We start from the raw sequence: 57671 nt of genomic DNA on the forward strand, positions 1-57671 counted from the left end.
TCAAGTTTTGCGACGCAAATCTTTACTTACTATCTAGTTTTGAATGTATAATCATTCACTTGTCTGGTGACAATGGCAAGGAGGTCACACCTGTTCCCATGCCGAACACAGAAGTTAAGCTCCTTAGCGCCGATGGTAGTTGGACTGACGTTCCGCTAGAGTAGGACGTTGCCAGGCAAATCATTGTATGGATGCGATGACCCGATATTGAGACTGTGAGGTCTCTTTTTTTTATGTCGAAATTTATAGAAAGTGTTTGGAGCTAATGAATTGAGAAGTGGAAGTATTAAACTAAAAAAATAATAAAACTTCTTCAATAATATACTGAAGAAGTTTTTAATATTATCTCAAATTAATAATGAATACAACATTTTATTTTCATTAATATAAATATTTGATGGATCAAATTCATCGACATTATGTTTTAATTGTTCTAAATCTTGATGATTATTTAACTGAATGCCAATAATAACAGTACCAGTATTTTGAGAAGCTTTTTTTAGATATTCAAATTTAGTAATATCATCTTGAGGACCTAAAACATCATTAACAAATTCTTTTAAAGCTCCTGGACGTTGAGGGAAGTTTAAAATGAAATAATGTTTCATTTCTTCATATAAAAGTGAACGTTCTTCAATTTCTTTCATACGATTAATATCATTATTTCCACCACTGACTACGCATACTACAGTTTTTCCTATAATATTGTCTTTATAAAATTCAAGAGCTGATACACTTAATGCACCTGCTGGTTCTGCTACTATTGCTTGTTTAGAGTACATATCTAAAATTGTAGAACATACTGCACCTTCATCAATTTGTAAGTAGTCGTTGACGTATTGTTTGACAATATTAAAGGTAATATCACCAACACGGGCTACTGAAGCGCCATCAACAAATTTATCTATATGTTCTAAAGTTACAACTTTATTTTGAACTACTACAGATTCATACATACTACTTGCTCCGGCAGGTTCGACGCCAATGATTTGTGTATGTGGACTATGTTCATGCATATATGTACTTACACCGGATATTAGACCTCCGCCTCCAATAGCTGCAAAGAGATAATCAAATTGAATCATTTCTTTTTTTGCTTCTAATAAAATTTCTTTTGCTAATGTCCCTTGACCAGCGATAGTATAAATATTGTTGAATGGATCAATAAATGTCATATGATGCTCATCTGTATAAACTAAAGCTTCTTTTAAACAATCATCAAATGTATCACCAGTTAGAACGATTTCTACATTTTCTGCACCAAAGAATTTAACTTGATTTACTTTTTGAAGAGGGGTTGTCACTGGCATAAAGATAACAGCTTTTAAATTTAATGCTTTAGCAGTATAAGCTACTCCTTGGGCATGATTACCAGCGCTTGCGCAAGTAATACCTTTTGATTTAGCTTGTGTGTCTAATACTGAAATAGCGTTATAAGCACCACGCAATTTAAATGAGCGTACCCATTGCAAGTCTTCTCTTTTTAAATAAACATTACAATTATATTTTTGTGAAAGATAATGATCATATTGTAATGGTGTTTCTTTCACCACATCTTTTATACGTAAATAAGCTTCGTCTACATCAGTAGCTGTTACCGTTGTCTTTAAAACCATTTGTTATCATCCTTACATTGTTTTCTCATATTTCTCTATTAATTCTTCATATTTTAATGTAATAGCAATATCATCTAATCCATTTATAAGTTTATCTTTCCAAGTTTCATCTATATCAAAGTGGAAAGATTGATTATTTGCTGACACAGTTTGATTTGGTAAATCAACCGTTATATTATTTTGATTGGCTAGATATTTTCTAGATTGTTCATTTAAAACAATAGGTAACATTCCATTTTTTGTACAATTCATATAGAAGATATCGCTAAAACCACCAGCAATAATAATATTAAAGCCAAAATCTTTTAAAGCCCAAGCAGCATGTTCACGACTTGAACCACAACCAAAGTTGTCTCCAGTAATAAGAATTGAAGCACCTTTATATTTTGGTTTGTTTAGATTAAAATCTGGGTTATCTGATCCATCAGGTAAATAACGCCATTCATCAAAAGCAAAGGGTCCAAAACCAGTTTTAGTAATTCGTTTAAGATGAACTTTTGGAATAATTTGATCTGTATCAATATTATCGTTAAACAAAGGGACTACTTTACCTGTGTATTGGGTGATAGGCTGAATATCCATTACTTATACAACCACCTTTCTTACGTCAACGAATTTACCATTTATTGCTGCGGCTGCTGCCATGGCTGGAGAAACAAGATGTGTACGTGCACCTTTACCTTGTCGACCCTCAAAATTTCGATTACTTGTTGAGGCACAATGGACACCTTCTGGTACTTGGTCAGGATTCATTCCTAAGCACATGGAACATCCAGGTTCTCTCCATTCAAAGCCTGCTTCTTTAAATACTTTGTCTAATCCAAGAGATTCTGCTTCTTTTTTTACTGTACGTGAGCCAGGAACAACAATAGCAGTAATTTTAGGATGTACTTTTTTTCCTTTTACGATATGGCTTGCTTCTATCAAATCTGATAGGCGAGCATTAGTACATGAACCTAAAAAGACATAACCTAAATCGATATCTTCTGCTTTTTGACCAGGTTTCAGTCCCATATAGTTGTATGCCCGTTCATCATTAATATTTTGAATTTCTGGAAATGGAGAACTAAAATTTACACCCATCTCTGGATTTGTGCCCCATGTCACTTGAGGTTCTAAATTTGTTACATCAAGTGTAATCACTTTGTCAAAATGAGCGTTTTCATCTGAATATAGTTTCTGCCATTCTCCAATAGATTGATTAAAATTTTGTGCATATGGACGACCTTTGATATATTCAAATGTAGTTTCATCCGGTTGAATAATACCGTATTTAGCTCCACCTTCAATGGCCATGTTACAAATTGTCATTCGACCCTCCATGGATAGTGATTGAATTGTTTCTCCAGTAAACTCAAGTGCATAGCCTGTTCCGAAATCTACACCATATTGATTGATTAAATGTAAAATAATATCTTTAGCATACACACCAGGTTGTAATTTACCAGAAACTTCAATTTTAAGATTTTTAGGTTTTGTTTGCCATAATGTTTGAGTTGCAAAAACATGTTCTACTTCACTTGTTCCAATGCCAAAAGCAATAGCACCAAATGCCCCGTGAGTTGCTGTATGTGAGTCACCACATACGATTGTCTTACCTGGTTGTGTTAATCCAGTTTCAGGGCCTACCATATGAACGATACCCTGCTCATCGGAACCCATATCAAAAATATGTACCCCAAAATCTTTGGCATTTTTCTGTAAGGTCGTAATCTGTTTATTAGCAATTTCATCTCTAATATTAAATATATCGATTGTAGGAACATTATGATCAAGAGTTGCAAAGGTTAAATCTGGACGTCTAAGTTGTCTTTTTTGAAGTCTTAATCCTTCAAAAGCTTGAGGAGAGGTCACTTCATGTATAAGATGCAAATCTATGTATAAGAGTTGAGGTTCGCCTTCTTTACCAGTTAAAACATGTTTATTCCAAACTTTATCAAATAATGTTTGAGCCATTATTTATGTACCTCCCTTTATTGATAACTTTTTTTAAGTAACTCAAAGATTTCTGAAGTTTTATAGTGTCCTCCAAGGTCTTTTGTTGTTTTACCAATTTTAATTAAATGATATACAGCATCTTCTAATTCTTCTGCTGCTACACTTTGATTTAAACTTTCTCTTAAACACATTGCTAGTGACAATACCATTCCAAATGGATTAGCAAGATTTTGATTAGCAATGTCAGGCGCTGAGCCATGAATAGGTTCATAAAGTCTAGTACCGTGTTCACTAAAACTTGCCGAAGGGGATAAACCAAGTGAACCAGGTATTACTGAAGCTTCATCACTTAAAATATCACCAAAGAGATTTTCAGTAACAATGACGTCGAATTGTGAAGGATGAGTAATCAAATGCATACTACACGCATCAACGAGTAAATGATTTAATTCGATGTCCGGATAAGACTTGCTTACTTCAGTAACAGTTTTTCTCCAAAGTTTACTTGAAGCAAGGACATTCTCTTTATCTACAGAAGTTACTTTTTTATTACGAGTACGTGCTAATTCAAATGCAACTTTAGCAATACGTTCTATTTCAGCTTTAGTATAAATAAGAGAATCTAATGCTTCAGAATGATTAATATGTCTAGGTTCACCAAAATAAATGCCACTCGTTAATTCACGAACTATAACTAGGTCTGTATGTTTAACACGCGCTTCTTTTAAAGGTGAAAATTGACTGGTACCTTCAGTCACTTTAGTAGGACGAATATTAGCAAATAAGCCTAACTTTTTACGTAACGCTAATAATCCTTGTTCTGGACGATTATTAGGATCTGTCCATTTTGGTCCTCCAACTGCTCCTAATAAAATCGCATCTGCTTCTTGACAGGCAGAGAGTGTTTCATTAGGAAGGGGAGTGCCATGTGTATCAATGGCGGCTCCTCCAAAATCATAACTTTTTAAATTATAGGTGAAATTGTATTTCTTACTTATTATTTCTAATAGTTCCAAACTTCCATTTAGAATTTCAGGACCGATGCCATCTCCGGGTAAAGCAACAATTTTATATGTCATTATTTATTACCTACTTTCTCTAAATCTTGGGCAATATATTTAGCATGAGCTTCCACATATGCTTTACAAGAAGCTTGAAGTATATCATGATCGATACCTATGCCATTAACATGTTGATTTTCAATAACAAGCTCAACATGAACCTCAGCTTGTGCATCTGTACCTTCAGTAACTGAATCAATTCTATAATCGATTAGTTCACTATCCTTTTTAAAAATACGATCAACAGCATTGTAAATTGCAACAATTGATCCTGTACCAATGCTTGAGTCTTGATAAATATGACCTTTTTTATCTTTAATGACAACAACAGCACTTTGTAGACCATTTGAAACGTATTGTAATTGTAAAGTTTCTACTTGATAAATTGCATTTTGTTCATGTTCAGAACCTTGAATCATCGCATGAATATCTCGATCAGATACTGATTTTTTCTTATCTGCTACTGCTTTAAATTGTTTGAATAACTCGATTTGTTGTTTAGGTTCAATGTCATAACCTAACGTTTTAAGTTTTTCAGCAAAAGCATGTTTACCAGAAAGTTTGCCTAAAGGTAATTCATTTTTACTTATTCCAACAAGTTGAGGCGTCATGATTTCGTACGTTTCAGGATTTTTAAGAACACCATCTTGATGAATACCTGATTCATGACTGAAAGCATTTTGACCAACAATTGCTTTATTTCTTGGAACTCGAATGCCTGCATATCTAGAAATTAATTCTGAAGTCAATTTAGTTTGCTCTAATTTTAATTTTGTTTCAATACCATAATGATCTTTGCGAACGTATAGTGCTAATGCAATTTCTTCTAATGCAGTATTACCTGCACGTTCACCAATACCATTTACAGTACCTTCAATGCGTTTCGCACCATTTTCAATTGCAGCTAAGCTATTTGCTACTGCCATACCCAAATCATCATGACAATGTGCACTATAAATAATTTCTTTTTCTGATTTAACATTTGTAATAAGAGATTTAAAAATGGCACCATATTCACTTGGATAGCTATATCCAACAGTATCTGGAATATTGATTATTGTAGCTCCAGCATCAACAGCTGTTTGAACAGATTTTATAAGGAATGCTTGATCTGTTCTTGATGCATCTTCTGGTGAGAATTGTACTACATCGAATAATGATTTAGCATAACTGACATGTTCTTTAATTGATTCTAAGACTTCTTCTTGAGTCATTTTTAGCTTATGCTCTAAATGGATAGGGGAAGTAGCAATAAATACATGAACACGTGGTTTAGTAGCACATTTTGTTGCTTCATATACTGCATCAATATCAGATTTTTTACATCTTGCTAATCCACACACTGCAGTGGTAGTTAATGCTTTAGAGATTGCTTCTACTGATTTAAAGCTTCCAGTACTTGAAGCGGGGAAGCCTGCTTCAATAACATCGACTCCCCATTTTTCAAGTTGCTTAGCAATACTTAAACGTTCATCAAATGAAAAATTCACACCAGGTGTTTGCTCTCCATCTCTTAACGTTGTATCAAATATTTGAATATGGCTTTCCATTTTTAACATCTCCTTACATTTTATTTTTGAATGCTTTTAGATTTAATAAATGGCATCATTTTTCTTAGTTCACGACCCACTGCTTCAATTTCATGACCGTGTTGTTGTTCACGCAATTCATAAAATTCTTTAAATCCATTTTCGTTATCTTTAACAAAGCGATTAGCGAAATTACCATTTTGAATATCTTTAAGTACTTCTTTCATATTGTCTTTAACATCTGGAGTAATGACACGTGGACCAGATACGTAGTCACCAAATTCAGCAGTATTTGAAATTGAATAACGTACATTTTCCATACCGCCTTCATACATTAAATCAACGATAAGTTTCATTTCATGTAGTACTTCAAAATATGCTAATTCTTTTTGATATCCAGCTTCCACTAATGTCTCGAAACCACTTTGAATCAGTTTATGAATTCCCCCACAAAGTACAGCTTGTTCACCGAATAAGTCAGTTTCAGTTTCCTCTTTAAATGTTGTTTCAATAACACCAGCACGTGTAGCACCAATACCTTTTGCATAACTTAAAGCAATGTCACGTGCATGACCTGTAGCATCTTGTTGAACACCAAATAATGCTGGCACAGCTGAACCTTCAACAAATGTACGTCTTACTAGATGACCAGGACCTTTAGGTGCTACTAAGAAGACATCTACATCTTTAGGTGGTTCGATGACGTTAAAATGAATATTAAATCCATGTGCAAAAGCTAATGCATTACCAGCTTCTAAATTTGGAGCAATTTCATTTTTATATACATTACCTTGAATTTCATCAGGAAGTAATACCATAATAACGTCTGCTTGTTTAACTGCTTCAGCCACTGGATAAACATCTAATCCATCTTCTTTAGCTTTATTAAATGAATCACCTGGACGAATACCAACTCTTACGTCGTAACCGTTATCTTTAAGGTTTTGAGCATGTGCATGGCCTTGAGAACCGTAACCGATAATAGCGATTTTTTTACCTTGTAGTGCATCTTTTTCTACTGATTGATCATAATAAACTTTTGTCATAATACTTTCCTCCATTAGTAAAAAAATTTAAAAAATTCCGAATATTGAAAAGGTAATAATTAACTTCATGATGTTAGACATTAAATATGATAATTGATGTAAAATGCTAGCGCATCATCTAAGAATTAATCATTCACATCTTCAATATTAATAACACTGACTTGTTTTTTTAATTTAGTAATTAAAATTCGATATACATCTTCATCCTCAATATGAACTTTGATTGTCATATCAGATATGCCATCTTCACTAGCAGGTTTTACATATAATTCATTGATATTGTACTGTAATCTTACAAAAGCACTTGTGATTCGATTTAACGTACTGACTTGGTCAGCTACTTTTAATTTTAAAGTTCGGTTCATTCTAGACCCTCCATTTCATGATTAGCTTTACCACTAGGAATCATAGGGTTTACAGGTTCCGCTGGAGAAATTCTTACTTCAATTAAAGCAGGACCTTCATAATTAAAAGCTTCATCTAATTGCGCTTTTAATTTATTAGGATGATCGATTAAGAAGCTTTTAACACCGTAAGCTTCAGCCATTTTAATAAAATCTGGTTGATCATTAAAAACAGAATGTGAAAAACGTTGATTAAAGAATTTATCTTGCCATTGTTTTACCATTCCTAATGTACCATTGTTAATTAAAACAATTTTTACATTTAGGTGATATTCAGGTAATAACGCCATTTCTTGATTGGTCATTTGGAATCCACCATCACCTACAAAACAAACAACTGTTTTATCTGGAGCTGCGAGTTGTGCACCAATTGCTGAAGGAATACCGAATCCCATTGTTCCTAATCCACCACTTGTAACCCATTGACTATGATGTTTAAAAGGATAAAATTGTGCTGACCACATTTGATGTTGACCTACATCTGTAGTGACGATGGCTTCACCATTTGTGATTTTACCAATATATTCAATGGCTTCTTGTGGACGACAAAATGTATCATTAGCTTCTTTGTATTTAAATGGATGTTTTGATTTATTATCTAAACAATGGTCTACCCATTCTTTGTATGTAGCATGACTTTGATGTTCAGTAACTAATGCTTCTAATACTTTTTTACAATCTGCAACAATTCCGAGTGTTGTAGGAATCACTTTATTAATTTCTGATTCATCAATATCAATGTGTACTACTTTAGCGTTGGGTGCGAATTCGTTAGGATTACTAGCCAAACGATCATCAAATCGACTACCTAAATTAATGAGTAAGTCACATTCAGTGAGTGCCATGTTACTTGCATAAGAGCCATGCATACCGCCCATACCAAGGAAAAGGGGATTTTCATATGAAATAGCACCTAGACCTAATAAAGTTGTAACAACAGGAATTTGATGTTGAGTAACAAATTCAGTTAATAAAGCATTTGATTTTGAGTGATTGATACCTGCTCCAGCTAAAACGACAGGTTTTTTTGCATGATTTAAATATTGAGAAAGTTGTTGAATATCTTCTTTATTTGGATTTTCAGTTACTTGATATGAAGGTAAATGAACCTCTTCTTCAAGTGGAGCAGAAGAAGTTAAAACACCCATATCTTTTGGGAAATCAATGACTACAGGTCCTTTACGTCCAGTATTTGCTAAATAAAATGCTTCGTGAACAATTCTAGGGATATCATCTACATGTTTAACTTGGTAATTAGCTTTTGTAATTGGCGTTGTCATTGATAATAAATCAGCTTCTTGGAATGCATCTTTACCAATACCAGGGGTTGCCACTTGTCCGGTAAATACGACTAAGGGTAGAGAATCACAATAAGCATCAGTAATACCAGTGATAGCATTTGTAGCTCCAGGACCACTTGTTACGACGACGACACCTGGTTTGCCTGAAACACGTGCGTATCCTTCAGCGGCATGGGTAGCACCTTGTTCATGACGTGCAAGAATATGTTTAATTTTTTCATCATAAAATGTATCGTATAATGGTAAAACTGCGCCACCTGGATATCCAAAAATGAAATCAACATCTTCGTGTACAAGTGCTTCTACTAATAAGTCAGAACCGCTTCGAGTTGTAAGTGTTTCAGTTTGTTTATTACTTTCCTTTGTTTTTGACATATTTATCGCTCCTTAAATTTAAATAAGATTTTCTGGGACTTGCATAATACCACCCGTATTTGCACTGGTTACTAAAGCAGTGTATCTTGCAAGATAACCTGTTTTTACTTTAGCTTTAAAAGGCTCAAGTTCTTCTTTACGTTTATACAATTCTTCTTGAGGCTGATTAACGTCTAAAGTTCGATTTACTAAGTCAATAGTAATTTCATCACCATCTCTAATCAGACCAATAGGACCTCCTGAGGCTGCTTCTGGTGAAATATGACCTACAGCGATACCACGAGTGGCTCCAGAAAAACGACCATCCGTAATTAAAGCAACATCTTTTCCTAAACCTCTTCCGACGATAGATGATGTAGGAGCTAACATTTCTGGCATACCCGGACCTCCTTTAGGTCCTTCATATCGAATGACAACTACGTGACCTTCACGAACTGTTTTATTATCAATTGCTTCTACAGCTGCATCGTGTGAATCAAAGCAAATTGCTTTTCCTTTAAATACTTTAATTGAAGGATCAACACCACCAACTTTAATTACTGCACCTTTAGGAGCAATATTACCGAATAAGACGGACAATCCGCCTTCTTTATCATATGGAGCATCTAAAGAATGAATAACATCGAAATTTTTAATCTCTTTACCTTGGTTATTTTCTCTTAATGTTTTACCAGTAACTGTTAGTCGATCTGGATGCAGGGTTCCTTCTTTTTTCATTAATTCATTAATGATTGCTGGACATCCGCCAGCTTCATGAACATCGTGCATAGAATAAGAAGAACTTGGTGCAATCTTAGATAAATAAGGCGTTTTTTTAGCAATTTCATTAATTCTTTCTAAGTCATATTCAATTCCAGCTTCATTAGCAATTGCTAATGTATGAAGTACAGTATTTGTTGAACCACCCATTGCCATATCTAAAGCAAATGCATCATCAATTGCTTCTTTCGTAACAATATCACGAGGTTTAATGTCATTTTTTATATTTTCTACCAATTGAAATGCTGCTTGTCTAATCATTTCACGACGTTGATCGCTTACTGCTAAAGCTGTACCGTTGTAGGGAAGTGCTAATCCTAAGACTTCCATTAAACAATTCATAGAATTTGCTGTGAACATTCCTGCACATGATCCACATGTTGGACAAGCATTTTGTTCCATATCTAAAAATTCTTCTTTAGTAATTGAACCTTCTTTAAAAGCTCCGACTGCTTCGAACATAGACGATAAAGTTAAAGCTTTTCCTTGAGCAGATAAACCAGCTTTCATTGGACCACCTGAACAAAAGATAGCAGGGACATTCGTTCTAACAGCTGCTAATAACATTCCAGGTGTAATTTTGTCACAGTTAGGAATATAAAATACACCATCAAACCAATGAGCATTGATAACAGTTTCAGCCGCATCTGCAATAATTTCACGTGACGGTAAGGAATACCTCATACCAATATGTCCCATTGCTATTCCATCATCGACACCAATTGTATTAAATTCAAAAGGAATTGCACCTGCTTCACGAATCGCTTCTTTTGCAATATCTGCTAATTCTCTTAAATGAACATGTCCAGGAACGATATCGATATATGAATTACAAATTGCTACAAAAGGCTTATTCATGTCAGTAGGACTTTTAAGTGCTCCTGTCGCGTGTAATAGGCTTCTTGCTGGTGCTTGATGATCACCTTTTTTTATCATGTCACTTCTCATTTATTCATTCCCCCATAAATTACTAATTATTAAAATAAAAAAACGCCCCAATAAAGTTGGGACGTTTTTAAGTCCCATTCAATGAGAAATAGGACTTAAACATTTAGTAAATTAAGCTACTAAAGTTCCAGCCCTGAAGAGTATAATAAAATAATTAAATTTTCTAGTGGTGACAGTGAATATGTAAATGATTGCATGGTATTATACTCCTTTCTTGAATGGGTGATTATTTGAATAGTTAGAATTGTTTAAAAATTTGATAAATTTAATTTACACTAAACAGATATTAAAGTCAATACTCTTTTTAGAATTTTCTAACAATTTAGAAGAATGATTTATATTTTATTAATGAGAAATTTTTAGTAAAGTTTGTTACAATTATTAAGTTAAATTTAGATGAAATAACGAAGTGTAAAATAAACATGAGGAGAGAGAACAATACATGATACCTATCAAAAATTTAGATGAGATGGAACATTTTGCTAAAATTTTAATGAAGCATGTTGGTTCAAAAGATGTCATTTTATTGAATGGTGATTTAGGTGCTGGTAAAACAACGTTGACTCAATTTATAGGTAAATATCTAGGAGTAAAGCGTAATATTAATTCTCCTACGTTTAATATCATAAAATCATACAAAGGTAAGGAGTTAAAACTTCATCATATGGATTGTTATCGCTTAGAAGATTCAGATGAAGATTTAGGATTTAATGAATACTTTGAAGATGACGCTGTTACAATAATTGAATGGAGTCAATTTATACAGGAGTTCCTTCCGGAAGAGTATTTAGTGATTAATATTACGACTATAAATGAAAATCAACGACAAATTAATATAGCAGCAAAAGGCTATCATTATACTAAAATAAAGGAAGAGATAGACAATGAACTTACTGTTAATTGATACTTCAAATCAACCCATGTCAATTGCTTTGATGAACGATGATGAGGTTTTAGCAATAAAAACAACAAATAGTAAAAAAGATCATTCGAGCCAACTTATGCCTAGTATTCAATCCTTATTTAATGAATCGAATTTAAAAAAACAAGAATTAGATGGGATTGTTATTGCAAAAGGGCCTGGCTCTTATACAGGAGTGAGAATAGGCGTTACTGTAGCGAAAACATTAGCCTATGCTTTGAATACTAAATTATATGGTGTATCATCGTTAAAAGCATTAGCGGCTACTATAGATACGAATGATAAAAGAATTATCGTACCAATATTTGATGCTCGTCGCGAAGCGGTATATACAGGATTATATCAATATGAAAACAATCAATTAAATACAATTGAAAAAGACCAATATATTTCTTTAGAAGCGTTGCATAAAAAACTCAATGATTTAAATCAACCTTATGTGTTTGTAGGAGAGGACACGGAAAAATTATCTGAATTACTACATGGAGATATTGAGGCTAAACTGCCTAATGCAACTGTCATGAAACACTTGATTCATCAACCTGAGAACATTCATACGTTTGTACCAAATTATATAAAATTGTCAGAGGCGGAACGTAATTGGTTAAACCAACAGAAGAACAGTTAACCATTAGAGCGATGCAAGTCGATGATGTACCAAGTGTTTTCGATATTGAGAGAGAAAGCTTCAACGATAGTTCATGGACCATCGATGCATTTTACCATGAACTAAATGAAAATAACTTTGCAAAATACTTTGTTGTTATTTTTCAAGAAGAAATTATTGGATATTTAGGATTATGGATAGTAATAGATCAAGCTCAAATTACAACAATAGCAATCAAAGAATCATTCAGAGACTATGGATTAGGTCAGCTATTACTTAATTATGTGATGGACTATGCTAGGCATACTTGTGATGTGATGAGTTTAGAAGTGAGAATTACGAATGTGATAGCTCAACATGTATATAAAAAATTAGGGTTTCAATATGGCGGTAAAAGAAAAAATTACTATGGAGAAGGCGAGGATGCATTAGTGATGTGGGTGAATTTAAATGAATAGAGACATATTAATATTAGCGGTTGAAACAAGCTGTGACGAAACAAGTGTAAGTGTTATAAAAAATGGAAATACGATTTTATCTAATATTGTACTTAGTCAAATAGAAAGTCATAAACGTTTTGGGGGAGTAGTCCCTGAAGTTGCAAGTAGACATCATGTAGAGGGAATTACGACTACAATTGATGAAGCGTTATCTTCAGCTAATGTTACTATGGAAGATATCGATGCCATAGCTGTTACACAAGGACCTGGATTAATAGGGGCACTTCTAATAGGAATTAATGCAGCAAAAGCTTTAGCATTTGCTTATAATAAGCCAGTCATTCCTGTTCATCATATTGCAGGACATATTTATGCTAATCATCTTGAAGAACCGTTAGTCTTTCCTTTAATAGCATTAATTGTTTCGGGTGGACATGCAGAACTCGTTTATATGAAATCACATTTAAATTTTGAAGTAATTGGTGAAACACGAGATGATGCTGTAGGAGAGGCTTATGATAAGGTAGCAAGAACAATTGGTTTATCATATCCAGGAGGCCCAGCTATAGATGCACTTGCTTTGGAAGGAAAGGACACATACCATTTTCCTAGAGTATGGCTTGAAAAAGATAGTTATGATTTTAGTTTTAGTGGATTAAAAAGTGCAGTGATTAATAAGTTACACAATCAACGACAAAAAAATGAAGACATAAAAAAAGAAGATGTTGCTACCAGTTTCCAAAATAGTGTTGTCGATGTATTAAGTACAAAGGCTATTAATGCTTGTAAAGCTTATCATGTTGAACACCTTATTGTAGCTGGCGGAGTAGCTAGTAACAAAGGATTAAGAGAACGATTAAATCATTTGTGTAAAGAAAATAACATTAAACTTTCAATACCTAATTCAAAGTTATGTACAGATAATGCTGCTATGATTGGTGCTGCTGGATATTATTACTATAAAGCTGGTGTAACTTCATCTCTAGATTTAAATGGAAAAAATAATATAGATATTGAAGATGTAACAGTTGAATAATAAAGTAAAAAGTAATTGAACTTAAAATCAAATAAGTTTCAATTACTTTTTTATTTAATTAGGTTAATATATTGACTTATGATATATGTCAATAGAGAACGTGTGTACTTATCAACAAATAGTTAATATCTTGTGGATAAAAAGGGGGCAAAGATGTGAATATAGTTTAAATGTTGTGTAAAAGTTATGTGAATTATTATCGTTCGCGTTGTGGATAACTAGGATAAGTTCGTTGATAACTGAGATATCAGTATTTTAGTTGTTTATAAATTTGTGAATGAAATAAATAAAAAACTAGTAAAAATTTGATACTTTTACTAGTTTTCTTAGATGTATTAAATTTTTTCTTGTAATTCTTCCCATTCAGCCATAACATTCTCTAATTGTTGTTCGATACTTAATTTCTGCTCAGCAAGTTCATTTGCCTTAATAGGATCATTAAAAATATCAGGCTGAGTCAATTGTTGATCAATTTGAGTAATGTGTTCTTCATATTTTTCGATTTGTTCTTCACATTGCTCAATTTGACGCTCAATTTTTCGTAATTCTCTCTTATATTGTTTTTGAGAAGCATATGTATTAGTCGTTGACGAATCGGTGTCTTCTAAATCAAGCGTTTCATCTTTATTGTTTTCCGCTTCAAATTCCTTTAACGCAGAAGCTTCTTCTGTTTTCTCAATAAAATATTGATAGTCACCTAAATACAGTTGACCGCCATCTTTATTTAAATCAAATACTTTATTTGCTAGTTGATTAATAAAATATCGATCATGGGAAACAAATAAAATTGTACCTTCAAAATCTTTTAACGCTTGTTCTAACATTTCTTTAGAATCTATATCAAGATGGTTAGTAGGTTCATCGAGTATCAAAACGTTATCGCGTTGTAACATAAGTAAAGCTAATTGCAAACGTGCTTTTTCGCCCCCTGATAAATCATTAATAACTTTTTTGACGTCATCTTGAACGAATAAAAATCGTCCTAAAACAGCGCGGACATCTTTTTCATTCATCATAGGATATTGATCCCAAACATAATCTAATATTGTTTTATTAGATTTGAATTCTGCTTGTTTTTGATCGTAATATCCTATGTTTAAATTAGCACCATAAGTAATTTCTCCACCTAATGCTTTTTGACGATTTGCAATTGTTTTGATAAGGGTAGTCTTTCCAACTCCATTAGGCCCAATAATAGCAATATGGTCTCCTTTTGTAACTTCAATATTAATAGGAGCAGTGATAGGGGATTGATAACCTACTTCTAGATTACGGATATGCATCACATCATTGCCAGTATTTCTATCAAACCCAAACTGGATATTAGCACTTTTAGCATCCATCATTGGCTTATCGATACGTTCCATTTTTTCTAATGTTTTTCGACGACTTTTAGCCATACCGCTTGTGGAAGCCCGAGTAATATTTTTTTCCACGAAAGTTTCAAGACGTTTAATTTCTTCTTGTTGTTTTTCATATTCTTGCATTCTTAATTCATAGTATTTATCACGTTGAGTAATAAATTGCTCATAATTACCTACATAACGCTTCACATTTCCTAAAGCAACGTCATATATTTGAGTTACAATTTTATCTAAGAAGTATCTGTCATGACTAATAATAATGATGGCACCTTTAAAATATTTCAAATAATCTTCTAACCACTTAGTTGTTTCCAAGTCGAGGTGGTTTGTAGGTTCATCTAATAGTAATAAATCTGGCTCACTTAAAAGCATCTGTGCTAAAGATAAACGTGTTTTTTGTCCGCCACTAAAATCATTAATGGGTTTATCAAATTCTTCTTCAGTAAAGTTTAAACCATGCAATACTGTTTTAATTTTACTTTCATATTGATAACCTTCAAGTTGTTCAAATTGATTAGATAATGATTCATAACGCTCCATATGTTGTTTATAATCTTCTGAATCATAACTATCAACGTGAGCGGCTAACCAATCAGTTTCATCATTAATAAGCGTTTCCATATGCTTAATATGTTCAAATGGTTTTGACATTTCTTCAATTACAGTAAGAGAAGAATCAAGTGTCATTTGTTGAGTTAAATAACCAATACGTAAATTCTTGATTTTTGAAATATGGCCACTATCATAATCTTCAACACCTGCAATAATCTTCATTAACGTTGATTTTCCAGCGCCATTTCTTCCTACTACGCCAATACGTTCTCCAGTTTTAACTTCAAAATTAACATGATTAAATATATCTTCACCATCAAACGATTTTGAAATATCATTTAATTGTAAAAGTATCATTCAAGTTTCACCTTTCTATCTATGTAACAATCACATTTATTTAATTTTAAATTTGACATTATTATATCATTTTACAATATAAGGTATGCTTAGGAAACTAAGATATTTATTTTTGAAATAGGTTACGGTATAATATTGCAGTATCCATAATAGGCATTATATATATTTCACTAAAATAACTAATTGCACTCTAGTTAGTTTGAATATATAGATTAAAAAGTTCAAACAAAAAGGGGGACATTGCATATGCCTCAAAATCAATCAAAAATACCTCGCGCTACATTAAAACGTTTACCTTTATATTATCGATTTGTTAATTCATTAAAAATTAAAGGTATTGATCGCGTGAGTTCTAAAACAATTAGTGAGGCTTTAGATATTGAATCAGCTACGATAAGAAGAGATTTTTCTTATTTTGGTGAGTTAGGTAAGAAAGGATATGGCTATAACGTTGAGAGTCTTTTAGAATTCTTTAAAACGGAGATTAGCGATAGTAATAATATTCACATTGCTATTGTTGGCGTAGGGAATTTAGGACGTGCATTACTTACTTACAATTTTTCAATACATGATGAAATGACAATTACAGCTGCATTTGATATTGATAAAGATATTGTTGGTACAAAAGTTGGAAAAGTGACAGTAAAGCATATTGATGATATTTCATCTGAACTTCAAAAACAGAATATTAATGTAGTGATTCTTACTACACCAGGAAGTGTGGCACAATCTGTTTCAGATCGACTTATTAAGGCAGATGTAAAAGGTATCTTAAACTTTACTCCTGCTAGAATTGATGTGCCAAATGATGTTCAAGTTCATCATATCGATTTAGGTATCGAATTACAATCACTATTATTCTTTATGAAAAACTCTTCAAATTAATATTAAATTATTTTTTAAAGCTACAATGCATTTGCATTATAGCTTTTTTTATAAATATATTAATTCAATGGAAAATATTGAAATAGGTTAGTTAATCCATTATAATACCTTAGTAAATCAATCGGAAAAGGGTGTTTTATTTGATTTGGATGATTATTAGTGGATTAATCGTTGGCCTATTATTAGGTTTTGTTATGCAACGTACACGTTTTTGTCTTACTGGCGGATTTAGAGATATGTATGTTCAAAAAAATAATAAAATGTTTTATGCTTTGTTAGTGGCAATTACAGTACAAAGTATAGGCTTACTAGTTTTAACTGGTTTTGATGTATTAACAGTTTCTTATCAAACATTTCCAGTAATAGGTACGATTATTGGTTCATTTGTGTTTGGTATTGGTATAGTATTAGCTGGCGGATGTGCAACTGGCACATGGTATCGAGCTGGGGAAGGATTAATTGGTAGTTGGGTTGCTTTAATTATGTATGCTTTATCAGCAACAATTACCAAAGCTGGAATTCTATTACCTTTAATGAATAAAATTAATAAACCAACGAATGTAAATGCTAGTATGTCACAAACGACAGGCATACCAAGTTGGATATTAGTTATTATATTAACAGGTGTAACATTATTCTTAGTTATCCGTACATTACGTAAACCAAAACCCAAAATTGCTGTACCCAAATTAAAGCAAAGATATTCAGGAATACGACATTATTTATTTGAAAAGCGCTATCATCCATTTGTAGCTGGAATTATTGTAGGATTGATTGCTTTATTAGCATGGCCTATGAGTTATTCTACTGGACGTGAAGATGGATTAGGTATCACTACTCCATCAGCACATATTGTTCAATTCTTAATGAGTGGAGATTTAAAATTTATCGATTGGGGCGTTTTTTTAGTATTAGGTATATTTATTGGATCATATATTGCTGCTAGAGGAGCAAAAGAATTTAAATGGCGTTTACCAGATAAAATTACTATTAGAAATAGTGCTATTGGTGGTATATGTATGGGATTTGGTGCTTCAGTTGCTGGCGGTTGTTCCATTGGTAATGGATTAGTGGCGACTGCAACACTAAGTTGGCAAGGTTGGATTGCTTTAGCATCGATGATATTAGGTACATGGTTTATGAGTTACTTTATTTTCGTAAGACCAATGAAACAAATTCAAAAACAAACAGCTCAATCTACTCAAATATCTAGACAAACTCAAACAACTTAATTATTGGAGGACTGAATATGTTATACGAATTAGGAACTGTTGGAATGGTATGTCCATTTCCACTTATTGAAGCACAAAAGAAAATGGAAACATTAAAAAATGGTGACGAATTAAAAATAGACTTTGATTGCACTCAAGCAACTGAAGCAATTCCAAACTGGGCAGCAGAACAGGGGTATCCTGTAACAAACTATGAACAACTTGATGATGCTTCATGGACAATAACAGTTCAAAAAGCTTAAGTTTTTCTTTATAAATGTAATGTAATATGACAAATTGTGTCATTTAATCTTACGTGTTTTTGCTATTCTTAAAAACTATTAATATGATGTTTTTTAAGGAAGTGGTAAAAATGAAGATGGATGACACAATTTTTTTATTTCTGTGTATTTTATTAGTTTGGTTAATGACACCGGGATTGAGTTTATTTTATGGAGGCTTAGTTCAATCTAAAAATGTTTTAAATACAGTGATGCAAAGTATGGCCGCTATCATTATTGTTACGTTTACATGGGTGGTCATTGGGTTTTCTCTTAGTTTTGGTCATGGAAATGATTGGATAGGTAATTTTGATTTTATTGGTTTGCAACATGTAGGATTTAATACGAATGTTCAATTTAGTCCACATATTCCGTTTGCCTTATTTATGTTATTTCAGATGATGTTTTGTACTATTGCAGTTTCCATTTTATCAGGTTCAATTGCTGAGCGAATGAGATTTATTCCTTTTATCATTTTTATATTTATATGGGTAATTATGATTTACAGTCCTGTAGCCCATTGGGTATGGGGCGGTGGTTGGATTCAACAACTTGAGGCTTTAGATTATGCTGGAGGTACTGTGGTACATATTACATCAGGAGTATCAGGATTAGTATTAGCAATAATGATAGGTCACGGAAAAAAAGTAGAGAAACTACAACCGAATAATTTACTTATTACACTTATAGGTGGTATTTTTGTTTGGATAGGATGGTACGGTTTTAATACAGGAAGTGCGTTTACTTTAAATGATATAGCAGTGATATCATTTGTAAATACTATCATCGCTGCAAGCGGAGGAGCATTTAGCTGGTTGATTCTTGAATACTTTTCTAATAAAAAGTTAAGCTTACTTGGTTTATTATCAGGTGTACTGTCAGGACTCGTAACCATTACACCAGCAGCTGGATTTGTAAACTACTTAAGTGCATACATTATCTCTATGATTGGTGGTATAGCATGTTATTTTGTGGTCAATTCTATAAAAGAAAAATTAAGATATAATGATACACTTGATGCCTTTGGTATTCATGGTGTTGGGGGTGTGATTGGTGCAATATTGACTGGTGTATTTCAATCACATAAAGTTAATAAAGATATATTAGATGGATTAATCTATACTGGTCATTTACATACTATATGGATACAATGTATTGCAGTTGTGGTAGTAGTCGTTTACTCGATTATTATAACTTTTATTATTGGAAAGACATTATCAATTTTTATGTCCCTTGCTACGACCGTTGAAGAAGATATGACAGGTTTAGATCAACTTGTGCATGGTGAAAAGGCATATTTTTATGGGGAATTAAATAAATTACATAAAAGGTATTGATATATATTTAAAATGTTAAAGTTTCATTAGTAAAACAGTATTTGAAGATAATCACGATATGATAAAATTAATATTATGTTGATATTAATTTAGATGATTAGTCTATTGAAAAACATATCAGATATTGCAAAGTTTGCGGGAGTATCAAAAGTACAATTTCCCGCTTTTTAAATTATAGATTGTAAAGTCTTAAGACTAATTACCGTTACGATATTAAGTGATAAAATTAATACTAATGATTTAGGAGGACTAATATGACTGAGTGGTCAAGAGAACAACGCTATCATCGTATTGAAGATGTGAACAAAGATGAATTAGAAGCGTTAAAGCATCGAATAGAACAATCAAGGTATCGTCAACACTTTCATATTCAACCTGAAACAGGTTTATTAAATGATCCTAATGGATTGATGTTTTATAACGGAACATACTATGTATCTCACCAGTGGTTTCCATTGGGTGCTGTGCATGGACTGAAATATTGGTTTAATTATACTAGTAAAGATTTAGTGACATTTGAACCAAATGGTCCTATATTAAAGCCTGATACGATTTATGATAGTCATGGGGTATATAGTGGAAGTGCTTTTGAATTTGAAGGAAACTTATATTACATGTATACAGGTAATCATCGAGATGAAGAATGGAAAAGATATTCGAGTCAAATGATTGCAAAAGTAAAACAAGATGGTTCAATCGAAAAATTAAATAAGCCTGTGATTGCTCATCAACCTGAAGGATATACAAGTCATTTTAGAGATCCAAAAGTATTTAAACATCATGAAGAATATTATGCAATATTAGGTGTCCAAACTCAACAAGAATTAGGACGTTTACTTTTGTACAAAATGATACATCGACAGATTGACCAATGGGAATATATTGGAGAAATTACAACCGAACTAGAAGATTTTGGCTATATGTGGGAATGTCCAGACTATTTTAGTTTAAATGGACAAGATGTCATTATTTTTAGTCCTCAAGGTATTGATGCAAAAGATGAAAAATATAGAAATATTTATCAATCTGGATATCTAATCGGTAATTTAAATTTCGATACATTAGAATTCAAACATGATACATTTATAGAACTTGATAATGGTTTTGATTTTTATGCGCCACAAACGTTTATAGATGAATATGGTAAGCGTATTTTAATTGGGTGGATGGGATTACCAGATACTCACTATCCTACAGATGAAGAAGATTGGGCACATTGTTTAACGATACCTAGAGAGTTAACAATCGAAGAAGGACGGTTACGCCAACGTCCTTTGAAAGCGTTAGAGACGTTACGTCAAAATAAAGAAACAGCATTAGGTTATGCTAACAAATATAATACAACACTTCATCCTTACGAAGGTACGCAATATGAGCTTATTATTGATATTTTAGAAAATGAAGCAACAGAAATATATTTTGAATTAAGAGCATCTAAGTTAAATTCAACATTAATTTCTTATAATACTAGGGAGCAAAAGATTACATTAGATCGATCAGAAAGTGGTGCATTACCTAGTAATGTTGAAGGTGTGACAAGATCTACATATTTAGATTCGCCATTAAAACAATTACACATTTTTGTGGATACGTCAAGTATTGAAATTTTTTGTAATGATGGAGAGTGTGTCTTAACGTCAAGAATTTTTCCTGATGAAAATGCTACAGCAATTCGCACATCTACAGAAACAGGTCAAGTTTATTTGAAATTTACTAAATATGACTTAGGGAAAGATAAATAAATGAGGAAGTTATATGCTATTGGTGAAGCATTAATCGATTTTATTCCAAATAGAACAAATATTGAATTTAAAGATGTAACGCAGTTCAGTCGACAAGTTGGCGGGGCACCTGCTAATGTGGCAAGTGTGGCTAAAAAATTAGGTAGTAGGACAGAAATGGTTACACAATTAAGTAATGACGCTTTTGGAGATATTATCGTAGAGACGTTAGAGAAAATAGGCGTTGGTACAACATATATTAAACGAACACATGCAGCTAATACTGCACTCGCTTTCGTTAGTTTAAAAGAAAATGGGGAACGAGATTTTTCTTTTTATCGTAAATCATCAGCTGACATGCTTTATTATACATACTTCGAATTTAGATGAAATCAATATTTCTAATCAAGATGTTCTACATTTTTGTTCTGTTGATTTAATTGAATGTGATATGAACAATACACATCTTGCTATGATTGAAAAATTTGAAGCGGCTCATGGGATGATAGTGTTTGATCCAAATGTTAGATTACCATTATGGGATAGCGCAGAAGCGTGTAAAGCGACTATTCAGTCATTTCTTCCAAAAGCAAATATCATTAAAATTTTAGATGAAGAAATTGAATTTGTTACTGGAATAAGTGATGAACATAAAGCGATTCAATCTTTATTTAAAGGGAATGTTGAAGTAGTTATCTATACACAAGGAGACAAAGGAGCAACAGCCTATTTAAAAGATGGGACAATTATTCATCATCAAGGGTATAAAGTTGAAGCTGTTGACACTACTGGTGCCGGAGACGCGTTTATTGGTGCAGTCATTAATAGAATTTTAAATACAGAATTAACAGACATTACTTCTCTATTTAAAGAAAAAGGAGAAGAAATTTTAAAATTTAGTAATTTAGTAGCTGCAAAAGTAACTACTAAATATGGCGCTATTGAAAGTATTCCAAGTTTAGAAGAAGTTATTGAAGAACTTTGAAAAAGAGATTAAGAAACCCCTTCAGATATTAAAATGAAGGGGTTTTAATATTATATCTTTTTAACATTACGTACAGAGGCATAGCAATGCTCACCATTTCTGAAAGTTACAATTCGTTCTTTAGAATCGACTGAATCGATATTATGGCGATTTACAACAAAACTATTGTGACATCTGAAAAAACGATCATCGAGTTGTGCTAATTCTTTAAGATTTCCGTAGAATTCAATCTGACGGTTATCAAGATGTGCAATTAAACGATGGGATTTTGTAGACGATTCAAAGAACATGACATCATCATATTGTACATATATTGAATTGCTACCACGCTTTAATTCAATTGTTTCAACATTGCTTTCTTTTGAAAGTAATTTTAAACGTGTATGAGCAGTTTCAATGCAATCTATTATTCGCGTTTTTAGTTGATTAGGATCATCTTTAAAAATAAAATCCATTGCAGATACCTTATAGACAAATGTTAGGTAAGTGAGTTCACTATGACTTGTAACAAAGATGATATTCCCAATAGGATCATACTTTCGAATTTCACTTCCAAGTTTAATACCGTTAATATCAGCTTCCAATTGTATATCTAAAAAATAACATCCAACATCATTCATTTCTTTTGACTGTTCAATAATTTCATAAGGATCATCTGTCGCTAACGCTATTTCCATCGGTTTTTCTTCAATCATTATATAGTTGTTAATAATTGAAACCATATTTTCACGTTGTTTCACATCGTCTTCACAAATGAATATTTTCATTTTCTCACATCCTTATGGCATATTATTTATAATTTCTACTTTTTGAACGAAGTAGCCATTTTCTATAGTCGTATCAAGTAACACGTTTTCAGTAGTATCAGTAATTTCTTTTAAAGTCGTTAGACCAAGTCCTCTGTTATCTCCTTTAGTTGAAAAGGAGTCTTGAAATAATTCATGGATTTTCGGCATATCTTCTTTACATTTATTCATAACAATAAACATGACTGACGTTTCGACATTGATAAATGCAATTCTAATTAAGGCATCTTCTAATTCTTCTGAAGCCTCAATAGCGTTATCAATGATAATCCCAATGATACGACTTAAATCAACCGTATTCATCTCAATATGATCAATTAACTCTGGCACCTCAATACTAATAGGTATATTTTTTTCTTGAGCTTGTAAAATTTTAGTTGTTATCAATCCTTTAATAGCACGCACTTTTAAATTATCCGTACCATTAATTTTGATTGAGTTCATTTGAAGGTTATCTTTCATAGGAACAATATTGTCATTAAAATATGTCTTTAAACCATCCATATCATTTTCTCTTATGTATTCTGACATTGTAGTAAGAATATTGACATAATCATGTCTAAACTTACGCATTTCATTATTAATCGATTCTATTTGTAGTGTATATTCATAATACGTTTCAATTTCTTCCATATTACGTCTGTAGCGAAGTTCACGTAATGTATATCTAGAAATAATAATGATTAAGGTGATAAAAAATATAATTATTCCAATAAAAATTAGTCCGTAAATTTTTAAAGAAGCATTATTAACTTTAGGTACTTGAGAATAAATATATAAAATTATAAATGAAAGAATTAAAATAATTGAAATAATAGTTAAGTAAGTCTTATTAATAGATAAATAAGACATTTTTAATTTTTTAAGTAGAGATTTAAATGTAAAAGATATAAGTATAGAAACTAAAGTAAATATACTTATATACGATAAATCTAAATAGGTATTATTATTAATAAATTTTTGAAAAATTATTACAAGTATAAAAGCAATGAAATTACTTAAAAACATTAAAATAGCACTACTTAAAACTGTAATAATCGAGTACCACTTAACTTTACAATATAGGAAAACTCCACAACCAATTAATAAATATAAAACAGAAATACTTCCTAAATAATAATAAAAAAAAGCAGAAGGGATTATAATCGTTAAAATGATTAAATAATCCCTTAAAGTATATTTAATATCTAAAATTATTTTTGAAATTAAAAATAATAAAAATCCTTGAAAAAGTGCTAAAGGTACATTTGATAATAAATCCATACGTCACACACTTTCTAAATTTTATCTATTAAGATCAGTTAATTCTTTAGGAACTTCAGGTTCATCGAAATAACCACCACATACATTATATGAAGCAAGTGTACCAACAGTTTCTAAGATTAATGAGAATAGTTTAATGAATAAATCTGTAATAAATGTCATAATTAATAATCCTCCTTAGGAAAAAAGAATGGTAATAGTGTTGTACTTTCAAGTATCATACCTAATAAAATTAATTGTTTATATGGCTCAGGTACTATAATAGAAATAATGATTAAAACCACTACTAAAATAATAGACTTTATTTTTTTGCGAGGTTTTAGTCTTTCGGGTATGGGTTGTTTCTTAGTGGCAGCTGGTGCATAAATAATAATCAGTAATAATGCAAGGCCACTAACACTATACATGATACCCGTATTAATATGATAGTAAGCAATGAGCCATGGTAAACCAATAAATAAGATTAAATTTTGAATATGGCATAGCAAAGTAGACTTTGCATGCGCCCCGTGTGCATAGTGTCGAATTAAAAAATAACTGACGTGTGTGATTAAAGTATACAAAAATGTATGGAATATGAGCGCAGCACCATATGTCACAATTGTTTTAGCAATATTACTAACAACCACTTGCATGCCTAATCGTACTTTTAAGAATTGGATATGATCAAGGTTATTTTTCTTTTGTAAATAAGATGCAAAGTGCTCAATTTTATCATCAATTGCTTTCAATATTGTGCCACTCTCCTTGACTATATTATACAATTTTGCGCAATTAGTCTGTAAAATAATGCTTAACTGTTAAAATTTAATACTTAACTGTTAAAGTAATTCGATAACTCATATTTTACCATATAAAAATAAACAGTTTAGTAGAAAAAGTTGCAAGTTAAGAAATTTTTAATTACTTAAATGAATGTTATGTTTTAATATACTCATATCACATTAAAGTGATATTAACTTAATAATCTTAGTCTTTAAATTGTTAGTCTTTGTTTTATTCGAATAAATCTTTTTTTGATTTTGTTAGTAGTTGCGAAATTAAAAGTTGATTTATCGATGAGTTGTAAGGAATGTTTGTGTAATTTGACTATGTATTTGTGATGATCGAGACCAATGGGTTATTCGATAATATCGATTTTCATAGTAAAATATTTCATTTATTTATTTCTTCGTGTAGTTCCATTCATTAATAAGCTATCCCAACTTATTGATGAGAAATGCATAAGACTCGCTGAAGTGTTAACTCAGTAGAAAATAATTAACTTAGCTATTCTGAATAGAAGGTAATTATTTTCAATATGCAAGCTATCATAACATTGTTATGCAATGTAATTTTTCATAATTAATAACATCCCCAAAAGATTGAAAAATAACTGTAAAACATTCCCTTAAGTAAAAGTCGTGAGTCTCTCCCAAGCTCACGACTTTTTTTATTTATATAAATGAGGTTTTAAATTTCTAAAGATTGGAATAGCATCTCTTTGGCGTGATACTTCTTGAATGTTGATATCAACTGAAATAGTAGCTTCTTCTCTGTTTAACTCAACAAGAATATCTCCATTAGGATTGATAACCATTGAATGTCCAGCGTATTCAGTATTTCCATCATGACCTGTGCCATTACATGCGACGATGAAAATATCATTTTCTATCGCTCTAGCTTGAAGTAAGCTTCTCCAATGATTAAGTCGAGATGTTGGCCATTCGGCGACATAAAATGCGATTTGAGCACCTTCTCTAGAGGGGTATCTTAGCAATTCAGGAAATCTTAAGTCATAGCATATAATTTGAGTGGCGAGCGCCCCTGATGATAAAGTAAATGGTTCTGGAACTGTTTTTCCATCTTCTAAAAATTCTGGTTCATTTAGCATTGGAACTAAATGAACTTTATCATATTTGTTAATACGACGACCTTCTTTAGAAACAGTAAAAGCAGTATTATAAACTTTATTATTTCGTTTATTTGAAACAGATCCTGCGACGATATCAACTTGATATGTTTGAGCAAGATTTGAAATAAAAGGACAACTACGTGATAATGCTTGATCTGCTTTTTCATTTAATTCTTCTAAAGCATAGCCATTGTTCCACATTTCTGGTAACACAACAACTTCAGTATCAGCATCTAATTGAGTATTAAACCATTCTGAAATTTTTTGTTCATTTTTCTCAACATTTCCATATTCGACATAAAATTGGAATATTTGTATTTTCACTTTAACCACTCCTCAACCTGCTTAATAATTTCAATTTACTAAATTTAGCTATGAAAAGCAAAATGAAGCACATTACAATTAAGGTAAAATGACTTAATTGAAATATGCTTCATTGATAAGTTTAAATTTATTATTTTTTAATAATAAATCGTTGATCAGTAGGGTGAATTTCTTTTTCACCAGCTTGTTCTTCAATATCACCAAATGGCATTTGTGCTACAAGTTTCCATGATGCTGGAATATCAAATGTTTGTGTTGTAATTTGATCAACTAGTGGATTATAGTGTTGTAACGATGCACCGATACCTTTTGAACTTAGTGCAGTCCAAATGGCGTATTGATGCATAGCATTTGTTTGAACACCCCAGTTAGCAAAATTATCAGCATATGATGGCATTTGTTCTTGTAATGATTTTATTACATCTTCATCTTCAAAATATAAAATAGTTCCGTAGGCATGCTCGAAACCATTAATTCTTTGATTTGTAGGTTCAAAGTCGCGATCTGGTCCCATTACATCTTTGAGTACAGTTTTAGCATTTTCCCAGAATTTAATATGTTGATCGTTAAGTAATAAAACAATACGTGTTGATTGTGAATTAAAAGCTGAAGGCATATATTTTACAATATGTTCAATCATTTCCTCTAATTCTTCATCGCTAATAGAAATAGATATTTTAGTTTTGTAAATTGTACGTCTGTTTTCAACTTCAGTTAAAAATGGTTTTGTGTTTTCTTTATCAAATAATCCCATCAGATAATCTCCTTTTTTAATATATATCCAGTATAAAATTTATACTAGAATAAGTAAATTATTATATAACAAAAAATTTCATAAATATTAATATTCTTTATCAATTTGTTTATATACATGCATGATATTTTTTTATTCTTTATACTAAAACTGTTAAAAATAAGAGGAGGTCTCAGAATGATAAAACAAAACGTTATTCGAACAAGTCTTATTTTTGCTATAAGTACAATTATATTTAGTCACTATAGTTATGCTGAAACCTCTTCTAATATAGAGAGTGAAGGCGTAGATCAGAAAGTAAACCTACAAAAAACTTCTGATACTCAGCATTCTAAAATTGAACTAAGTAATGAAAATCAAAACATAAAAGAATTTAATCATACCAACGATGAAACTAGCAACACAGAAGAATCAAAAACAAAAGAATCACAACAAGAAAGCAACGAGCCTAACAGCACAAAAGAATCAACAGCAGAGGAATCACAAGAAGAAGGCAACGAGCCTAACAGCACAGAAGAATCAACAGCAGAGGAATCACAAGAAGAAAGCAAAGAGCCTAACAGCACAAAAGAATCAACAGCAGAAGAATCACAACAAGAAAGTAACGAAACTAATAATACGGAAGAATCAGCAGCAGAGGAATCACAAGAAGAAAGCGAAGAGCCTAACAGCACAAAAGAATCAACAGCAGAGGAATCACAAGAAGAAAGCGAAGAGCCTAATAGCACAAAAGAATCAATAGCAGAAGAGTCACAACAAAAAAGTAACGAAACTAATAGCTCTGAAGGACCAAAAAAAGAAAAAGTTAATGATAAGAATCAACAAAAGAGTGGAATAGAACATATTCATAAAAATAACACGTCATCTTCTAAAGAAAAAAATCATACTAAATATAAAACAGCACAAAAAAGTAAAAATTATAAAAATGATGATTCAACTATTTTTAAGCAAGAAGAACATCAAAATGTAAGGTCTAAATCAATGAAGTCGAAACAAAATCAAATCATACAACCATATAATGATAATACTTCATCCAATGTTTACTCAAAAACTACTTATCAAAAGGATAAGTCTCAAAATAGTATTTCCAAAACAATGTTTAACCACTTGGTTTCACGACAACTAGTTGAAAACAATCATAATAATTTTGAACCAACACATTTAAAGCAAAATAATCTATATTTCCAAAGTGATAGAGGAAAAGAATCCACTTATCGAAATGCATATCAAATAGAGTCAAGATTTTCAGAAAATATCTTAAATAGGTTTAATCAATATGCAAAAGGTGCTTATAAGTACAACCCTTATATTATTAATAAGGTTAATCATTTAGATGATAATGGTGAAAAGATAACAAATAAAGATTTTAATCGTTTAATTAAGAAACAAAAATTTGATAATCAAAATCTAAATATATTACAAGAGGATTCTCAATACTTTAGATTTCAATATTTTAATCCACTTAATGCTAAAGAATATTATAAAAATTTAGATGAGCAAGTTTTATCATTAATTACAAGTGACATTGGCTCTATGCCTGATTTAAAAAAGCCAAAAACAATTCATAAGGATGAAGTAGAAGAAGAACAACATAAAAAAGTCATTACTTCTTCTCATAAAAAAACAGAATCAAAATCATATATAAAAACTTTGGATATGATACTGATTCCTACTTTAATTTTAATATCTTCCACTGTAATGATAATTTATGTATATCAAAATTTAAAAACGAAAAAAAAGTAAAAGCATCAAATGTCTAGAGCATTCGATGCTTTTATTTATTAAGATAAATTATGTGCTAATTACACAAGTGAATAATAAATTGAGTTTGTTGTTTCAAATGATTTAATGAATCGCCAAGGAAAAATTGCATTACTACAACGAAGCCATTTTGAAATATATGAATAAGTATCGGCACAGAAATTCGTTTTGTTAAAGTATAAGCTAACGAAAGTATCATCCCCATACCAAAATAAATAAGAATAAATTTAATATCATTATGCGCTAATGCAAAAAGTAAAGAACTTACGGTAGAAGCAATTAAGAAGGCAATGATTCTATTTCCTTTAATTCGATCATATAGTTCACCAAAGAACACTTTTCTAAATACATACTCTTCTAAAATAGGGCCTACAACAGAAATTAATATAATAAAAATAGGAAGTTGTTTTGCTACAGCCATTATTCGTTGAGTATTTGGACTTTGTTGTGGTTGACCGAAAATCCATATGTTAATCACACCTACAATAACTTGATATAACATAACTATGAAAAAGCCAAGTATAGCCCATGGGATAATATAACGTTTTGATTCTTTATGTTCTTGCTCTAAGTTTGTAGGATTCTTAATTTTGAAATGAAGAAAGATGATTAAAATTGCTGCAAGTATAAATAAGATAACTTGAGTATACACCCCAGCCCTAGCTAAAGCCATACCTGATAAACGACTAAATATAGGCGTTTGTACTAGAACTAAGGGTAAAAATTGTGCTAAAGCATATATAATTAATGTTAGTATTGCCACCCAAATTCTTGCCATTTGAAACCTCCAGATTAAATATCAATTATTCTTATTTTATCGTAAAAAACTCAGATGTACAAAAGTAAGAGAGAGTTTTTACTTGAAATATTGACCAAATTTGATTATTATAAAAATTAGATTAGCACTCATTATATTAAAGTGCTAAATAGACCCTGCTAAGGAGGAACAATCATGCTTAAACCATTAGGAAATCGTGTGATTATCGAAAGAAAAGAACAAGAACAAACAACTAAAAGTGGAATCGTTTTAACTGATAGCGCAAAAGAAAAATCTAACGAAGGTGTTGTAGTTGCAGTAGGCAGCGGACGTCTTCTTGATAATGGTGAGACAGTTGCTCCCGAAGTAAAAGAAGGTGATTCAGTAGTATTTCAAGAATATGCTGGATCAGAGATTAAACGTGGAGAAGAAAGCTATTTAATTTTAAATGTAGAAGATATATTAGCAATTATAGAAAAGTAAAAATAACTATATAAAATTGTCGAAAAACAGGATTAATATTAATGGAGGTTGTATAAATGGCTAAAGATCTTAAATTTTCAGAAGATGCACGACAAGCAATGTTACGTGGTGTGGATAAATTAGCAAATGCTGTTAAAGTAACAATTGGTCCTAAAGGTCGAAATGTTGTATTAGATAAAGAATATGTTGCACCTTTAATTACAAACGATGGTGTAACAATTGCCAAAGAAATTGAATTAGAAGATCCATATGAAAATATGGGTGCTAAGTTAGTTCAAGAAGTAGCAAATAAAACAAATGAAATTGCTGGTGATGGTACTACAACTGCTACAGTATTAGCACAAGCAATGATTCAAGAAGGTTTGAAAAACGTAACAAGTGGTGCAAATCCAGTTGGTTTACGTGAAGGCATTGATAAAGCAGTCAGAGTAGCAGTTGAAGCATTACATGACATTTCTCAAAAAGTTGAAAATAAAAATGAAATCGCACAAGTAGGTGCAATTTCTGCTGCTGATGAAGAAATTGGTAAATATATTTCTGAAGCAATGGATAAAGTAGGTAATGACGGTGTTATTACAATTGAAGAATCTAATGGACTTGATACGGAATTAGAAGTTGTAGAAGGTATGCAATTTGATAGAGGTTATCAATCTCCATATATGGTAACAGATTCTGATAAAATGATTGCGGAATTAGAAAGACCATATATTTTAGTTACAGATAAGAAAATTTCATCATTCCAAGATATATTACCTTTATTAGAACAAGTTGTTCAATCAAGCCGACCAATCTTAATCGTGGCAGATGAAGTTGAAGGTGATGCATTAACAAATATTGTATTAAACCGCATGAGAGGTACTTTCACTGCTGTAGCTGTTAAAGCACCTGGCTTTGGTGATCGTCGTAAAGCAATGTTAGAAGATTTAGCAATATTGACTGGTGCAACAGTGATTACAGATGATTTAGGATTAGAATTAAAAGATGCTTCTATTGATATGTTAGGTACTGCAAATAAAGTAGAAGTAACAAAAGATAATACAACTGTTGTTGATGGTGATGGAGACGATAACAGTATTGATGCACGAGTAAGTCAAATCAAAGCACAAATTGAAGAAACTGATTCAGACTTTGATAGAGAAAAATTACAAGAACGTCTTGCTAAATTAGCTGGTGGTGTAGCAGTGATAAAAGTAGGTGCTGCTTCTGAAACAGAATTAAAAGAACGTAAATTACGTATTGAAGATGCATTAAATTCTACACGCGCTGCAGTTGAAGAAGGTATTGTTGCAGGTGGTGGTACAGCTTTAGTTAATATCTATAATAAAGTTGAAGAAATAGAAGCGGAAGGCGATGTTGCGACAGGTGTTAATATTGTACTTAAAGCTTTATCAGCACCAGTACGCCAAATTGCTGAAAATGCTGGATTAGAAGGTTCAGTTATTGTTGAAAGACTTAAACATGCTGATGCAGGTGTCGGATTCAATGCTGCTACAAACGAGTGGGTGAATATGCTTGAAGAAGGTATTGTAGATCCTACTAAGGTAACACGTTCAGCTTTACAACACGCTGCAAGTGTTGCTGCAATGTTCTTAACTACTGAAGCGGTAGTTGCAAATATTCCAGAACCTGAAAGTAATGACAATGCTGCAATGGGCGGTATGCCAGGTATGATGTAAAAACACCTATAAATGTTGATATATCAATGTTTTGTGTTTTTACTGGTCATGGTTATAGAAATTTAGAAAATATAATAAAAAGACTGATAAGTTCATTTTGAAGTGCGCTCAGTCAAATAGACAAGTAAATAATTAAAAGATATGGTTGGTTTTGTTTTATGCAAAATCAGCCATTTTTAATGTTAGTTTTTTGTATTAAAAAAGTAGATATATTCTTTAATTACTTATTTAATTTCACTGATATCTTTAAATATAATTTGAACAATTTTTACATAAAACTTGTCGAAATTTTACATCTTTTGATTTTTAACAATTTTATTTAATATACAAATTGAAAAAAAGATAATAAATAAAAATGCTAAATTTAATAATCAAAATAATAATATAGATTAATATAGTGATAAAAGAATTCTTGCTTTTTATATTTATGTTGTTATTTAATTTTCTGACGGTTTTGATTATAGAGTGAATCTGTACTGAAATATTGATTAGTTAATTCAAAATGATCCAGTCAAAGGTGATGTATGGGTTAAATGGTATGCAAAATTATTAAATGTTAATCCTAATATGAATATTGAACTAGCGTCTTCATTTGAACGTGGTGCTAGTAATGAAAAACTCAAAAAACATGATGGAACACTGATTTATATTAGATGGAAAGATAGAATGAACCCTATTAAATACTATAGTGACTTAATAGAAAATAGAAAAGTATGAGTTTTATATTGGAGTCTATGGCAAAAAATGATTGTCTTAGATCCCTTTTATATATTGGAGTGCTTATAAAAGTTTTTTAAATATAAAAATTATATAATTTTTATAGTATTTATTTTAAGTGTTTCGAAGTATAATGATAGCAAAGATATAAATAAACATTGACTTTTAAAGGAGAATCAACAATGAGGATTAATATTTTACAACATACCCCTAATGAAGGTCCTGGAGTTATCAGAGATTGGGCTACCGAGCATCACCATGAATTATATATTTATCATCCTTATTTTAATAGTGGTATCCTTCCCAATGTTAAAGAAACAGATTTACTTATTATTTTAGGAGGACCCATAAGCCCTAATAATGAGGATAAATGGATTTTTGAAGAACGAGAATTAATTCGCAATTTAATACAGCAAAATAAGCCAATATTTGGTATATGTTTTGGCGCTCAACAAATTACTAAAGCCCTAGGATATACTGTAGGAAAATCTCCAGTAAAAGAAGTCGGTTGGAATAAAGTTTATCGTGAGTCATCCATCATTCCTAATATTCCAAAAGAATTGATGGCATTACATTGGCATGAAGAAACATTTTATATACCTAAAAATGCACAATTATTATTTTCAAGTCAATATTTAAAAAATCAAGGATTTATTTTGAATAATAATATTATCGGACTACAATTTCATTTTGAACCAGGTGCTCATGATATAAAAGAGATTGTCATGAATGATGCTCCATACGTGTTTGATTCCGTATTAAATCAAACGCCAGACCAGATTCTTAACCAAGAAGTACCAAGAGAGAATAAAGAAGTAATGTTTAAATTGTTAGATTTTATTACAAGTCATTAAAAAATAGCGAGAACCTTCCTGGTTAGGTCTCTCGCTATTATACTTTTATGTTATTTTAAGTCATCAATTGCTTTAGCAATAGAATCAAAAACATGTGGAATATCGTTTTTTTCAACACAACTAAAAGCAATACGAATATCTGTATCATTAAGTGCAATAATACCAATTGAATAGTTATCGATTAAATGAACACGAAGTTTTTCTGGGTTAACACCGATTACTTTAAGTGCCATAAAGTATCCAGAGTTAAAATCATATGCTTGCCAATGTTGTTTATATTTTTCATCATAAACCACTTCTTTTGTTACTTCATAACGTTCTTGTAATGTTTTTACATTAGCTTGAATTTCTTTATCAAATTGTTCATGATTCTCTAGTATATATTTAATTGCACTTTGAGAAGGCATTGCTCCACTTGAAATATTACTTCTAATTAATCCTTTAACTTTAGCCTCTAATACGTCTTTAGCTTTTTGATTACTTAATCCAAATGTAAGAAAGCCAACACGTAAACCCCAAGCAAAAAATTCTTTAGTTGCACCGTCAAGGCGTATCGGTAAAATGTTTTTTGAATCTAATTGAGTAATTGCAGTAAAAATAGATTGTGTATAGACATCTTCATAAAATAAACCATAGTATGCATCATCTACGACTGTAATCACCTTAGTTCCTTTTTCTGCTAAGCGTTCAATTGCTGAGACAATTGTACGAACTTCTTCTTTAGTAGGTGTATAGCCAGTTGGATTATTAGGATAGTTTAAGATAATAATAGCTTTATCTTGTTTAAAATTATCTAAAGTAGATACAAGTGAGTTTGTTGTATAATGTCCATCTTGATCGAAAATAGCATAAGTTTCAATATTTGCCTTATGTCTTGTATTAAAAATAAGTTTATAGTTTCCCCAGTTATGTGTTGGTAATAAAATTGTATCTTCATCATTTACAAATAAGTCAGCAACTAAAGATAAACCATGGGTTAATGCATTCGTCACGATCGGACGGCTTATAGATGAAGCTTTTAAACTAGGATTTTCTTTTAACATTTTTTGTTGCCATAAATCTCTTAAAGTTTCAATTCCTTGTGGCGGAGCATATGGGAAAATCTCATCAGGCGAAAGATGATTGTAGACATCAAATAATGTGTCTGCATACATTTTTCCTTTATCATTAGTTGCCATACCAATTGTTGCATTGTATTTTGTTGATTTAGCTTCTGCAGACTGAGACAGAATACCTTTGGGATAAAACATAGATTGACCTAATGTCGATAACATGCTTAATATTTCAGGACGGTCATCGCCTAGTTGATCGTTTAAATGTTGTGCTAAAGGATTCATTTTCATAACCTCGCTTTAAATTGTTATTCACATTATATATTATCTTGAATTAAACAAAATATAAAGTTTTCTAATAAAAAATAAAGCAGAGAAGTGTTTTTATACGTAAACGGAACGTATGTTCTGTTTGTGTGTTAAAATATATATAGGTCATCATGAGATATGACACTTTACTTTGTGGAGGTGTAGTGTAATGTCGTGGTTATTAGAAAGTTTAGTCACGCTTATAACAGGGAGTATGCTGATTATATTTCGAGTTTGGTTAGAAACTAAGTGGAAAAATAAATAAGATGACCTTACACAAAAACCCCTTAACTTGATGTGGCAAGTTAGGGGATGTAATGCAATTTGTGGATATAACACTATCTTAACATAGAACATATACAATTCAATTTTAATTAAATAAATGATTAATGCATATAAAATAAAAAATTTGATATAATTATTATAATGAGGTGACTAAAAATGATGAAACACCTAACAAAAATTTTTGTAGGTTTAGCTATTGTTTTGTTTGTCATTGGATATTATCTACAAGCCACTGGACATGAAAGTCAAGGTATAAAGTTATTATTGGCTGCCATTATGTTTATGATATGTGCATTTATTAATCGTAGCAATGACAGACGTAAAAATAAAAAGTAACATATGAAAACTATGATGCAATTACCACTGTAATACTGTATCATAGTTTTTTTGTTTAACTATGTTTATAGTGTATATACAATTTATGTCTTAAGAATACTGATTTTATCTTATTTTTATTATTTCACTTTACAAATCTGTATATACTGTATATATTATTTATATACAGTTGTAAAGGGGGACATAAATGAAAGTTATTCTAAAAAACACCAGTGAACAGCCCATTTATGAACAAATTAAACAACAAATTAAAGAAAATATATTAAAAGGTTACGTTGAAGCTGGAAGTCACTTACCATCTATGAGGGAACTGGCGAAAGATTTGCAAGTCAGTTTAATTACAACAAAGCGTGCCTATGAAGATTTGGAAAAAGAAGGGTTTGTCACAACAATAAGAGGTAAAGGAACATTCGTAAAAGAACAAGACAGTTCAATTTTAAAAGAAAAACAATTTTTTGTAATTGAACATCTTGCACGTTCCATGGTAAAAGAAGCAAAAACAATTGGTATGCCTCTAAAAGAATTAAATGAAGTTTTAGCTTTAATTTACGAGGAGGAAGATGAATGAAAGCGATTGAAGTTAAACACGTAAGTTATAACACTAAAACTTTCCAAATCAAAGATCTTTCATTCAGTATTCCTCAAGGATTTGTTACGGGCTTTATTGGGAGTAATGGTGCTGGCAAGACAACAATGATTCGATTAATGATGGATTTACTTGAACCTAATACTGGAGAAATTAAAATCTTAGGACGACAAATGAAAGAATCAGCAAAATGGATTAAAAATAAAATTGGTTTTGTTTACTCAGAAATTTATTTCAACCAACAATGGAATATAAAAAAACTAGAAAATATGATTTCTCCTTTTTATTCTAAGTGGGATAGTCATATATTCCATCAGTATTTAGAGCGATTCAATATACCAAGTCATCTTAAAATTAAGCATTTCTCTAGTGGAATGAAAATGAAGTTATCTTTAGCCATTGCTTTAAGTCACCACGCTGAGTTATTTATATTAGATGAACCAACAGCAGGTTTAGATCCAATTGTAAGAAATGAAGTTCTAGAAATATTGCAGCAAGAATTAATAGATGAAAATAAAACGGTTTTTATTTCGACTCATATTATTTCAGACTTAGAAAAAATAGCAGATTATCTTGTATATATAAAAACAGGCAATCTTGTACTTGAAGGCTATTGTGATGATATAAAAGAGGAATATTTTATCGTAAAAGGTGATAACAAAGATTTAGATGATGAATTAAATCAACTCCTTTTATATAAAGAAGAAAAGCATACAGGTTATGTCGGTTTTACAAAACATGGTCAAGCATTTAAGGAATTATTTGGAAAACAAGTTGAAATAAAACATCCAACGATTGAAGAATTAATGATTTACCTTGAGAAAATGAAAGAAACTAATGATGTTGAAACTCCAAATAGAAATGGGTTGATGGCATGAAGCAACTAATAATAAGAAATTTTAAGTTAAGACGTTGGACACTTATCATTTATTTAGTGCTTATTGTTATTAATCCTATTTATACACTATTTTTTTCAAAAACAAGTTATGGTTTCGTTGTATATATTCCACTTGCCATTACATTAATGATTATAAGCATTTTAGATTCAGGACAATTATTTAGAGTACATAGACGGTTAGGTGGAAAAGAGTCGTATCTTTTTTATGAAAGTTTACCAATAACTAAGAAAGAATTGCTTAATGCAAATTATCTGACATGTATTATATTAACGATTTTAGGAACATTGATTATTGGATTATATAATTTTCAATCAACAAATATTCAGGTAAATGAGTTGCGTTATTCGACAGCACTTTCATTTTTAAGTGTAAATTTATTTAGCATTCCTATTGCCTTTAGTAAAAGTACAGAAAGAAAAAGAGAATATATTTCTTACACTGTTTATATTATTTTAATGGTACTTGCTATACCGATGGCAATTGCATTTATCTTTTTGACTATTAATTTATTTATCTTTCATAATGCACTTGATCCAAATGTATTTAATAAATATTTAAGTATTGGATTAGTTATTATAAGTGTGATGTGGCTAGTTATAAATTATTTTATTCAAATAGCACGTGTTAATCGTCGCTAGAAAAAAGGAGGACTTTTATGAAATTAGAAAATATTACTAAAACATACGGTAATAATAATGTTTTAGACAATATAGATTTTGATTTTGGAGATAGCAAAATTGTAGGACTCATTGGTAAAAACGGTGTGGGTAAAACTACACTGATGAAAGTGATGAATGGAAATATTATTAATTACAAAGGTAAAGTTAATTTAAAAGATGATGAAAATATTGGCTATCTCATTGAACATCCAAAACTTTATGATAATAAAACAGGACTTTATAATTTAAGACTCTTTGCTCAGGTGCTTGGTCAAGGATTTGATAAAGCATATTCAGATAAAATTATAGATGCTTTTGGTATGCGTCCCTATATTAAGAAAAAAGTTAAAAAATATTCAATGGGTATGAAACAAAAATTAGCGATTGCTGTATCATTAATGAATAAACCAAAATATCTTATTTTGGATGAACCGACCAATGGCATGGATCCAGATGGCTCAATCGATGTTCTAGAAACGATACAATCTTTAGTAAATGAATTAAATATGAAAATTCTTATTTCAAGTCATAAATTAGAAGACATCGAATTAATTTGTGATAGAGCTGTCTTTTTAAGAGATGGACATTTCGTTCAAGATGTCAATATGAAAGATGGTAGTGCAGAAGAAAGTACCTCTATTACGTTGGACAATGATGATTTTGATCAAGCGCTAAATTATTTACAAGAACATTTTAATGTTATTCATTCTTATAAACAAAATGGAGAAATTCTTATTAAAGCAGAACGAGATTATCGAACATTGCTTAAAGCGCTCGCACATATTAATGTGTATCCTAAATATATTGAAACACGTAAAAATTCGCTTCGAGATACGTACTTTAATATTAATCAAAGAGGTGACCATTAAATGAAGAGTTTACAATTAGTTAAATATGATATATTAAGTTTTTTAAAAAGTTATTTAACATATATCGCGCTTATATGTATTTGGGGTATCATCACAGCAATGACTGTACTATTAGCAAAAAATACTGATAAAGTCGATTATTCAATGATATTACCAATGGCAAATTGGATGTTTCTATTCTTTGGTTTACTTGTTGTTATTAAAACAATTACACGTGACTATTCTCAAGGAACGATTCAACTTTATATGAATAAAGTGAAAAATAGAGTAGGTTATGTGATAGCAAAAACGATTTCGATTATTATTTTTTCGTTCATATTTACACTTATCACGTATGTTACACTTTTAGTTATTCAAACTTTTACAGATGGTAAAAATTTAAATGGAGATAAATTCCTAACAAATATTTGGTTCTATCTTATCTTTTTACTATTTTTTGGACTATTATTATTCTTAATTACTTTAATTGTACAAAAACCAGCAGTCATTTTTACATTAGGTATCTTTTTAGTGTTTATCGTACCATTTTTACAACCATTTTTAGGTTTAATCCCTGAATGGGGCGATAATATTCAAAAATCACTCAAATATATACCTTTTAGTTACTTAACAGAAAAATCATCATCAGGTAGTATTGAATTTACGAATTGGCAATGGTTCATTTCTATTGCATCTATTGTTATTTTATTTATCGCTGATGTACTTTATGCTGCTAAACGAGACATTTAAATTAATAACTTTTTAATAAAACTGGCGACGATACGTTCAATTTTTGTCGCCAGTTTTATTTGCATTGAAAGATACTTTAATATTTTTTTGAATATAATCATAGTTATGATATATTAAAAAAAATAAGTATATAAGTGGTGGTCCTATTGCATATTCAAAATAGATGGGTTATCTCAATTTTATTTATTGTCATTTCTTTATTAGTTGTACTAGGATTGACAATTTATAAAAATGAAAAAACGGTTGATTTAAGTGATGTAGAAATTAATCATCTAAAGCTTAATGAAACGTTTGATAACTCAGAATATAGTTTAAATAAGCATGTGAAATTAGATAGGTATATTTTTTATAATCATAATAAATATAAAAATTTAACAATAAAAGTCAAGAAAAAACATCACAAAATTAAAGGAATTATCTTAGTTAAAGATACTTTTGTTAACACAAATTTTGATGTTCATATAGGTGACCCAATCGATGCTGTTATAGATAATCTAGGTTATAACTATGACAAAGATAAGGTAGGTAAAGGTTATGATGCTTTAGTATATCTTGATAAAGATCATCACATGAAATTATCAATTTTATATAAAGATAATATTGTTAAGCGAATTGAATTCTTTAGTCGTTGATAGTTAATAAAAATAAATTTATATTTTAAGAAAGTATGTGAAAGAGAAATGGATAAAATTACTTTTTTGAATGAACTGGAAACGGAGCTTGATGATTTACCACGTAAAGACAAAGATAAAGTAATGAATGAATATGAAGATATCTTTTATAATCAAGAAACAAAAGGCAAAACAGATGCTCAAATATTAGATGATTTGAAAAATCCTTATACTATTGGAAAAGAAATAAAAGCTAAAGAAGCAATTTCACATGCTAAAGTTACACCTAACTTTCGTAATATTGTAAAAGCTATTATGGCATCATTAAGTTTGGGTGTTATTTCTTTTTTCTTAATTGTTATCCCAATGATAATATTCTTAATATTTCTAGCCTTTGTTTTCGTCATTTCAATTGTGCTTATTTGTTTACCTATCTTATTAATTATTATTAGTATCCTTAAAAGCACTCCTGACTCTTTTAGTAATTTTCTTTATAGTATTTCTTATGCTGGAATAGGTATATTAGCGTTCGTTGCAATAATAAAAATTGTTCAGAATTTATATAAACTTGTTTTAAAATATTTATCATGGTATATAAAAATAATTAAAGGAAGAATCCAGTGATGAAAAAGTTAACAATAAGTGGATTAGTTATATTTGTTGTTTTTTTTCTAGCAGCAACGTTGGTATGGTTTGTTCATGATAAAGATATTTATAAACGACTGAAATATAATGAAACGTTTCATCAATCATCTATCTCCAAATTGAATATAGATAGTTATAGTTCTGATATCACTATTACTCAAGGTTCTTCATTTAGAGTGAAATATTACGGGGACAATAGTATAAAAGTGAACACTCAAAAAGACAGCTTAAATGTAAAAGAATCACGTTCTTCTAAAAGAGGGTATAGCTTTAATTTAAACCCTTTTAAAAGAAGCAAGTTCAACATACATATAACTATTCCACCTGATAAATTAAAACAATTAAATATTGATGCTAAATTAGGAAAATTAAATATTAATAATATAGATATCAAAAAAGCCAGAATTAGAAAAGACGGAGAAAATTTAAATATCAAAGAAGCTAAACTTGATCGTATTGATTATTATAGCGATCATGGAACAATTAATATTAAAAATAGTGATATTAAAAATAGTCAATTTAAAGTAATAAATTCTAATATTGTGGTTAATCATTGTACCTTGAAAAATGGGTTATTCATTACAAATGAAGGAAAACTTGACTTTAAAAACATGCCAAGTCAAATTGATATGAAGAGCTCAAGTAAAAAAGGTGATATAAACATTGAGTATAAAACTAAGCCTAAAGACACCTTGTTAAAACTACATCCAGGAATGGGTGACAATAACATTAAGAATCCTTATTTTAAAGATAGCAAAGTAGGTAATAGTTATAATATTATAGAGTGTTATAACGTTAAAGGTGATATAAATATTAAATAGGATGAAAAAGATTAGACAAAACGTTGATTAATTAAATTTTAAAACGTTTATCTAATCTTTTTTTATTAATACGTAGCAAATGTTAAATCAGTATCTAGCTTTCCAGTAAATTCTATTAAGTCAAGTTCATGACCCTCTAACCATGACTGAAAGTCGATAGATAGAGGGGGGTTATTCTCACCTAATGTCATCCAAGCTTTTAAATGTTTAGGTTCATACATTGATGTATGAATCGTTCCTGACCAACTTTTAAACAACTTACTATAAATATTATATTTAGGATCATTAAAAAGTTTAAACGCAGTATATTTATCTATACCTTCTGAAGTTTGACTAATTGTGCGAGCAAGACGTTCTTTAGATTCTTTGGTATAGTTACGATTTTCATGTGTTAATATTTCAAAGTGATTAGTACAAACTTTATCATATCTAACATCAAATGAGCGTGGCGTAATTTCAACAATTGCATGATTTAAATGCTTATCCATTAAAATATAACTAAATGAACTTCTATGGGGTAACTCTTTTAGAAATTGAATTGCTTCTTTTACATCTTTACAATATTCTAAGACTAGTCGTCCTACCATATAACATACAAATCCATTTGCAGGATGCTTACGGTGCATAAAATTATATCCCATCACAAGACCTGCTTCATTCATGCCATCCATACGACCAGTTACTCTAGAGGTTGGTCCTATTTGCGCGAGTCCACCATCATTTGGTTGATAAAGAAGATATCTACCATCATATGTAGCAGGATGATAGTCATAATTACGAACCATATAATCTTTACCTTGAAAAACTGTACATCCACTTTCATTTAAATCAGTAAAACGATAGTGACCGAAATTTAAAATCATTTGTTTGGTCGGTAAATTTAATATCTCTTGCATTCCTAATAATTCTTCCCAGATTTTTGGTGCATACGTTTGGAAAATGCTATATGTTTCATTAACATCAATGTCAAAACGAGGTATACGCTTCTTCCATTCACGTTCTCTATTTTCTAGTAAGGGCGTCTGTTTTAACCACTGAGCAGTTTTGATACCTAAATCAAAATGTGATCCGCGAAAGGTCATAATATCTGACTTAACTTCTTGCATGAAAAATCCTCCTATCATTTGTTTTATTATTTATATTGAACAATAATTTATATTAAATTTAAAGCCTTATAATGTTTATTTATATATGATAGTAATTCACTGTGTAAATAAGACCAATGTCATTCATTATAAATAAAGAAAAAATATTTGATTTTTTAAAAATCTTTAATTTTAGGTTTGAAATAATATATAAAAAGGTATGTATTTAATCATAACGTTAACTATGTTAAAATTATTTAATGTAAACGTATTTATTTTAAGTACAGGGGTGAAACATAAATGTGGGATTTCATTAAAGGTTTATTTAAATTCTTATTAAGCTTTACAGCTATTACAGCACTAGTTGTTGGTGTAGTAGTAGTAGTATTTGGCTTTATTTTCAAAAAAGACTTTGAAGATATCGAAAGAAAAACAAAAGAAATCGTATCTGATATTGAAAGCAATAATGCTTAATGCAACGATGTACCATATACCAGTAATTTCATTTGAAGTTACTGGTTTTTTTTATTACTCTTAAATAAATACAATTAGCTAGTATAAATGTTAATAATATTGAATATAATGGAGGTATTAAAATGACAACCAAAGGTTATGTGGGGTCTTATACAAAAAAAGAAGGTAAGGGTATTTATATATTCGAACTTAATGAAGATAATGGAGAAATACAATCAGTAGATACAGGATATGATATCGAAGCATCGACTTATCTTGCTCAAACTGAACAATTTTTGTATGCAATTACTAAAGAGAATGAGGCATGTGGTGTGGCTGCATTTAAAAAAGACGAGAATGGACAGCTTACACTCATTAATAAATGTTTAGCTTCAGAGAATGGAACAGGGTGTTATATTTCTGTTTCTAGTGATCATAACTTCTTATTCGAAGCGGTTTATACTGCTGGAATAGCACGTATATATCAACTTAATCCTGAGACAGGCGAAGTGGTAAAATTAATTGAAGAGTTAGAACATAGTTATCCAACTGGAACACATGAGCGTCAAGATCATAATCATATTCATTTTATTAGAGAAACCCCTGACCATAAATATGTAGCTGTGACTGATTTAGGTGCAGATAAAATTGTAACATATACATTCGGAGTTGAAGGGTTTAAAGAACATGCGGTATCAGAATTCCATGCTGAAGATGGACCGCGTCATATTGAATTCCATAATAATGGGAAATACGCGTATGTTGTTCATGAGTTATCTAATAGAGTAAGCGTTGTACAATATCATGATGGAAAATTTGAAGAAATTGAACGTCATTTAACGATTCCTGAAGATTTCACTGAAGAAACTAAATTAGCAGCTGTGAGACTATCTCATGATGAACAAAATTTATATATTAGTAATCGTGGACATGATAGTATAGCGATATTTACAGTAGTTGACGATGGAAAAGGAATTAACCCGGTTGAAATAGTAAAAAGCGGGGGAGAATTTCCAAGAGATTTTAATATTACTGAGTCAGATGAATACCTTGTATGTGCACATCAAGAAGGAAATTACGCGTTAACAGTATTTAGACGTGATACAAATAGTGGTATGTTGATTGCTACTGACAATCAGTATACCGCACCTGAAGGTGTATTTGTTGATTTCTTGAATTCATCGTTATAGATAAAAAATACCCCTATAATGTAAACACTTGTAAAGTGAGCCATTATAGGGATTTTTTTATAAGTTTTTGAAAAATGTTCTAATATATTTGAATTTACCTTTATAAGGGGGATAGATAATACTCGAATCTAGTCGAGTAGATTTAAAAATATATGATTTCATATGACTAAATGTATCAAATGAATATTTGCCATGATATTCGCCAATTCCTGAAGCACCTACGCCACCAAAGGGTAAATTTGGGTTAGCTAAATGCATTAAAGTGTCATTGATTGCACCGCCACCAAATGACAATTCTTCTAGCACACAGTTCGTTGTATTTTCATCTTCACTAAATAAATATAAGCTTAGAGGTTTAGATTTGCTTTGAATAATATCTATCGCTTCATTAAAATCATCGTAGACGATGATTGGTAATAATGGACCAAAAATTTCTTCTTCCATAATTTTAGATTGTGGAGTAATACCGTCTAAAATTGTAGGTTCGATATATTGTTCATTTTCATCCGTATGCCCACCAAAAATCACTTCATTACGATGTATTGCTAATAATTCAGAAAGTCGATTGAAATGTTTTGTATTAACAATACGTCCAAAATCAGGGCTATTTTGAATATTTTTGCCATAGAATTCTTCAATAGATTGTTTAAATGCTTGAATTAATTCATTTTTAACTTTTCTATTCACTAAAATATAATCTGGCGCTACGCAAGTTTGACCAGCATTGGTGAATTTACCGAAGCTAATACGATCACTTGCTACTTTAATATTAGCAGTTTCATCTACAATCACTGGTGATTTACCACCAAGTTCAAGTGTGACAGGAACTAAATTTTTACTTGCTGCTTCGTAAACAATTCGACCTACATTTTCGCTACCAGTAAAGAATATATAATCAAATGGAAGATTGATTAATGTTTGAGTTTCTTCAACGCCACCTTCAACGACAGCTACAAAATCGCTTGCAAACACATCTTCAATCACTTTTCGCACTACTTGTGCAACATGAGGAGTAAGTTCAGAAGGTTTAATGATGGCGTTATTACCAGCTGCTATAGCACCAATAAGAGGTTCGAATAAAAGTTGTACAGGATAATTAAATGGACCGATAATTAATATTGTCCCATAGGGCTCAGGCTTAATATAACTCTTTGATGGAAACATAAATAGTGGTGTATCTACTTGCTTAGTTTTAGCCCAGTTTTTTAATTCTTTACGAGCTGTTTTTATACTTTTTAAAAGTATACCAATTTCAGTAGCATACGCTTCTACTGAACCTTTCCCTAAGTCTATTTTTAACGACTCTAATAATTCTGTTTCATGGTCTTTAATACTTTTACTTAATAGTTTTAACTGTTGTTTACGAAATTTGATATCTTTAGTTTGATGTGTTTTAAAAAACTGTTTACTTTCTTGAAATTGTTTTTCTATTAAATTCAATTGTAGTACCTCCTGTACAGTCAATCCCAATACCGTTATAGGTGTAGTTGACTATATAATTTTAGTTAAATGTATCCAAGGTTAAAACATTTGAATGAATGATTAAAATAAATTAAAAAAGGCTGAGAGTTAAGTAACCTACTATCTCAGCCTTATTATATATGAATTAAAATATGAATTATTTAGTTAAAATTTCAGTGATTTGAGGTACAACTTGTTTTTTACGAGAAACTACACCTGATAAGAAAGCCATACCATCATCTAATTGAACATTGAAGGCTTGACCAACTTTATCCTTTTCAGCCCCGACAACTAAAATTTTAGAATCACTGTTAATAATATCAGTGACAACTAATACAAATAAATCATATTTTTCGTTTGCACTTGTTTCTAACATTGCTTTTTCCAATTCATCTTTACGATTTAAGACTTCATCAATATCTACAGTATTGACTTGAGCAATACGAGTAACATAATCTCCCATATTAAATGATTTAGCATCCATATTTAATAACTCTTCAGCAGATTTATCAGTTGTTGAAGCACCTGCTTTCAACATTTCTAAACCATATTCATCTAAATCGACATTAGCAATGTCTTTTAATGCTTTAGCAGCATTTACATCTTCTTCAGTACATGTTGGAGATTTAAATAATAAACTATCTGAAATAATAGCTGAAATCATTAATCCAGCAATTTCAGGTTTAATCTTAAAGTTACGTTCTTTATACATTTTATAAAGAATTGTAGCAGTACAACCTACAGGTTCTGCACGATAGTATAAAGGACCTGCTGTTTCAAAGTTCGCAATTCTATGATGATCTACGACATTCACAATATTCGCTTTAGCAATAGTTTCAGCACTTTGTTGGAATTCATTGTGGTCAACTAAGATAACGTCTTGACCTTCTAAATCATCATTTAATAAAGTTGGTGCATCAACTTTAAAATGATCTAATGCATATTTTGTTTCAGCACTCACTTCACCTAAGCGATAAGGAGTTGCTTCAGAATTTCCAGTTTGTTGTTCAAAATCAGCCATTATAATAGCTGAAGATATTGCATCTGTATCCGGATTTTGATGTCCAAAAATATAAGTTTTTGCCATTGATTTATTCACCCTTAATTTTTAAATTTATCCTTATTTTAGCATGTTTTAATTGATAACTTCTACCTTTGCACCTAATGAGTTTTTAAAATGAGCTAAAGCGAACTGATGACCCTCTTCATTAAATGAGGCAACACCTTGTTCAGGGATAATAATATGATAGCCTAAATTATAAGCAGAAATTGCTGTATGGAGTACACATATATCAGTACATACACCTACAATTTCAACAGTATCAATATGTCTTTCTCTTAATAAACTATCTAAAGCAGTACCATAAAAAGAATCATAACGTCGCTTATCTAAATAATGTACAGTATCTTCATTTTTATATTTATCAAAAAATGATTTTACCTTACCATATAATTGACGACCTGAAGTGCCTTCAATGTTATGTGGTGGGAATAATTTAGTTTCAGGATGATACGGGTCTTCTTCAAAATGTAAATCCATCATGAAAAAGATATTATCATGTTGATGTTGATATTGATTGAGTCTTTCTACAATAAACTGTTCAATATCTTGGCCTGGTTTACCACAAGTTAATCGGCCGTCATCAGCGATAAAATCATAAGAATAATCTACAACAATCAATGCTTTGTTAGTCATAATAAACATCCCTTTCTTAATAAATGTTTGAATACCTTAAAAAATGTATAATATTAAATTATAAATATAGTATAGCTATACACCATTATGGTTACAAATATATTTAATAACAACATAAGATAGGGGATAAAAAATATTGATCAATGCACAGGATTTTGGTTTAAAAGGAAAACATAAACGAAGAGATACTAAAGCTATACAAAAAGCACTTAATGCCGCAAGATACGGAGAACATACAGTTTATATACCATCTGGGACTTATTATATTAGTAAAGCATTAGTGATATATGATCATACCACTTTAATATTAGAAGATGATACCATCTTGCAGCGTCACTCGAGAGATGCATTGTTAAAAAATGGTAAAAAATTTGGTTTCTATCATGGATATCAAGGAAATGGGCATATTAAAATAAAAGGTGGTATATTTGATATGAACGGTTCAAAGTACCCCTACAATAATACCGCAATGTCTATAGGTCATGCTGAAGATATCGAGTTAATAGATATTACAGTACTTGATGTTGTAGGTGGACATGCACTAGATGCTTGTGGAATCAATGGTTTATATATTAAGGACTGTAAGTTTAAAGGCTTTTTTGATGTAAATGGTGATCGCTCATTTTCTGAAGCAATTCAATTAGACATTCAAGTGCCTGGGTCATTTCCTAAATTTGGTACGACTGATGGCACGATTACCAAAAATGTTGTCATTGAAGATTGCTATTTTGGAAATTCAAACCAACCTAAAATGCAAGCTTGGAATAGAGCGATAGGCTCTCATGCCAGTCTTTATAATCGCTTTTACGAAAATATTCATATAAGGAATAATGTGTTTAACGGAATGAATGAATATGCATTAACTCCGTTAAAATCAAAGACAATGTTTATCTCAAATAATACCTTTATAAATTGTAATGGTGGTATTCGTTTTCTTGGAGTTAAAGATGGAAAAAATGCGGCTGATGTTTCTACAGGACAAGTTCAAAAAACTCAAGCTGGAGATAATTTGACTGTAACCGGTAATCATTTCAAAGGAGAAATGAAAAGAGATGCTATACACGTGAGAAGTTATAATAATGTAAAACATACTAATGTTTTTATTGCAGGTAATTCGTTTAATCATTCGACACAAAGATTACATTTAGAAGATATTTCTAATTTGACATTTAATCAAAATGATAAAGTTAAAGTTAAAAAAATTAATATTGATTAGTATTTAATTTAAAAAGGTATAATTATAGATGAAAAATAAATGATACGCGCTTTATTATGATATATAATAAAGCGTTTTCTTTTATGTTATAATATCATTATATATTTTCAAAAAAGTCAGATTTCTATGAGGCTTGTTTGCAATATAATAGATATCAAATCAACTTTGTTGAGATGATGCCATATTTCTAAAAATAGAATATATTAAGTTAAGTTTCTAATTTTAAAGGGGGAGAATTAGATGACTAAGCAATCAGGTTTTCGAAGAAATGCACAATACTTAACATTTTTTTCTAAAAAAGATCATACAAATCAATCTTATTCTATGGGGCAATTATTGGGGCTCATTTTAGGACCGTTATTGTTTGTTCTTATCTTATCATTCTTTCATCCAGTAGAACTTCCTTTCAAAGGGGTATATGTTTTAGGAATTACGGTGTGGATAGCTATTTGGTGGATTACAGAAGCGATACCAATTGCTGCAACGAGTTTTTTACCACTCATACTTTTGCCTTTAGGACATGTACTTTCGCCTGAACAAGTCTCTTCTGAATATGGTAATGATATTATCTTTTTATTTTTAGGTGGTTTTATTCTTGCAATTGCTATGGAAAGATGGAATTTACATACACGTGTAGCTTTAACTATTATTAGATATATTGGAGCAAGCACGAGTAAAATATTATTAGGCTTCATGATTGCTACAGGATTCCTATCAATGTTTGTATCAAATACAGCGGCTGTTATGATAATGATACCTATTGGTTTAGCAATTATTAAAGAAGCGAATGAGTTGAAAGATGATGACGTTAAATCAGATAGTATTTCGAAGTTTGAAAAATCACTTGTCTTAGCTATTGGTTATTCTGGGACCATCGGAGGATTAGGTACACTTATTGGAACACCGCCACTCATTATACTAAAAGGACAATTTGAACAACATTTTGGACAAGAAATTAGCTTTGCTAAATGGATGATTGTTGGTATTCCTACAGTCATTATTTTAATAGCATTAGCATGGGCTTATTTAAGATTTATCGCATTTAGACATGATTTGAAGTATTTACCGGGTGGTCAAACATTGATTGAAGATAAACTCAATCGTCTTGGTAAAATGTCTTATGAAGAAAAAGTGGTTCAAGCTATTTTTATTCTTGCAAGTTTACTATGGATAACAAGAGAATTTATTTTAAAAAATTTTTCAATAACATCTGAAGTTGCAGACGGTACAATTGCAATATTTATTTCTATTTTACTTTTTATATTTCCGGCTAAAAGTAAAGAAAAGCATAAGCGAATTATTGATTGGGAAGTGGCAAAAGAATTACCATGGGGTGTACTTATATTATTTGGTGGAGGCTTAGCTTTAGCAAAAGGAATTTCAGAAAGTGGTTTAGCAAAATGGCTAGGTGAGCAACTAAAAATGTTAGATGGGGTGCATCCACTAGTAATAGTTATTGTCATTACAATATTTGTGTTATTTTTAACAGAAGTGACTTCAAATACAGCAACTGCTACAATGATTTTACCTATTCTTGCTGCGCTATCTGTAGCAGTAGGTGTACATCCAATGTTATTAATGGTACCCGCAGCTATGGCAGCAAACTGTGCTTACATGTTACCAGTAGGAACACCCCCAAATGCTATTATATTTGGATCAGGTAAGTTGAGTATTAAAGAAATGGCTAAAGTAGGAGTTTGGGTTAATTTAATTTCTGCAGTGATTATTATAGTAGTTGTTTATTTCTTAATGCCATATATTTTAGGATTTGATATTTCTGACACATTAAATTTAAAATAAAATTAAATATCTTGAAATCATATATTCACTATGTACGTTTTATCTTAATATTTTAAATAAATATACAAAAAATGCCTGGGACATCATGAGTTCATGAGTGGTCCTAGGCATTTTTAATATGATGCGGTTAGGTTTTCAGAATGAAAGGATACATTTAACACAAATATTGTCCACTCCCTTTTATTGACGATGAAAAGCACCAATAATTTTCACTGAAAAATCTAATGTTTCTAATATCGATATAACTTTATTCAAATTATCTGATAGCCCGGTATCTGCTTGTACAAAGAAGCGATACATACCCAGTTGAGTTTTCAGTGGTCTTGATTCAATCCATGATAAATTAATATCAAATAATGCAAATGTAGTCAGTATACTTGCCAGTAATCCAGCTTTGTCATACTTAGGGGTAATTAATAGCATTGTGTTATTCGTTTTAGACTCAAAGTTATTATCATTTTTTATGACTAAAAAACGTGTAACATTATGCGGGTAATCTTGAATATTACTCTCTATAGCAGTATAACCGTACATTTCACCACTACCTACTGGGACAATGGCTGCTACATCTGAGGAGATTTTTTCTAATCCTTGAATCGTACTGTCAACATAATCGTAAGAAAATTGATGTTTGTGAATGTATTGGCTTGTTTGACTGATGGCTGGTGCGATAGAGTATACCTTTTTTATATTTTCTATCTTTGAGTCCCTTGTCGCATATAAACCAAAATTAATATCTAAATGTATTTCTCCATGTGCAAAAACATGTTGTTGAGCCAGTGCATCTGCCACAATGTTTATAGTTCCTTCAATTGAATTTTCTATGGGTACAATTGCTACAGATTGAGCGTCACTATTTACTGCCTTAATGACTTCGTATAAATTAGACTTTGGTATGAAGTTAAAATTATCTTTTGAAAAATATTTTTTAGCGGCTAAATATGAAAATGTACCTTCGGGACCTAAATAATATAAATGCATGATGAATTGTCACCTCATGAATCTTGTACATTAGTGGACTGGACATTTCATCGGTGTCGCTTTTTTATAATGGAAATTAGGATCTTTAATAATATTTTTGTATCCATGATGATAATTAGCAGTTAACGTTGGCGATAACGGTGGGGCTAACCATGACCATTTTCCAGTAACATCACGATGATGCTGTTCCTCTTTTTCTTCAAATAATTCAAATTGTTTAGCAGCAGTTAAGTGGTCAACAATAGAAACACCCTGTGATTTAAAAGAGTGATAAACTGCATAATTTAATTCTACTAATGTACGATCTTTATTAAATGAATTATTTTTAAGTGTACCAAATTCAAATGTTTCTGCAACTTTTTCAAGCAAATTATAGCGGTAAGTATCAGTAAAATTACGAACTGCAATTTCAGTAACCATGTACCAACCATTAAAAGGAGCAGTTGGATATGTAATTCCACCTATTTTCAAATCCATATTAGAAATAATAGGAACACCATACCATTTTAAATGTAAATCTTTCAGCTTTGGAAATTGATCATGTTCTATATCTACTTCTTTAATCAATGAAGCAGGAAATTCATGATATTTTATAGGTGAATTTGGTAATTGATAAATAAGAGGAAGCACGTCAAAGTCTGAACCTTTGCCTTTCCATCCCAAATGATTAGCTAATTGTGTTATCTCGCGTTCTGATGGATCACCTTTATCTTCATATCCTGCGTAACGTATTAATTGATTGTTATATATTTTAGGTGCATCAGTTGAAGAAAATATAGTGATATATGGTTTGATTTTACCGCCATTTGTTGCTTTGTTTAAATGATTATGAAGCGCATCTAAGAAATGTTGTTCTGTATAACTATCTCGTGCATCCACAACATTTAATGATTCCCAAAATAAGCGCCCGACACATCGATTGGAATTACGCCATGCCATTTTAGCGCCATAATTTAGTTCTTCATAAGTATGTGTATAGGTACCTGTCCGATTGATTTCTTTCTCTATCTCAGTGATACGTTTAGAAATAGTATGATTTGAGTAATTTAATTCACCATACATAGTTTGGATAAAATTTGTAGCTTCTTCTAATAGCATATAATCACCTCAATAGTATTATAAGCGAGAAACTGATATAACACATACAATAAATACTTGTGTCATGAATTTGTCGAATTAAAAAAATTTAATTTTTAAATTAAAGACTATTATCGAAAATACTCACTATTACTGAATTGTGATAAAATATACAAAAAGGTTGTTAGGAGAGATGAGGATGTATCGTTACGAAGATGATAGTTTAATGTTACATAATGACTTATATCAAATAAATATGGCAGAAAGTTACTGGAATGACGGTATTCATGAAAGAAATGCAGTGTTTGATTTGTATTTCAGAAATATGCCATTTGGAAGTGGATATGCTGTTTTTAATGGGTTAAAAAGGATGATTCAATTTATAGAAAACTTCCATTTTAGTGATTCTGATATCGAATATTTACAATCAATAGGATATAAAAATGATTTTTTAAAATATCTTAAAAATTTGAAATTTACAGGGAATATTCGCGCGATGCAAGAAGGGGAATTGTGTTTTGGGAATGAACCATTATTACGAGTAGAAGCGCCATTAATTCAAGCTCAACTTATTGAAACGATTTTACTTAATATTGTAAATTTTCATACGCTTATTACAACGAAAGCTAGTAGAATTCGTCAAGTTGCACCACAAGATACGTTAATGGAATTTGGTACACGACGTGCACAAGAAATTGATGCCGCAGTTTGGGGAGCACGTGCAGCATATATTGGTGGGTTTGATTCAACAAGTAATGTCCGAGCAGGCAAATTATTTGGTATTCCAGTTTCCGGAACTCATGCTCATGCACTAGTTCAAACATATGGTGATGAGTATAAAGCATTTAAGATTTATGCAGAACGACATAAAAATTGTGTGTTTTTAGTAGATACGTTCCACACTTTAAAATCAGGGGTACCAACTGCAATTAAAGTTGCAAAAGAATTAGGAGATTCCATTAATTTTATAGGTATAAGATTAGATTCTGGTGACATTGCATATTTATCGAAAAAAGCTCGTCGTATGCTTGATGATGCAGGCTTTAAAGACGCAAAAATCATTGCTTCAAATGATTTAGATGAGCAAACAATTACCAGTTTAAAGGCACAGGGTGCAAAAGTAGATTCTTGGGGTATAGGGACTAAATTGATCACGGGTTATGATCAACCAGCCTTAGGAGCAGTTTATAAGCTTGCCGCTGTTGAAAATAATGAAGGTGAATATGTAGATCGTATCAAGCTATCAAATAATGCGGAAAAAGTTACTACGCCTGGTAAGAAAAAAGTATATCGTATTATTAATACTAAAACTGGCAAGGCTGAAGGTGACTATATCACGCTTGAACATGAAAATCCTAATAAAGAAAAACCATTAAAGATGTTCCATCCAGTTCATACTTATAAAATGAAACATGTTAAGCATTTTGAAGCAATTGATTTACATCATTCAATTTTCGAAAATGGTAAATTAGTTTATGACTTACCAAGTGAAAAAGAAACTCAAGATTATTTAAAACAATCATTATCACAATTGTGGGAAGAAAATAAACGTTATTTAAATCCACAAGAATATCCAGTAGATTTAAGCACAAGTTGTTGGAATAATAAACAAAAGCGCATTCTTGAAGTGACAGAACATGTTAAGGAAATGGAGGAAGACAATGACTAATTTACAAGATATCGTAGTAAAAGAAATGAAAGTAAAGAAACATATTGATAGTCAACAAGAAATTCGTGAGATTATCCAATTCATTAAAAACTATGTTCAATCACATACATTTATTGAGTCATTAGTACTTGGCATATCTGGTGGTCAAGATTCTACACTTACTGGTAAATTAGCGCAATTAGCAGTTGAAGAACTCCGTAAAGAAGGAAGAGAATGCCAATTTATAGCAGTTAAACTTCCCTATGGTAAACAAAAGGATGCTGATGAAGTAGAAGATGCACTTCATTTTATTCAACCTGATGAAGTGATTACAGTTAATATTAAACCAGCAGTAGATCAAAGTGTAGCATCATTGAAAGAAGCGGGTATTGAACTTACAGATTTCCAAAGAGGAAATGAAAAAGCAAGAGAGCGCATGAAAGTACAATTTTCTATTGCTTCAAATCGTAGTGGTATTGTTATAGGAACGGACCATTCAGCTGAAAATATCACAGGTTTTTATACTAAATATGGTGATGGTGCTGCTGACATTGCACCTATCTTTGGACTAGATAAACGCCAAGGTAGACAGCTTTTAGAATATTTAGAAGCGCCAACACATTTATATGAAAAAGTGCCTACTGCTGATTTAGAAGATGATAAACCTCAATTACCTGATGAGGAAGCATTAGGGGTAACTTATAATCAAATTGATGACTACTTAGAAGGCAAAGAAGTACCAAGTGATGCAAAAACAACGATAGAGAATCATTATGTTAAAAATGCACATAAAAGAGAATTAGCATATACTCGCTATACTTGGCCTAAACATTCACATACAAAAGAATAAATGAATACTTTAATAATTAAATGATTTAATTACTATTAGTTTTTAGTGACAAAATTATTTGTGACTGATAAAATTATTTCGAATTTTAGTTAAATGAAATGAGGAATAATATGTCAGTAATAACGTCAAATCCATGGATAATGATATTAGCGATATTCATCATTAACGTTTTTTACGTTACATTTCTTACAATGCGCACAATTTTAACGTTAAAAGGATATCGTTACATGGCAGCAGTAGTGAGTTTTCTTGAAGTTTTAATATATGTTGTTGGATTAGGGCTAGTGATGTCTAGTTTAGATCAAATTCAAAATATTATTGCATATGCCTTTGGATTCTCAATAGGTATCATTGTTGGAATGAAAATTGAAGAAAAGCTTGCATTAGGCTATACAGTTGTAAACGTAACATCTGCAGAATACGACCTTGATTTACCTAAAGAGTTACGAAATTTAGGTTATGGTGTTACTCACTATGAAGCACATGGTAGAGATGGAAGTCGAATGGTAATGCAAATTTTAACACCTAGACGTTATGAACGAAAATTAATGGAAACTGTTCGTAGTTTAGATGAAAAAGCATTTATCATTGCGTATGAACCTAGAGCTATTCACGGTGGATTCTGGACTAAAGGTGTTCGAACTAAGAAAGTAAAAGCATATGAAGTAGAAGAAATAGAAAGTGTTGTGGAACATAGTGAAGTTCAAGGTAAATGAAAATGAAACTATTTCAGATTGTATTGCACGTATGAGAAAAGAAGGATACATGCCAGTCAGACGTATTGAAAAACCTGTTTACTTTGAAGATAAACAAGGAAATATAAAGATATTACGACAAGATATTCAATTTGTTGGTAAGAAAATAGAAAATGACATTTAATAACTGCTCATATATGGGTCTTTGACAATTTAGAAGTCAGAGACCTTTTAATATTTTTATAAAGTTCGTAAACCTATATTCAATTAGAATAAAAAATCTTTATACTTTTAGTATAGAATCTGTTAAACTATAAATATAGAGTTAAATACGAACTATTTTACTTAAAAATGATTTAATGTACAGCTTTTTATAAAAATAATTACATAAGATAGGAGTTTAATAATGATTGAACGTTATTCAAGAGAAGAAATGTCTAGTATTTGGACAGACCAAAATAGATATGAAGCATGGTTAGAAGTGGAGATTCTTGCTTGTGAAGCCTGGAGTGAATTAGGATATATTCCTAAGGACGACGTAAAAAAAATTCGTGAAAATGCTAAAGTGGATGTCAATCGTGCAAAAGAAATTGAACAAGAAACACGTCATGATGTAGTAGCATTTACAAGACAAGTATCTGAAACACTTGGAGAAGAACGTAAATGGGTTCATTATGGATTAACTTCTACAGATGTTGTAGATACTGCATTAAGTTATGTAATTAAACAAGCGAATGAAATTATTGAAAAAGATATTGAACGCTTTATTAAAGTACTTGAAGAAAAAGCTAAAAAATATAAATATACATTAATGATGGGTCGTACACACGGTGTTCATGCTGAGCCAACCACTTTTGGCGTAAAAATGGCATTATGGTATACAGAAATGAAACGTAATTTAAAACGTTTTAAAGAGGTACGTAAAGAAATTGAAGTTGGGAAAATGAGTGGCGCAGTAGGAACATTTGCCAATATTCCTCCTGAAATTGAAAGTTACGTTTGTAAACATCTTGGAATTGACACAGCCCCTGTATCAACTCAAACACTTCAACGTGATCGTCACGCTTATTACATTGCAACTTTAGCGTTAATTGCGACATCATTAGAAAAATTTGCTGTGGAAGTTCGTAATTTACAAAAAACTGAAACGAGAGAAGTTGAAGAAGCATTTGCAAAAGGTCAAAAAGGATCATCAGCAATGCCGCATAAACGTAATCCAATCGGTTCAGAAAATATTACAGGTATTTCAAGAGTGATTCGTGGTTATATTACAACTGCCTATGAAAATGTCCCATTATGGCATGAACGAGACATTTCTCATTCTTCTGCAGAGCGAATTATGTTACCAGATGTAACAATTGCATTAGATTATGCTTTAAATAGATTTACTAATATTATCGACCGTTTAACAGTATTTGAAGATAATATGAGAAATAATATTAATAAAACATTTGGTCTTATTTTTTCACAACGCGTTTTACTTGCATTAATTAATAAAGGTATGGTTCGTGAAGAAGCATACGATAAAGTACAACCTAAAGCGATGAAATCTTGGGAAACTAAAACACCTTTCCGTGAACTTATAGAACAAGATTCAACCATTACAAATGTTTTATCTAAAGAAGAATTAGACGAGTGTTTTGATCCAAAACATCATTTGAACCAAGTCGATACCATTTTCAAACGTGCTAATTTAGAATAGTTACTAATATAGTTTTAGCATGTTCAATTGAAATAACTACACTTTAATTAAT

General features: G+C 30.9%; 57 protein-coding genes, 1 rRNA gene and 2 pseudogenes. 36 read left to right on the forward strand and 24 right to left on the reverse strand.

Annotation, left to right across the window (positions count from 1 at the left end; genetic code table 11):
* Window positions 1-62 precede the first annotated feature (62 nt).
* Window positions 63-177, forward strand: a 5S ribosomal RNA gene (gene rrf, locus BDW25_RS08425).
* 170 nt (window positions 178-347) lie between these two features.
* On the opposite strand, the gene ilvA is transcribed toward rrf, so the two are convergent.
* From ilvA to ilvD, 9 genes are all read right to left on the reverse strand, one after another.
* Window positions 348-1616 (reverse strand): threonine ammonia-lyase IlvA, encoded by a 1269-nt coding sequence (gene ilvA, locus BDW25_RS08430; RefSeq protein WP_002448279.1) that lies wholly within the window; start codon window positions 1614-1616, stop codon window positions 348-350.
* Between the two features lie 12 nt (window positions 1617-1628).
* Entirely contained in the window at window positions 1629-2198 is a 570-nt protein-coding gene (gene leuD / locus BDW25_RS08435; RefSeq protein WP_002448274.1) for a 3-isopropylmalate dehydratase small subunit, read from the reverse strand.
* 3 nt (window positions 2199-2201) lie between these two features.
* A complete protein-coding gene (gene leuC / locus BDW25_RS08440; RefSeq protein ID WP_002448264.1) occupies window positions 2202-3572 on the reverse strand; it encodes a 3-isopropylmalate dehydratase large subunit in 1371 nt (456 codons plus the stop codon).
* A 17-nt stretch (window positions 3573-3589) separates the two neighbouring features.
* Window positions 3590-4633: a 3-isopropylmalate dehydrogenase gene (gene leuB / locus BDW25_RS08445; protein WP_002448270.1), complete on the reverse strand. Its 1044-nt coding sequence runs from the start codon at window positions 4631-4633 to the stop codon at window positions 3590-3592.
* Window positions 4633-6165, reverse strand: a complete 1533-nt coding sequence (locus tag BDW25_RS08450) for a 2-isopropylmalate synthase (RefSeq protein ID WP_002455078.1) — start codon at window positions 6163-6165, stop codon at window positions 4633-4635. Before BDW25_RS08450 ends, leuB begins: the two co-directional genes overlap by 1 nt.
* Window positions 6166-6185: 20 nt before the next feature.
* The gene (gene ilvC, locus BDW25_RS08455; protein WP_002448272.1) at window positions 6186-7190 is read right to left on the reverse strand and encodes a ketol-acid reductoisomerase; all 1005 of its coding nucleotides are present in this window, start codon (window positions 7188-7190) and stop codon (window positions 6186-6188) included.
* A 125-nt stretch (window positions 7191-7315) separates the two neighbouring features.
* The gene (locus BDW25_RS08460; protein ID WP_002448278.1) at window positions 7316-7555 is read right to left on the reverse strand and encodes an ACT domain-containing protein; all 240 of its coding nucleotides are present in this window, start codon (window positions 7553-7555) and stop codon (window positions 7316-7318) included.
* On the reverse strand, window positions 7552-9270 hold the full coding sequence (ilvB, locus tag BDW25_RS08465) for a biosynthetic-type acetolactate synthase large subunit (RefSeq protein ID WP_049417677.1): 1719 nt from the start codon (window positions 9268-9270) through the stop codon (window positions 7552-7554). The genes BDW25_RS08460 and ilvB overlap by 4 nt, the downstream gene beginning before the upstream one ends.
* Window positions 9271-9288: 18 nt before the next feature.
* Window positions 9289-10977, reverse strand: coding sequence for a dihydroxy-acid dehydratase (ilvD, locus tag BDW25_RS08470; protein WP_002448260.1), 1689 nt, complete (start codon window positions 10975-10977; stop codon window positions 9289-9291).
* 442 nt (window positions 10978-11419) lie between these two features.
* On the opposite strand from ilvD, the gene tsaE reads away from it, so the two are divergent.
* From tsaE to tsaD, 4 genes are read left to right on the forward strand one after another with little or no spacing between them, the layout of a single operon-like run.
* A complete protein-coding gene (gene tsaE / locus BDW25_RS08475) occupies window positions 11420-11881 on the forward strand; it encodes a tRNA (adenosine(37)-N6)-threonylcarbamoyltransferase complex ATPase subunit type 1 TsaE (RefSeq protein WP_002448263.1) in 462 nt (153 codons plus the stop codon).
* Window positions 11862-12527, forward strand: a complete 666-nt coding sequence (gene tsaB / locus BDW25_RS08480; protein WP_002448261.1) for a tRNA (adenosine(37)-N6)-threonylcarbamoyltransferase complex dimerization subunit type 1 TsaB — start codon at window positions 11862-11864, stop codon at window positions 12525-12527. Before tsaE ends, tsaB begins: the two co-directional genes overlap by 20 nt.
* An 11-nt stretch (window positions 12528-12538) precedes the next feature.
* Complete coding sequence (rimI, locus tag BDW25_RS08485; protein WP_369963310.1) at window positions 12539-12964, forward strand: ribosomal protein S18-alanine N-acetyltransferase; 426 nt, start codon at window positions 12539-12541, stop codon at window positions 12962-12964.
* Complete coding sequence (gene tsaD, locus BDW25_RS08490; protein WP_133945408.1) at window positions 12957-13982, forward strand: tRNA (adenosine(37)-N6)-threonylcarbamoyltransferase complex transferase subunit TsaD; 1026 nt, start codon at window positions 12957-12959, stop codon at window positions 13980-13982. Before rimI ends, tsaD begins: the two co-directional genes overlap by 8 nt.
* Before the next feature lie 335 nt (window positions 13983-14317).
* Here the strand turns inward: tsaD and BDW25_RS08495 are convergent, their stop codons facing one another.
* Complete coding sequence (locus BDW25_RS08495; RefSeq protein ID WP_002448285.1) at window positions 14318-16255, reverse strand: ABC-F family ATP-binding cassette domain-containing protein; 1938 nt, start codon at window positions 16253-16255, stop codon at window positions 14318-14320.
* A 246-nt stretch (window positions 16256-16501) separates the two neighbouring features.
* Between BDW25_RS08495 and BDW25_RS08500 the strand changes: the two genes are divergently transcribed.
* The 7 genes and pseudogenes from BDW25_RS08500 to BDW25_RS08525 all read left to right on the forward strand — a co-directional run bounded on the left by BDW25_RS08500 (window position 16502) and on the right by BDW25_RS08525 (window position 22675).
* Entirely contained in the window at window positions 16502-17140 is a 639-nt protein-coding gene (locus BDW25_RS08500) for a redox-sensing transcriptional repressor Rex (protein ID WP_017175284.1), read from the forward strand.
* 143 nt (window positions 17141-17283) lie between these two features.
* Window positions 17284-18372 carry a YeeE/YedE family protein gene (locus BDW25_RS08505; RefSeq protein ID WP_208318184.1) on the forward strand — a complete coding sequence of 363 codons (1089 nt, stop codon included), beginning with the start codon at window positions 17284-17286 and terminating at the stop codon, window positions 18370-18372.
* Between the two features lie 17 nt (window positions 18373-18389).
* Window positions 18390-18614 (forward strand): sulfurtransferase TusA family protein, encoded by a 225-nt coding sequence (locus tag BDW25_RS08510; protein WP_002448268.1) that lies wholly within the window; start codon window positions 18390-18392, stop codon window positions 18612-18614.
* Between the two features lie 110 nt (window positions 18615-18724).
* On the forward strand, window positions 18725-19969 hold the full coding sequence (locus BDW25_RS08515; protein ID WP_049336643.1) for an ammonium transporter: 1245 nt from the start codon (window positions 18725-18727) through the stop codon (window positions 19967-19969).
* 105 nt (window positions 19970-20074) lie between these two features.
* Window positions 20075-20142: pseudogene (locus BDW25_RS11170) on the forward strand (LacI family DNA-binding transcriptional regulator); the annotation flags it as partial.
* Between the two features lie 81 nt (window positions 20143-20223).
* Window positions 20224-21711, forward strand: coding sequence for a sucrose-6-phosphate hydrolase (locus BDW25_RS08520; protein WP_133945412.1), 1488 nt, complete (start codon window positions 20224-20226; stop codon window positions 21709-21711).
* Window positions 21712-22675 (forward strand): annotated as a pseudogene (locus tag BDW25_RS08525) (carbohydrate kinase family protein).
* Between the two features lie 50 nt (window positions 22676-22725).
* On the opposite strand, the gene agrA reads toward BDW25_RS08525, so the two are convergent.
* The 6 genes from agrA to BDW25_RS08555 all read right to left on the reverse strand — a co-directional run bounded on the left by agrA (window position 22726) and on the right by BDW25_RS08555 (window position 27716).
* Entirely contained in the window at window positions 22726-23442 is a 717-nt protein-coding gene (agrA, locus tag BDW25_RS08530) for a quorum-sensing response regulator AgrA (RefSeq protein WP_002455088.1), read from the reverse strand.
* A 12-nt stretch (window positions 23443-23454) separates the two neighbouring features.
* Window positions 23455-24744, reverse strand: coding sequence for a quorum-sensing sensor histidine kinase AgrC (gene agrC / locus BDW25_RS08535; protein WP_133945414.1), 1290 nt, complete (start codon window positions 24742-24744; stop codon window positions 23455-23457).
* 21 nt (window positions 24745-24765) lie between these two features.
* A complete protein-coding gene (agrD, locus tag BDW25_RS08540) occupies window positions 24766-24906 on the reverse strand; it encodes a cyclic lactone autoinducer peptide AgrD (protein WP_002488089.1) in 141 nt (46 codons plus the stop codon).
* A gap of 2 nt (window positions 24907-24908) precedes the next feature.
* Window positions 24909-25475 (reverse strand): accessory gene regulator AgrB, encoded by a 567-nt coding sequence (locus BDW25_RS08545; protein ID WP_133945416.1) that lies wholly within the window; start codon window positions 25473-25475, stop codon window positions 24909-24911.
* A 701-nt stretch (window positions 25476-26176) separates the two neighbouring features.
* A complete protein-coding gene (locus BDW25_RS08550; RefSeq protein ID WP_071859786.1) occupies window positions 26177-26962 on the reverse strand; it encodes a carbon-nitrogen family hydrolase in 786 nt (261 codons plus the stop codon).
* 130 nt (window positions 26963-27092) lie between these two features.
* A complete protein-coding gene (locus tag BDW25_RS08555) occupies window positions 27093-27716 on the reverse strand; it encodes a nitroreductase family protein (protein WP_071859785.1) in 624 nt (207 codons plus the stop codon).
* Between the two features lie 177 nt (window positions 27717-27893).
* Here BDW25_RS08555 and BDW25_RS08560 point away from each other — a divergent pair, with 177 nt between their 5' ends.
* Complete coding sequence (locus BDW25_RS08560) at window positions 27894-29459, forward strand: SdrH family protein (protein ID WP_133945418.1); 1566 nt, start codon at window positions 27894-27896, stop codon at window positions 29457-29459.
* Between the two features lie 55 nt (window positions 29460-29514).
* Here the strand turns inward: BDW25_RS08560 and mroQ are convergent, their stop codons facing one another.
* Window positions 29515-30255 carry an intramembrane glutamic endopeptidase MroQ gene (mroQ, locus tag BDW25_RS08565; RefSeq protein ID WP_133945420.1) on the reverse strand — a complete coding sequence of 247 codons (741 nt, stop codon included), beginning with the start codon at window positions 30253-30255 and terminating at the stop codon, window positions 29515-29517.
* Between the two features lie 174 nt (window positions 30256-30429).
* Between mroQ and groES the strand changes: the two genes are divergently transcribed.
* From groES to BDW25_RS08585, 4 genes are all read left to right on the forward strand, one after another.
* On the forward strand, window positions 30430-30717 hold the full coding sequence (gene groES / locus BDW25_RS08570) for a co-chaperone GroES (RefSeq protein WP_002450026.1): 288 nt from the start codon (window positions 30430-30432) through the stop codon (window positions 30715-30717).
* A 56-nt stretch (window positions 30718-30773) separates the two neighbouring features.
* Window positions 30774-32393, forward strand: a complete 1620-nt coding sequence (groL, locus tag BDW25_RS08575; protein WP_002450059.1) for a chaperonin GroEL — start codon at window positions 30774-30776, stop codon at window positions 32391-32393.
* A gap of 567 nt (window positions 32394-32960) precedes the next feature.
* Entirely contained in the window at window positions 32961-33110 is a 150-nt protein-coding gene (locus tag BDW25_RS08580) for an epimerase (RefSeq protein WP_133945422.1), read from the forward strand.
* A 182-nt stretch (window positions 33111-33292) separates the two neighbouring features.
* Complete coding sequence (locus tag BDW25_RS08585; protein ID WP_002450060.1) at window positions 33293-33964, forward strand: type 1 glutamine amidotransferase; 672 nt, start codon at window positions 33293-33295, stop codon at window positions 33962-33964.
* Window positions 33965-34014: 50 nt separating this feature from the next.
* Here BDW25_RS08585 and BDW25_RS08590 read toward each other — a convergent pair whose 3' ends face one another.
* Window positions 34015-35301, reverse strand: coding sequence for an aminotransferase class I/II-fold pyridoxal phosphate-dependent enzyme (locus BDW25_RS08590; protein ID WP_002450049.1), 1287 nt, complete (start codon window positions 35299-35301; stop codon window positions 34015-34017).
* 193 nt (window positions 35302-35494) lie between these two features.
* Between BDW25_RS08590 and BDW25_RS11085 the strand changes: the two genes are divergently transcribed.
* From BDW25_RS11085 to BDW25_RS08635, 10 genes are all read left to right on the forward strand, one after another.
* The gene (locus tag BDW25_RS11085) at window positions 35495-35590 is read left to right on the forward strand and encodes a Trp-rich small protein (protein WP_087437185.1); all 96 of its coding nucleotides are present in this window, start codon (window positions 35495-35497) and stop codon (window positions 35588-35590) included.
* 179 nt (window positions 35591-35769) lie between these two features.
* Window positions 35770-35946, forward strand: a complete 177-nt coding sequence (locus BDW25_RS08595; protein WP_002455099.1) for an SE1626 family protein — start codon at window positions 35770-35772, stop codon at window positions 35944-35946.
* Window positions 35947-36133: 187 nt separating this feature from the next.
* Window positions 36134-36514 (forward strand): PSM export ABC transporter transcriptional regulator PmtR, encoded by a 381-nt coding sequence (gene pmtR, locus BDW25_RS08600; protein ID WP_002450053.1) that lies wholly within the window; start codon window positions 36134-36136, stop codon window positions 36512-36514.
* Window positions 36511-37410 (forward strand): phenol-soluble modulin export ABC transporter ATP-binding protein PmtA, encoded by a 900-nt coding sequence (pmtA, locus tag BDW25_RS08605; protein ID WP_002450028.1) that lies wholly within the window; start codon window positions 36511-36513, stop codon window positions 37408-37410. The genes pmtR and pmtA overlap by 4 nt, the downstream gene beginning before the upstream one ends.
* Window positions 37407-38069, forward strand: a complete 663-nt coding sequence (gene pmtB, locus BDW25_RS08610; RefSeq protein WP_133945424.1) for a phenol-soluble modulin export ABC transporter permease subunit PmtB — start codon at window positions 37407-37409, stop codon at window positions 38067-38069. The genes pmtA and pmtB overlap by 4 nt, the downstream gene beginning before the upstream one ends.
* A gap of 17 nt (window positions 38070-38086) precedes the next feature.
* Window positions 38087-38959, forward strand: a complete 873-nt coding sequence (gene pmtC / locus BDW25_RS08615; RefSeq protein ID WP_002450019.1) for a phenol-soluble modulin export ABC transporter ATP-binding protein PmtC — start codon at window positions 38087-38089, stop codon at window positions 38957-38959.
* A complete protein-coding gene (gene pmtD / locus BDW25_RS08620) occupies window positions 38960-39688 on the forward strand; it encodes a phenol-soluble modulin export ABC transporter permease subunit PmtD (RefSeq protein ID WP_002450058.1) in 729 nt (242 codons plus the stop codon).
* 146 nt (window positions 39689-39834) lie between these two features.
* The gene (locus tag BDW25_RS08625) at window positions 39835-40320 is read left to right on the forward strand and encodes a hypothetical protein (RefSeq protein ID WP_071859779.1); all 486 of its coding nucleotides are present in this window, start codon (window positions 39835-39837) and stop codon (window positions 40318-40320) included.
* 48 nt (window positions 40321-40368) lie between these two features.
* Window positions 40369-40923 (forward strand): HAAS signaling domain-containing protein, encoded by a 555-nt coding sequence (locus tag BDW25_RS08630; protein WP_019835505.1) that lies wholly within the window; start codon window positions 40369-40371, stop codon window positions 40921-40923.
* Window positions 40923-41765, forward strand: a complete 843-nt coding sequence (locus tag BDW25_RS08635) for a DUF4097 family beta strand repeat-containing protein (protein WP_002450032.1) — start codon at window positions 40923-40925, stop codon at window positions 41763-41765. Before BDW25_RS08630 ends, BDW25_RS08635 begins: the two co-directional genes overlap by 1 nt.
* A 65-nt stretch (window positions 41766-41830) precedes the next feature.
* Here BDW25_RS08635 and BDW25_RS08640 read toward each other — a convergent pair whose 3' ends face one another.
* The gene (locus tag BDW25_RS08640; protein WP_133945426.1) at window positions 41831-42871 is read right to left on the reverse strand and encodes a C45 family autoproteolytic acyltransferase/hydrolase; all 1041 of its coding nucleotides are present in this window, start codon (window positions 42869-42871) and stop codon (window positions 41831-41833) included.
* A 279-nt stretch (window positions 42872-43150) separates the two neighbouring features.
* Between BDW25_RS08640 and BDW25_RS08645 the strand changes: the two genes are divergently transcribed.
* Together BDW25_RS08645 and pglS are read left to right on the forward strand one after the other, a co-directional pair.
* A complete protein-coding gene (locus BDW25_RS08645; RefSeq protein ID WP_002450085.1) occupies window positions 43151-43324 on the forward strand; it encodes a hypothetical protein in 174 nt (57 codons plus the stop codon).
* 122 nt (window positions 43325-43446) lie between these two features.
* Window positions 43447-44493: a 6-phosphogluconolactonase gene (pglS, locus tag BDW25_RS08650; protein ID WP_002450080.1), complete on the forward strand. Its 1047-nt coding sequence runs from the start codon at window positions 43447-43449 to the stop codon at window positions 44491-44493.
* A gap of 57 nt (window positions 44494-44550) precedes the next feature.
* Here pglS and BDW25_RS08655 read toward each other — a convergent pair whose 3' ends face one another.
* The 3 genes from BDW25_RS08655 to BDW25_RS08665 form a co-directional block, all read right to left on the reverse strand.
* Window positions 44551-45933 carry an aldehyde dehydrogenase gene (locus tag BDW25_RS08655; RefSeq protein WP_002450045.1) on the reverse strand — a complete coding sequence of 461 codons (1383 nt, stop codon included), beginning with the start codon at window positions 45931-45933 and terminating at the stop codon, window positions 44551-44553.
* Between the two features lie 178 nt (window positions 45934-46111).
* Window positions 46112-47041: a manganese-dependent inorganic pyrophosphatase gene (locus BDW25_RS08660; protein WP_002450056.1), complete on the reverse strand. Its 930-nt coding sequence runs from the start codon at window positions 47039-47041 to the stop codon at window positions 46112-46114.
* 48 nt (window positions 47042-47089) lie between these two features.
* Window positions 47090-47650 (reverse strand): cysteine hydrolase family protein, encoded by a 561-nt coding sequence (locus tag BDW25_RS08665; RefSeq protein ID WP_002450084.1) that lies wholly within the window; start codon window positions 47648-47650, stop codon window positions 47090-47092.
* Window positions 47651-47783: 133 nt separating this feature from the next.
* Between BDW25_RS08665 and BDW25_RS08670 the strand changes: the two genes are divergently transcribed.
* A complete protein-coding gene (locus BDW25_RS08670) occupies window positions 47784-48866 on the forward strand; it encodes a glycosyl hydrolase family 28-related protein (protein WP_208318185.1) in 1083 nt (360 codons plus the stop codon).
* Between the two features lie 240 nt (window positions 48867-49106).
* Window positions 49107-50666, forward strand: a complete 1560-nt coding sequence (locus BDW25_RS08675) for an SLC13 family permease (protein WP_002450079.1) — start codon at window positions 49107-49109, stop codon at window positions 50664-50666.
* A gap of 180 nt (window positions 50667-50846) precedes the next feature.
* On the opposite strand, the gene BDW25_RS08680 is transcribed toward BDW25_RS08675, so the two are convergent.
* Entirely contained in the window at window positions 50847-51647 is an 801-nt protein-coding gene (locus BDW25_RS08680) for a prephenate dehydratase (RefSeq protein ID WP_002450078.1), read from the reverse strand.
* Window positions 51648-51677: 30 nt separating this feature from the next.
* The gene (locus tag BDW25_RS08685) at window positions 51678-52745 is read right to left on the reverse strand and encodes a nitric oxide synthase oxygenase (RefSeq protein ID WP_133945430.1); all 1068 of its coding nucleotides are present in this window, start codon (window positions 52743-52745) and stop codon (window positions 51678-51680) included.
* Window positions 52746-52923: 178 nt separating this feature from the next.
* Here BDW25_RS08685 and BDW25_RS08690 point away from each other — a divergent pair, with 178 nt between their 5' ends.
* The 5 genes from BDW25_RS08690 to purB all read left to right on the forward strand — a co-directional run bounded on the left by BDW25_RS08690 (window position 52924) and on the right by purB (window position 57619).
* Window positions 52924-54393, forward strand: coding sequence for a nicotinate phosphoribosyltransferase (locus tag BDW25_RS08690; RefSeq protein ID WP_133945432.1), 1470 nt, complete (start codon window positions 52924-52926; stop codon window positions 54391-54393).
* Entirely contained in the window at window positions 54386-55222 is an 837-nt protein-coding gene (nadE, locus tag BDW25_RS08695) for an ammonia-dependent NAD(+) synthetase (protein WP_002455110.1), read from the forward strand. Before BDW25_RS08690 ends, nadE begins: the two co-directional genes overlap by 8 nt.
* Before the next feature lie 110 nt (window positions 55223-55332).
* A complete protein-coding gene (locus tag BDW25_RS08700) occupies window positions 55333-55938 on the forward strand; it encodes a DUF2179 domain-containing protein (protein ID WP_037555679.1) in 606 nt (201 codons plus the stop codon).
* Window positions 55919-56101, forward strand: coding sequence for an NETI motif-containing protein (locus tag BDW25_RS08705; protein WP_002455112.1), 183 nt, complete (start codon window positions 55919-55921; stop codon window positions 56099-56101). Before BDW25_RS08700 ends, BDW25_RS08705 begins: the two co-directional genes overlap by 20 nt.
* A 222-nt stretch (window positions 56102-56323) precedes the next feature.
* The gene (purB, locus tag BDW25_RS08710) at window positions 56324-57619 is read left to right on the forward strand and encodes an adenylosuccinate lyase (protein WP_002450041.1); all 1296 of its coding nucleotides are present in this window, start codon (window positions 56324-56326) and stop codon (window positions 57617-57619) included.
* Window positions 57620-57671 lie beyond the last annotated feature (52 nt).

Source organism: Staphylococcus sp. AtDRG32, from assembly GCF_004365845.1.
In the GTDB taxonomy this organism is placed as follows: domain Bacteria; phylum Bacillota; class Bacilli; order Staphylococcales; family Staphylococcaceae; genus Staphylococcus; species Staphylococcus hominis.

Coding starts and splice junctions, on each gene's coding strand:
- ilvA (WP_002448279.1), bottom strand. CDS start 1,616: ATGGTTTTAAAGACAACGGTAACAGCTACTGATGTAGACGAAGCTTAT.
- leuD (WP_002448274.1), bottom strand. CDS start 2,198: ATGGATATTCAGCCTATCACCCAATACACAGGTAAAGTAGTCCCTTTG.
- leuC (WP_002448264.1), bottom strand. CDS start 3,572: ATGGCTCAAACATTATTTGATAAAGTTTGGAATAAACATGTTTTAACT.
- leuB (WP_002448270.1), bottom strand. CDS start 4,633: ATGACATATAAAATTGTTGCTTTACCCGGAGATGGCATCGGTCCTGAA.
- BDW25_RS08450 (WP_002455078.1), bottom strand. CDS start 6,165: ATGGAAAGCCATATTCAAATATTTGATACAACGTTAAGAGATGGAGAG.
- ilvC (WP_002448272.1), bottom strand. CDS start 7,190: ATGACAAAAGTTTATTATGATCAATCAGTAGAAAAAGATGCACTACAA.
- BDW25_RS08460 (WP_002448278.1), bottom strand. CDS start 7,555: ATGAACCGAACTTTAAAATTAAAAGTAGCTGACCAAGTCAGTACGTTA.
- ilvB (WP_049417677.1), bottom strand. CDS start 9,270: ATGTCAAAAACAAAGGAAAGTAATAAACAAACTGAAACACTTACAACT.
- ilvD (WP_002448260.1), bottom strand. CDS start 10,977: ATGAGAAGTGACATGATAAAAAAAGGTGATCATCAAGCACCAGCAAGA.
- tsaE (WP_002448263.1), top strand. CDS start 11,420: ATGATACCTATCAAAAATTTAGATGAGATGGAACATTTTGCTAAAATT.
- tsaB (WP_002448261.1), top strand. CDS start 11,862: ATGAACTTACTGTTAATTGATACTTCAAATCAACCCATGTCAATTGCT.
- rimI (WP_369963310.1), top strand. CDS start 12,539: ATGCAAGTCGATGATGTACCAAGTGTTTTCGATATTGAGAGAGAAAGC.
- tsaD (WP_133945408.1), top strand. CDS start 12,957: ATGAATAGAGACATATTAATATTAGCGGTTGAAACAAGCTGTGACGAA.
- BDW25_RS08495 (WP_002448285.1), bottom strand. CDS start 16,255: ATGATACTTTTACAATTAAATGATATTTCAAAATCGTTTGATGGTGAA.
- BDW25_RS08500 (WP_017175284.1), top strand. CDS start 16,502: ATGCCTCAAAATCAATCAAAAATACCTCGCGCTACATTAAAACGTTTA.
- BDW25_RS08510 (WP_002448268.1), top strand. CDS start 18,390: ATGTTATACGAATTAGGAACTGTTGGAATGGTATGTCCATTTCCACTT.
- BDW25_RS08515 (WP_049336643.1), top strand. CDS start 18,725: ATGAAGATGGATGACACAATTTTTTTATTTCTGTGTATTTTATTAGTT.
- BDW25_RS08520 (WP_133945412.1), top strand. CDS start 20,224: ATGACTGAGTGGTCAAGAGAACAACGCTATCATCGTATTGAAGATGTG.
- agrA (WP_002455088.1), bottom strand. CDS start 23,442: ATGAAAATATTCATTTGTGAAGACGATGTGAAACAACGTGAAAATATG.
- agrC (WP_133945414.1), bottom strand. CDS start 24,744: ATGGATTTATTATCAAATGTACCTTTAGCACTTTTTCAAGGATTTTTA.
- agrD (WP_002488089.1), bottom strand. CDS start 24,906: ATGACATTTATTACAGATTTATTCATTAAACTATTCTCATTAATCTTA.
- BDW25_RS08555 (WP_071859785.1), bottom strand. CDS start 27,716: ATGGGATTATTTGATAAAGAAAACACAAAACCATTTTTAACTGAAGTT.
- BDW25_RS08560 (WP_133945418.1), top strand. CDS start 27,894: ATGATAAAACAAAACGTTATTCGAACAAGTCTTATTTTTGCTATAAGT.
- mroQ (WP_133945420.1), bottom strand. CDS start 30,255: ATGGCAAGAATTTGGGTGGCAATACTAACATTAATTATATATGCTTTA.
- groES (WP_002450026.1), top strand. CDS start 30,430: ATGCTTAAACCATTAGGAAATCGTGTGATTATCGAAAGAAAAGAACAA.
- groL (WP_002450059.1), top strand. CDS start 30,774: ATGGCTAAAGATCTTAAATTTTCAGAAGATGCACGACAAGCAATGTTA.
- BDW25_RS08580 (WP_133945422.1), top strand. CDS start 32,961: ATGAATATTGAACTAGCGTCTTCATTTGAACGTGGTGCTAGTAATGAA.
- BDW25_RS08585 (WP_002450060.1), top strand. CDS start 33,293: ATGAGGATTAATATTTTACAACATACCCCTAATGAAGGTCCTGGAGTT.
- BDW25_RS08590 (WP_002450049.1), bottom strand. CDS start 35,301: ATGAATCCTTTAGCACAACATTTAAACGATCAACTAGGCGATGACCGT.
- BDW25_RS11085 (WP_087437185.1), top strand. CDS start 35,495: ATGTCGTGGTTATTAGAAAGTTTAGTCACGCTTATAACAGGGAGTATG.
- BDW25_RS08595 (WP_002455099.1), top strand. CDS start 35,770: ATGAAACACCTAACAAAAATTTTTGTAGGTTTAGCTATTGTTTTGTTT.
- pmtR (WP_002450053.1), top strand. CDS start 36,134: ATGAAAGTTATTCTAAAAAACACCAGTGAACAGCCCATTTATGAACAA.
- pmtA (WP_002450028.1), top strand. CDS start 36,511: ATGAAAGCGATTGAAGTTAAACACGTAAGTTATAACACTAAAACTTTC.
- pmtB (WP_133945424.1), top strand. CDS start 37,407: ATGAAGCAACTAATAATAAGAAATTTTAAGTTAAGACGTTGGACACTT.
- pmtC (WP_002450019.1), top strand. CDS start 38,087: ATGAAATTAGAAAATATTACTAAAACATACGGTAATAATAATGTTTTA.
- pmtD (WP_002450058.1), top strand. CDS start 38,960: ATGAAGAGTTTACAATTAGTTAAATATGATATATTAAGTTTTTTAAAA.
- BDW25_RS08630 (WP_019835505.1), top strand. CDS start 40,369: ATGGATAAAATTACTTTTTTGAATGAACTGGAAACGGAGCTTGATGAT.
- BDW25_RS08635 (WP_002450032.1), top strand. CDS start 40,923: ATGAAAAAGTTAACAATAAGTGGATTAGTTATATTTGTTGTTTTTTTT.
- BDW25_RS08640 (WP_133945426.1), bottom strand. CDS start 42,871: ATGCAAGAAGTTAAGTCAGATATTATGACCTTTCGCGGATCACATTTT.
- BDW25_RS08645 (WP_002450085.1), top strand. CDS start 43,151: ATGTGGGATTTCATTAAAGGTTTATTTAAATTCTTATTAAGCTTTACA.
- pglS (WP_002450080.1), top strand. CDS start 43,447: ATGACAACCAAAGGTTATGTGGGGTCTTATACAAAAAAAGAAGGTAAG.
- BDW25_RS08660 (WP_002450056.1), bottom strand. CDS start 47,041: ATGGCAAAAACTTATATTTTTGGACATCAAAATCCGGATACAGATGCA.
- BDW25_RS08665 (WP_002450084.1), bottom strand. CDS start 47,650: ATGACTAACAAAGCATTGATTGTTGTAGATTATTCTTATGATTTTATC.
- BDW25_RS08675 (WP_002450079.1), top strand. CDS start 49,107: ATGACTAAGCAATCAGGTTTTCGAAGAAATGCACAATACTTAACATTT.
- BDW25_RS08680 (WP_002450078.1), bottom strand. CDS start 51,647: ATGCATTTATATTATTTAGGTCCCGAAGGTACATTTTCATATTTAGCC.
- BDW25_RS08685 (WP_133945430.1), bottom strand. CDS start 52,745: ATGCTATTAGAAGAAGCTACAAATTTTATCCAAACTATGTATGGTGAA.
- BDW25_RS08690 (WP_133945432.1), top strand. CDS start 52,924: ATGTATCGTTACGAAGATGATAGTTTAATGTTACATAATGACTTATAT.
- nadE (WP_002455110.1), top strand. CDS start 54,386: ATGACTAATTTACAAGATATCGTAGTAAAAGAAATGAAAGTAAAGAAA.
- BDW25_RS08700 (WP_037555679.1), top strand. CDS start 55,333: ATGTCAGTAATAACGTCAAATCCATGGATAATGATATTAGCGATATTC.
- purB (WP_002450041.1), top strand. CDS start 56,324: ATGATTGAACGTTATTCAAGAGAAGAAATGTCTAGTATTTGGACAGAC.